The organism is Streptomyces sp. NPDC043680, from assembly GCF_056436685.1.
In genome coordinates this window covers 118972-176116 of sequence record NZ_JBWKCE010000010.1, presented here as the reverse complement: position 1 = coordinate 176116, position 57145 = coordinate 118972, and the positions used below count along the sequence as shown (strand labels likewise).

The following is a 57145-nucleotide window of genomic DNA, read 5'->3' as shown; positions in this document are numbered from 1 at the left end:
GTGGCACCCGCGGTGAGCTTCTGGCCCACCTCGACGTGGTCGCCCTCGTGCACGATGACCTTGGCGCGCTTCGAGATCGGGAACGCCGTCTCGTCGCTGCCGTCGTCCGGCGTGATGACGATCTTCTTCGTCTTCTCGGTCTCCTCGATCCGCACGCGGCCGGCGGCCTCGGAGATCGGGGCGACACCCTTCGGGGTACGGGCCTCGAAGAGCTCGACGACACGCGGCAGACCCTGCGTGATGTCGTCACCGGCCACACCACCGGTGTGGAAGGTACGCATCGTCAGCTGGGTACCGGGCTCACCGATGGACTGGGCGGCGATGATGCCGACCGCCTCACCGATGTCGACCAGCTTGCCGGTGGCGAGGGAGCGTCCGTAGCAGAAGGCACAGGTGCCGACCGCGGACTCACAGGTCAGGACCGAGCGGGTCTTGACCTCCTCGACGCCGTTGGCGACCAGGGCGTCGATCAGGACGTCACCGAGGTCGACGTTGGCCGGCGCGATGACCTTGCCGTCGATGACGACGTCCTCGGCCAGCATGCGGGCGTAGACCGAGGTCTCGACGTCGTCGGCCTTGCGCAGCACGCCGTCCTCGCCGCGGACGGCGATCTTCAGCTTCAGGCCGCGCTCGGTACCGCAGTCCTCCTCGCGGATGATCACGTCCTGCGAGACGTCCACCAGACGACGGGTCAGGTAACCCGAGTCGGCGGTACGCAGGGCGGTGTCCGCCAGACCCTTACGGGCACCGTGCGTGGAGATGAAGTACTCCAGAACGGTGAGGCCCTCACGGAAGGACGCCTTGATCGGACGCGGGATGGTCTCGTTCTTCGCGTTCGACACCAGACCACGCATACCGGCGATCTGCCTCATCTGCATCATGTTTCCTCGGGCACCCGAGTCAACCATCATGAAGATGGGGTTGGTCTTGGGGAAGTTCGCGTTCATCGCCTCGGCAACCTCGTTGGTCGCCTTGGTCCAGATCGCGATGAGCTCCTGCGTGCGCTCGTCCTTGGTGATCAGACCGCGCTCGTACTGCTTCTGGACCTTCTCGTCCATCGCCTCGTAGCCCGCGACGATGGCCTTCTTGGCCTCGGGCACGACGACGTCGGAGATGGCCACGGTGACGCCCGAACGGGTCGCCCAGTGGAAGCCGGCCGCCTTCAGGTTGTCGAGCGTCGCCGCCACGATGACCTTGGGGTAGCGCTCGGCCAGGTCGTTGACGATCTCGGAGAGCTGCTTCTTGCCCACCGAGTAGTCGACGAACGGGTAGTCCTCGGGCAGCAGCTCGTTGAAGAGCGCACGGCCCAGCGAGGTCTTCAGACGGAAGCTGTCGCCCGGCTGGAACTCCTGCTCGCCCTCCTCGGCCACCGGCGGCACCCAGCCGCGCGGCGGGATGGTGCCCACCGGGAAGCGGATGTCGACCTGCGACTGCAGCGCGAGCTCACCGGCGTCGAACGCCATGATCGCCTCGGCCGTGGAGCCGAACGCGCGGCCCTCGCCCTTGGTGTCACGGAGGTCACCGTCGGTGGTCAGGAAGAACAGACCGAGGACCATGTCCTGGGTCGGCATCGTGACCGGACGGCCGTCGGCCGGCTTGAGGATGTTGTTCGAGGACAGCATCAGGATGCGGGCCTCGGCCTGCGCCTCCGCGGAGAGCGGCAGGTGCACGGCCATCTGGTCACCGTCGAAGTCCGCGTTGAACGCGGTGCAGACGAGCGGGTGGATCTGGATGGCCTTGCCTTCGACCAGCTGGGGCTCGAAGGCCTGGATGCCGAGACGGTGCAGCGTGGGCGCACGGTTCAGCAGCACCGGGTGCTCGGCGATGACCTCTTCGAGCACGTCGTACACGACCGTGCGGCCGCGCTCGACCATGCGCTTCGCCGACTTGATGTTCTGCGCGTGGTTCAGGTCGACCAGGCGCTTCATCACGAACGGCTTGAAGAGCTCCAGCGCCATGGCCTTGGGCAGGCCGCACTGGTGCAGCTTCAGCTGCGGACCGACGACGATCACGGAACGCGCGGAGTAGTCCACGCGCTTGCCGAGGAGGTTCTGACGGAATCGACCCTGCTTGCCCTTCAGCATGTCGCTGAGGGACTTCAGCGGACGGTTGCCGGGGCCCGTGACCGGGCGACCACGGCGGCCGTTGTCGAAGAGGGCGTCGACCGCCTCCTGGAGCATGCGCTTCTCGTTGTTCACGATGATCTCGGGCGCACCGAGGTCGAGAAGGCGCTTCAGGCGGTTGTTGCGGTTGATCACGCGGCGGTACAGGTCGTTCAGGTCGGAGGTCGCGAAGCGGCCACCGTCCAGCTGCACCATCGGACGCAGGTCCGGCGGGATCACCGGGACGCAGTCCAGCACCATGCCCTTGGGGCTGTTGCTGGTCTGCAGGAACGCGGAGACGACCTTGAGGCGCTTGAGCGCACGGGTCTTCTTCTGGCCCTTGCCGGTACGGATGATCTCGCGGAGGCGCTCGGCCTCCTCCTCCAGGTCGAAGGACTCCAGGCGCTTCTGCAGCGCCGCGGCACCCATCGAGCCGTCGAAGTACGTGCCGAAGCGGTCACGCAGCTCGCGGTAGAGCAGCTCGTCACCCTCAAGGTCCTGGACCTTCAGGTTCTTGAAGCGGTTCCACACCTCGTCGAGGCGGTCGATCTCGCGCTGGGCGCGGTCACGGAGCTGCTTCATCTCGCGCTCGGCGCCTTCGCGCACCTTGCGGCGCACGTCGGCCTTCGCGCCCTCGGCCTCAAGCTCGGCCAGGTCGGTCTCAAGCTTCTTGGCACGGCCTTCGAGGTCCGCGTCACGGCGGTTCTCGATCTGCTGGCGCTCGACGGAGACGTGGGCCTCCAGCGACGGCAGGTCGCGCTGGCGGCGCTCGTCGTCGACGAACGTGATCATGTACGCGGCGAAGTAGATGACCTTCTCAAGGTCCTTCGGCGCGAGGTCCAGCAGGTAGCCCAGGCGCGACGGGACGCCCTTGAAGTACCAGATGTGGGTGACGGGAGCGGCAAGCTCGATGTGGCCCATCCGCTCACGACGCACCTTGGCGCGCGTGACCTCGACGCCACAGCGCTCACAGATGATGCCCTTGAAGCGGACACGCTTGTACTTGCCGCAGTAGCACTCCCAGTCCCGGGTCGGACCGAAGATCTTCTCGCAGAAGAGTCCGTCCTTCTCGGGCTTGAGGGTGCGGTAGTTGATGGTCTCCGGCTTCTTGACCTCGCCGTGCGACCAGGTTCGGATGTCGTCCGCGGTGGCAAGGCCGATCCGCAGCTCGTCGAAGAAGTTGACGTCGAGCACTGTGCGTCAATCCCTCTTTCGGGGTCGAGTCTCAATCATGGTCTGAACGGTCCCGGGGATGACGGGGGGCTCTTGAGCGAGCCCCCCGCCAGGCCCGTCAGACCTCTTCGACGCTGCTCGGCTCACGCCGGGACAGGTCGATACCGAGCTCCTCCGCCGCGCGGAAGACGTCCTCGTCGGTGTCGCGCATCTCGATGGACATGCCGTCCGAGGACAGCACCTCCACGTTGAGGCAGAGCGACTGCATTTCCTTGATGAGCACCTTGAAGGACTCGGGAATGCCCGGCTCGGGGATGTTCTCGCCCTTGACGATGGCCTCGTAGACCTTCACGCGGCCGGTGACGTCGTCGGACTTGATGGTCAGCAGCTCCTGGAGGGCGTAGGCGGCGCCGTACGCCTCAAGCGCCCACACCTCCATCTCACCGAAGCGCTGGCCACCGAACTGCGCCTTACCACCCAGCGGCTGCTGCGTGATCATCGAGTACGGACCGGTCGACCGCGCGTGGAGCTTGTCGTCGACCAGGTGGTGGAGCTTGAGGATGTACATGTACCCGACCGAGATCGGGTCCGGGAACGGCTCGCCGGAGCGGCCGTCGAACAGGCGCGCCTTGCCGGACGGGAGGACCAGGCGGTCACCGTCGCGGTTCGGGATGGTGTGCTCGAACAGGCCGGCGAGCTCGTCCTCGCGGGCACCGTCGAACACCGGGGTCGCGACGTTCGTACCGGGCGCGACCTTGTCGGCGCCGATCACCTTGAGGCGTTCGGCCCAGTCCTCCGCGAGGCCGGAGACGTCCCAGCCGCGGCTGGCGAGCCAGCCGAGGTGGATCTCCAGGACCTGTCCCGGGTTCATTCGGGACGGGACACCCAACGGGTTCAGGATGATGTCGACCGGGGTGCCGTCCTCCAGGAAGGGCATGTCCTCGATCGGAAGGATCTTGGAGATGACACCCTTGTTGCCGTGGCGGCCGGCGAGCTTGTCACCGTCGGTGATCTTGCGCTTCTGGGCGACGTAGACGCGGACCAGCTGGTTCACGCCCGGGGGAAGCTCGTCCCCCTCCTCGCGGTCGAAGACGCGGACACCGATGACCTTGCCGATCTCACCGTGAGGGACCTTGAGCGAGGTGTCACGCACCTCGCGGGCCTTCTCACCGAAGATCGCGCGGAGCAGGCGCTCCTCCGGGGTCAGCTCGGTCTCACCCTTGGGCGTGACCTTGCCGACCAGGATGTCGCCGGCGACGACGTCCGCACCGATGCGGATGATGCCGCGCTCGTCGAGGTCGGCGAGGACCTCCTCGGAGACGTTCGGGATGTCCCGGGTGATCTCCTCGGGGCCCAGCTTGGTGTCACGGGCGTCGACCTCGTGCTCCTCGATGTGGATCGAGGAGAGGACGTCGTCCTGCACGAGGCGCTGCGACAGGATGATCGCGTCCTCGTAGTTGTGGCCTTCCCACGGCATGAACGCGACGAGCAGGTTCTTGCCGAGGGCCATCTCGCCCTCTTCGGTCGCCGGGCCGTCGGCCAGGACCTGGCCCTCGACGATCCGGTCGCCCTCGTTGACGATGACCTTCTGGTTGACCGAGGTGCCCTGGTTCGAGCGGGAGAACTTGGCGACGCGGTACGTGGTGTACGTGCCGTCGTCGTTGCCGACGGTGATGTAGTCGGCCGAGACCTCCTGGACGACACCGTCCTTCTCCGCCTTGATCGAGTCACCGGCGTCGACCGCACAGCGGTACTCCATGCCGGTGCCGACGAGCGGGGCCTCCGCCTTGATGAGCGGAACGGCCTGGCGCATCATGTTCGCGCCCATGAGGGCACGGTTGGCGTCGTCGTGCTCAAGGAAGGGGATCATCGCGGTCGCGACGGACACCATCTGGCGCGGGGAGACGTCCATGTAGTCGACGTCGTCGCCGGCGATGTAGTCGATCTCGCCGCCACGACGGCGGACGAGGACGCGGTTCTCGGTGAAGCGCATCTCGTCGTTCAGCGCGGCGTTCGCCTGGGCGATGACGAAGCGGTCTTCCTCGTCGGCCGTCAGGTAGTCGACCTCGTCGGTGACGACACCGTCCACGACCTTGCGGTACGGGGTCTCGACGAAACCGAACGCGTTGACGCGGCCGTAGGAGGCGAGCGAGCCGATCAGACCGATGTTCGGGCCTTCGGGGGTCTCGATCGGGCACATGCGGCCGTAGTGCGACGGGTGGACGTCACGGACCTCGAAGCCGGCCCGCTCACGGGACAGACCGCCGGGGCCCAGCGCCGACAGGCGGCGCTTGTGGGTCAGACCCGACAGCGGGTTGTTCTGGTCCATGAACTGCGACAGCTGGCTGGTGCCGAAGAACTCCTTGATGGAGGCGACGACCGGCCGGATGTTGATCAGGGTCTGCGGCGTGATCGCCTCGACGTCCTGGGTGGTCATGCGCTCGCGCACGACGCGCTCCATACGGGCCAGACCCGTACGGACCTGGTTCTGGATGAGCTCGCCGACGTTGCGCAGACGACGGTTGCCGAAGTGGTCGATGTCGTCGGTCTCGACGACGATCGAACGGCCCGACTCACCGGTGGTCTCGGTCTCGCCCGCGTGGAGCTTCACGAGGTACTTGATCGTCGCGATGATGTCGTCGGTGGTCAGCACACCGGCGTCGAGCGGCTCGTCGGCGCCGAGCTTCTTGTTCACCTTGTAGCGGCCGACCTTGGCGAGGTCGTAGCGCTTCGGGTTGAAGTAGAGGTTCTCCAGCAGCGTCTGAGCGGCCTCGCGGGTCGGCGGCTCGCCCGGGCGCAGCTTGCGGTAGATGTCGAGCAGCGCGTCGTCCTGGCCCTGGGTGTGGTCCTTCTCCAGGGTGGCGCGCATGGACTCGTACTCGCCGAACTCCTCAAGGATCTGCTCGGTGGTCCAGCCGAGGGCCTTCAGGAGGACGGTCACGGACTGCTTGCGCTTGCGGTCGATGCGGACACCGACCATGTCGCGCTTGTCGACCTCCATCTCCAGCCAGGCACCCCGGGACGGGATGATCTTGGCGGAGAAGATGTCCTTGTCGGACGTCTTGTCGATGGAGGAGTCGAAGTAGACGCCGGGGGAACGGACGAGCTGCGACACCACGACACGCTCGGTGCCGTTGATGACGAAGGTGCCCTTGTTGGTCATGAGCGGGAAGTCGCCCATGAAGACCGTCTGAGACTTGATCTCTCCGGTCTCGTTGTTCGTGAACTCGGCGGTAACGAAGAGCGGCGCCGCGTACGTGAAGTCGCGCTCCTTGCACTCGTCGACAGAGTTCTTCGCCGGCTCGAACCGGTGGTCGCGGAAGGTCAGCGACATCGACCCGGAGAAGTCCTCGATCGGCGAGATCTCCTCGAAGATCTCTTCCAGACCGGACTTGGTGGGGACGTCCTGTCCACTCTCAAGCGCCGACTCGACGCGAGACTTCCAGGCGGCATTGCCGAGCAGCCAGTCAAAGCTCTCGGTCTGCAGCGCCAGGAGGTTCGGAACCTCGAGGGGCTCCTTGATCTTTGCAAAGGAGATGCGCAGCGGGGCGGTGCTGGCACCGTTGTTCGTATTGGTCGAGGCGTTGCGCGAGGCGGCCAAGAGGGGGTCCTTCCGAGGGCTCGGACTCACTACGCGCGTACCGGTCCCAGCCGACACAGAAGACGGACTGCGCCTGATTGACCAAAAGGCCAGGTCAGGACGATCAATCAAGTGTGCTCAAGCGTGGGCATGCCCCTGGCGACGGGCAGGGGACAGCTAACAGGCAGCGCAAAGGGTCAGTGTAGCCACTTGGCTCACTGATGTCCAGACCAGGTTTCCGGAAACCGGCAACAGGCCTTCCCCACGTCTCTTCACACCAGCACTACTCAACCCAACACTGCGTCCCACGCTGCGGCACTCGCGCACGGAGCGCGTATCAGTACTGCCCTCTTCGTAGTCGATCCATGCCTCGGATCGCCGATCCGTGTGGTTCACGGATCCCGGACCGGGCGGACCGATCTCACAACGGGTCTGAGAATTGCGCGCCTCGTGCCGTTCGTCAAGGCCCCCTGCTCCGTGCGGATCATCTGCGGACCCTGGCGCGGGGCAACGAAGATCACCCTACTCCCCAACGAGAGCAGGGCAAGTCAGGCACCGCGGGTACGCCAAAGGGCGACCACCCTTACGGGTGATCGCCCTTCGCAGGGACCCACAGGGGGCCCCAGAGGTGTTACTTGACCTCGACAGCCGCGCCGGCAGCCTTGAGGGCCTCGGCGGCCTTGTCAGCGGCCTCCTTGTTGACCTTCTCCAGAACCGGCTTCGGGGTGCCGTCGACGAGGTCCTTGGCCTCCTTCAGACCCAGGGAGGTCAGCTCACGCACGACCTTGATGACCTGGATCTTCTTGTCGCCGGCGCCGGTGAGGATGACGTCGAACTCGTCCTTCTCCTCGACGGCCTCGACCGGGGCGCCCGGGGCACCCGGAGCGGCAACGGCGACCGCGGCGGCGGCGGTGACGTCGAACTTCTCCTCGAAGGCCTTCACGAACTCGGAGAGCTCGATGAGGGTCATCTCCTCGAACTGGGCGAGGAGGTCGTCCTGAGAGAGCTTCGCCATGATGGGCGATCCTTCCACTAATTCGGCAGGTGCCGGTTGTATATAGAGGCGGGCGTAACGGCCCGCTACGACCCACGCACTAGGCGGCGTGGATCAATGCGCGAGCCGAATTACTCGGCACCGCCCTGCTCGGCGAGCTTGACGCGAAGCGCTTCCGCGGTGCGGACGAACTTCGACGGCAGCGCCTGGAAGAGCGAGGCAGCCTGGGACTGCTTGCCCTTGAACGCGCCGGCCAGCTTGCTGAGCAGAACCTCGCGGGACTCAAGGTCCGCAAGCTTCTTGATGTCGTCGGCGGAGAGAGCCTTACCGTCAAGGACACCGGCCTTGATGATGAGGTTCGGGTTCTCCTTGGCGAAGTCACGCAGGGCCTTCGCCGACTCCACCGGGTCACCGGTGATGAAGGCGACCGCGGTCGGACCAGCGAAGTGCTCGTCCAGTGCGGTGATCCCGGCCTGGTTGGCCGCAATCTTGGTCAGCGTGTTCTTCACCACGGCGTACTGGGCGTTCTCACCGAGGGAGCGACGCAGCGTCTTGAGCTGCTTGACGGTGAGACCCCGGTACTCGGTCAGCACGGCGGCGTTGGAGCTCTGGAACGCGTCCGTGAGCTCGGCCACCGATGCAGCCTTGTTGGGCGTCGGCATATGCGTCGGCCTCCTTCCGGGTGATGAGGACCGCTCAGAAGGGGCTGACATACAAAACGCCCCGGCGCAGGCGCCAGGGCGTAGCTCGACCGGATGAAATCCGGGAACTCTTCCACAGTCACCTGCGCGGGTCGTCCGCATGGAGCGGATCCTTCGGCCACCGCACCCTTGCGAGCACGGCAACGACCAGCGGTCTTTGGCTTCCGGGGAAGACTACGCGACCGTGCACCGGTCAGGCAAATCGGTCAGCCGGCGGCACCCTCCGAGGGCCCGGGAACGGCTCAGTGACCGAGGCCCTTCAGCGTGTCCTCGGCCTCCTTGAGCTTGCGCTCGGTCTCCTTCTGCACGACGTCGAAGTCGGTGACCTGGTCCGCGGCCGGGGCCGCCACGGCGGGCGCCTTGCCGAAGTCGGAGAACTTCGCCGTGGCCTTCGCGGCGCCCTTCTCGTCTGTGAGGACGGAGTCCACCCGGACCGGGTAGCCCTCCTTGTCGATCCACAGATCGAAGGCGTAGGTCTTGACCTGCGCCTTCTTCAGGTCCTCGTGCAGGGCTTGGCGCTGCTTGTCCTCCATGAGCTTGCTCTTGGTGTCGCTCTGGAGCAGCTCGTCCAGGGTGAAGGTGCCCTGGTAGTGGCTTCGATGCCGTTGGGCCGCTCGGCGCCGACGTGCTTGAGGTTCTCCTGGTCCAGCAGCATGGCCAGGTACTCGACCGGGTTCTCGTTCAAGCGGACCCCCGGCTTGTCCGGGGAACCCAGCTCGATCTTCATCCACGGCTTGCCGCCGTTCTTTTCCTTCTCCATCGGCGAGTACACGGTGTCGCCGATCATGACGGTGTGCTTGCCGTCGCTCGTGGTGTCCGAGCTGAACGGGTACCAGCCCTTGACGCCGGTTTCCTCGCGGGTCTTGCCGTCGGCCTCCACGGTGGACACGGAGGCCTTGGCGAACTTGGCCGGCACCGTCTTCCTGTACGAGGCCCTGACCGCCTCCGCGGGCTTCTGGGCGGTCTTCCCCGTGTTCGGCGCCCCGCCGTCCTTGTCACCCTTGCCCGCGCCCCCGTCGGAGCCGCAGGCGGTCAGAGCGGCCAACAGCAGTGCGCCACCCGCGGGGCCGCGCCCGTCCGCACCCGGACCACCTTGTTCATCGCGTACTTCCCCCATGAATAGATCTTGATCCGACCCTACGTGCCGGTCCGGGCGGGGAAATAGCGGAACGGGCCCCTCACCGCCCTGTGAAGGGGGCGAGGGGCCCGTTCAGCCACTCGGGTGAGCCGTCAGGCTCAGACCGCGGCCGGGTCTTCCTCGACGAGGAGGTTCCGGGTGCGGTTGGAGTCCAGCTGGATGCCGGGGCCCATGGTGGTGCTCAGGGCGGCCTTCTTGACGTAGCGGCCCTTCGCGGCGGACGGCTTCAGACGGAGGATCTCCTCCAGCGCCGCGCCGTAGTTCTCGACCAGCTGCTCATCGGTGAAGGAGACCTTGCCGATGATGAAGTGCAGGTTCGAGTGCTTGTCGACACGGAACTCGATCTTGCCGCCCTTGATGTCCGTGACAGCCTTCGCCACGTCCATGGTGACGGTGCCCGTCTTCGGGTTGGGCATCAGGCCACGGGGACCGAGCACGCGGCCGAGGCGGCCGACCTTGCCCATGAGGTCCGGGGTGGCGACAACCGCGTCGAACTCGTTGAGGCGGTTGCCCTTGGCGATCTCGTTGATCAGCTCGTCGTCGCCGACAATGTCGGCGCCGGCGGCTTCCGCGGCCGCAGCACGGTCACCGGTCGCGAAGACCAGGACCCGGGCGGTCTTGCCGGTGCCGTGCGGGAGGTTCACGGTGCCACGGACCATCTGGTCGGCCTTGCGCGGGTCGACACCCAGGCGGAAGGCGACCTCGACGGTGGCGTCGAACTTGGTCGTGGAGGTCTCCTTGGCGAGACGGACGGCTTCGAGCGGGGCGTACAGCTTCTCCCGGTCGACCTTGGCGTCCGCAGCGCGGAGAGTCTTGCTGCGCTTCACTTCTGCTCCTGTGTTTCGGATTCAGGCATGGAGTCGTGGTGCGGGCCAGCGCTTGGCCCTACCACTGGTGGTGCTGGGGGGTGGCTGGATCAGCCCTCGACCGTGACGCCCATCGAACGCGCGGTGCCGGCGATGATCTTGATCGCGGCGTCGACGTCGTTGGCGTTCAGGTCGGGCATCTTCAGCTCGGCGATCTCGCGGACCTGGGCGCCGGTGAGCTTGGCGACCTTGGTCTTGTGGGGCTCGCCGGAGCCCTTCTCGATGCCTGCGGCCTTCAGGATCAGGCGCGCGGCCGGCGGCGTCTTGGTGATGAAGGTGAAGGAGCGGTCCTCGTAGACCGTGATCTCCACCGGCACGACCATGCCACGCTGCGACTCGGTCGCGGCGTTGTAGGCCTTGCAGAACTCCATGATGTTGACGCCGTGCTGACCGAGCGCGGGGCCGACCGGCGGAGCCGGGTTGGCCGCACCGGCCTTGATCTGGAGCTTGATAAGCCCCGTGACCTTCTTCTTCTTGGGAGGCATTGCTCTCTCCGGGTCCTAGTGAGAGTTTTTCGCCGCCGATCCGGTCATCCGGATGGAGGCATACCGCACCACGATAACGGGTATCGGAGCGGGGCTGAAAACCGAGCAGGTCAGACCGCCCTTCGAGGGGGCGGTCTGACCTGTCCGGAAGCTGTGTCTCAGAAGATCAGTTCTGCGATCAGTTCTTCTGGATCTGGTCGAAGCTCAGCTCGACCGGGGTCTCGCGACCGAAGATCTCGACGAGGCCCTTGACCTTCTTCGAGTCGGGGTTGATCTCGTTGATGGTCGCCTGCAGCGTCGCGAACGGGCCGTCGGTGACGGTGACCGAGTCGCCGACCTCGAAGTCCAGGACCTCGATGGTGCGCTTGACGGCGGGCGCCGGCAGACCGGCCTCCTCCGCGGCGGCCTTGGCGGCCTTCTCCTGCGCCTCCGGGGCGAGCATCTTGACGATCTCGTCCAGGGTCAGCGGGTACGGGTCGTAGGCGTTGCCGACGAAGCCGGTGACACCGGGGGTGTTGCGGACGACGCCCCAGGACTCGTTCGTCAGATCCATGCGGACGAGAACGTAGCCGGGCAGCTTGTTCTGCCGGACGTTCTTGCGCTCGCCGTTCTTGATCTGGACGATCTCTTCCTCGGGCACCTCGGCCTGGTAGATGAACTCCTCGACGTTCAGCGAGACGGCGCGCTGCTCCAGGTTGGCCTTCACGCGCTTCTCGTAGCCCGCGTAGGTGTGGATCACGTACCACTCGCCGGGAAGGAGGCGCAGCTCGTCGCGCAGGGCCTGGATCGGGTCGACGGGCTCGGCCTCGGCGGCCTCCTCCTCGACCTCGGCCTCGGCCTCGGCGGCCTGGTCCTCCTCGCCGGGCTCCTCGGACTCCTCGGACTCCTGGGATTCGGCGGCGGCTGCCTCGGCGGCGTCGACGTCGTCGTTCTCATCGGCCGGGGCGTCGTCCTCGTCGGCCTCGGCGTCGACCTCGCCCTCCACGTGCAGGGCGGCCTCTTCGGCAGCGACACCGGCCTTGGCGTCGGCGCGCTCGGCCTCGTCGGGGTCCACAGCGTCTGCCGCCTCGACGATGTCGAGCTCGTCCTCGACGGACTCGACGGAGTCGTGGCTCGCGTTCAGGTTCGGGTCAGACACGGTGGCTGCTTCTTCCTGGATACAAAAGGTGGTGGAACATGCGAAAACGGGCGGCACCCATCAAGGCGCCGCCCTCCGCGGGGATCAGCCGAAGACGAACTTGATGGCTTCCTGGAACCCATAGTCAATCACGGTCACCAGACCGATCATGATGACGACGAAGACAATCACCACGGTGGTGTACGTCGTGAGCTGGTTGCGAGTGGGCCAGACGACCTTGCGGAGTTCCGCGACGATCTGGCGGTAGAACAGCGCGAGCCGGCCCAGAGGACCCTTCTTCCCGCGCTTGCCGCCCTTTCGGGCCTTCTTCTCGCGGGTGTCGTCCTCGGCGTCAGGCATGTCGATGGAGCCCAGGGCGTCCGTCACGTCTCTCACCTGAATCCGGGTCGTGGCCGTAGCCGCGCCCGGTTGCGCCGCACGGCGTTGCATCGAAGTACGTACCTGCGCACACATCCGAGAAGGAGTGTGGAGCAGGGCCGGAGGGACTCGAACCCCCAACCGCTGGTTTTGGAGACCAGTGCTCTACCAATTGAGCTACGACCCTTTGCGTCCCCCAACCTACCGCATCCAGACGAGTGCACGGAGTGCTCACGCTCTGGGGTGCCCGGCGGGGTCCAACGACAGGTGAGTGTACGTGGTCCGGGCCCTGACGTCGAACAGAGCACGGACCGGACTGGTCCGTCCGGTGACTGAAACGGTGTGCGGCGCCTCTGAGGCGTCTGGGACGATTGGCCGCATGACCTCTGCAACGCCTTCCTCCGAGCGCCGGGTGTCCGCCCGTATCGGCGCCATTTCCGAGTCCGCCACCCTCGCCGTGGACGCCAAGGCCAAGGCCCTCAAGGCCGCCGGGCGTCCGGTCATCGGCTTCGGCGCGGGCGAGCCCGACTTCCCGACCCCGGACTACATCGTCGAGGCCGCGGTCGAGGCCTGCCGCGACCCGAAGTTCCACCGCTACACGCCGGCGGGCGGCCTGCCCGAGCTCAAGAAGGCCATCGCCGAGAAGACCCTGCGCGACTCCGGCTACGAGGTCGACGCGTCGCAGGTCCTGGTCACCAACGGCGGCAAGCAGGCGATCTACAACGCCTTCGCCGCCGTCCTGGACCCGGGTGACGAGGTCATCGTCCCGGCCCCGTACTGGACCACCTACCCGGAGTCGATCCGCCTGGCCGGCGGTGTCCCGGTCGAGGTCGTCGCCGACGAGACCACCGGCTACCGCGTCTCGGTCGAGCAGCTGGAGGCCGCCCGCACCGAGCGCACCAAGGTCGTCCTCTTCGTCTCGCCGTCCAACCCGACCGGCGCCGTCTACAGCGAGGCCGACGCCCGCGCGATCGGCGAGTGGGCCGCCGAGCACGGCCTGTGGGTCCTGACGGACGAGATCTACGAGCACCTCGTCTACGGCGACGCGAAGTTCACCTCGCTGCCCGTGCTGGTGCCGGCGCTGCGCGACAAGTGCATCATCGTCAACGGCGTCGCCAAGACGTACGCGATGACGGGCTGGCGCGTGGGCTGGGTCATCGCCCCGCAGGACGTCATCAAGGCCGCGACCAACCTGCAGTCGCACGCCACCTCCAACGTCTCCAACGTGGCCCAGATCGCCGCGCTGGCCGCCGTCTCGGGCAACCTCGACGCGGTCGCGGAGATGCGGAAGGCCTTCGACCGCCGCCGCCAGACGATGGTCAAGATGCTGAACGAGATCGACGGCGTCGTCTGCCCGACGCCCGAGGGCGCGTTCTACGCGTACCCGTCGGTCAAGGGCCTGCTCGGCAAGGAGATCCGCGGCAAGCGCCCGGCGACCTCCGTCGAACTCGCCGCCCTGATCCTGGACGAGGCCGAGGTCGCGGTCGTCCCCGGTGAGGCCTTCGGCACGCCGGGCTACCTGCGCCTCTCGTACGCCCTCGGCGACACGGACCTGGTGGAGGGCGTGTCCCGCATCCAGAAGCTCCTGGCGGAAGCCAAGGCCTAGGCCCCGGGCGGGCCGGCCCCGCAGCCCCGTCCTGAGCGGCGGTTCCCCTCCGGGAGCCGCCGCTCAGGCGTTGCGGCACCCCGCCCCGGCCCCGCTTTCGCGTTCGAGCAAGGCCCCGATCGGGAAAACCCCCTCCCGCCGGGCGCAGCGGTACGGCAGGATCACCCAATGGAGCACGTACGCGATCTCACGCTTCTGCCGAAGGCCCACCTCCACCTGCACTTCACGGGGTCCATGCGCCCCTCGACCCTGCTGGAGCTCGCCGACAAGTACGGTGTGCGCCTGCCGGACGCCCTGACCGCCGGGGAGCCGCCCAAGCTGCGCGCCACCGACGAGCGCGGCTGGTTCCGCTTCCAGCGGCTCTACGATGCCGCCCGGTCCTGCCTGCGCGAGCCGGAGGACATCCAGCGGCTGGTCCGCGAGGCCGCCGAGGAGGACGTCCGCGACGGCAGCGGCTGGCTGGAGATCCAGGTGGACCCCACCTCCTACGCCCCGCTCCTCGGCGGCATGATCCCGGCCGTCGAGATCATCCTGGACGCCGTCGACGCGGCCTCCCGGGACACCGGCCTGGGCATGCGCGTGCTGATCGCCGCCAACCGCATGAAGCACCCCCTGGACGCCCGCACCCTGGCCCGCCTCGCCGTCCGCTACGCCGACCGCGGGATCGTCGGCTTCGGCCTCTCCAACGACGAGCGCCGCGGCATGGCCCGCGACTTCGACCGCGCCTTCGCCATCGCCCGGGAGGGCGGCCTCCTCGCGGCCCCGCACGGCGGCGAGCTCACCGGCCCCGCCTCGGTCCGCGACTGCCTCGACGATCTGCACGCCTCCCGTATCGGCCACGGCGTCCGGGCAGCCGAGGACCCCCGGCTGCTCCGGCGGCTCGCCGACCGGCAGATCACCTGCGAGGTCTGCCCGGCGTCCAATGTCGCCCTCGGCGTGTACGAGCGGCCCGAGGACGTCCCGCTGCGGACCCTGTTCGAGGCCGGGGTGCCGATGGCGCTGGGCGCCGACGACCCGCTGCTGTTCGGGTCCCGGCTCGCGGCGCAGTACGAGATCGCCCGCCGCCACCACGCCTTCACCGACGCCGAGCTCGCCGAGCTGGCCCGCCAGTCGGTGCGCGGCAGCGCCGCGCCGGGCGACGTACAGGACAAGCTGCTGGCCGGGATCGACCACTGGCTGGCTTCCTAGCGGTCAGCGGGTGAGCCGCAGGTCGCCCTCCCAGCAGTCGGCGCGTACCCGGTCCCCGTCCGGGAAGCCGATCTCCAGCCGGGTGCGGCCGGTGTCGGGCGCCGCGAACTCGGCGACCGTCGCCACCGTCTCGCCGAGGTGCCGCAGGAAGGGGTGGTCGCCGAGGTCCTCGCCGACCTCGATCCGGCCCCACTGCCCCATGTCGTAGGGCTCGTGGGGCGCGGCGGACTCCACGATGAGGCACCGGTCGGACCCGGTGCTGATCCTGGTGGACTCGCCCTCGCTGTCGATGAGCCAGACGTCGAGCGGTGCCTCGGAGCGTTCGCCCTCGTAGACGTGCCAGGACGCGACGATCCGGCTGATCGTGCGTCCCACCAGGCGGGTGGGGTCCGTACCGGCCCCGTGCAGTGGACAGAGCATGGCGGCCGGGGCTCCTCAGATGCTGACGCCGACCGTCACCGGTTCGTTGACCAGGGTGACGCCGAAGGCCGCGTGGACGCCCGCTCGGACCTCGCGGGCCAGGGCGAGGAGGTCCTCGGTGGTGGCCGTGCCGCGGTTGGTCAGCGCGAGGGTGTGCTTGGTCGAGATGCGGGCGGGGCCGGTGCCGTAGCCCTTGGTGAAGCCGGCCTTGTCGATGAGCCAGGCCGCGCTGGTCTTCGTACGGCCCTCGCCGGCGGGGTAGGCGGGCGGGGCGGTGTCGGGGCCGAGGCGGTCCCGGACGCGGGCGAGGAAGGCGGCGTACGCCTCCTCGTCGAGGACCGGGTTGTGGAAGAAGGAGCCCGCGGACCAGGTGTCGTGGTCGGCGGGGTCGAGGACCATGCCCTTGCCGGCGCGCAGCCGCAGGACGGTCTCGCGGGCGGTGGCGGCGGGGACGCGGTCGCCGGCCTCGACGCCGAGGGCGCGGGCGGTCTCCGGGTACTTGATCGGCGCGGAGAGGCCTCCCGCGTCCTCCAGGGCGAAGCGGACGCGGAGGACGACGTACCGCTCGGGCTGGTGCTTGAAGAGGCTGTTGCGGTACGAGAACGCGCACTCGGCGGCGGTCAGCGTGACCGTCTCGCGCCGGGTGCGGTCGTAGGCGACGACCTCGGTGATGGTGTCGCAGACCTCCTGGCCGTACGCCCCGACGTTCTGGATCGGGGTCGCACCGGCGGAGCCGGGGATTCCGGCGAGGCATTCGATGCCCGCGAGGCCCGCCTCGACGGTGCGGGCGACGGCGTCGCTCCAGTTCTCGCCCGCGGCCAGCTCCAGGGTGGTGCCGGTGAGGGTGAAGCCGGTGGTCGCGATGCGCAGGGCGGTGCCGTCGAAGCCGCGGTCGCCGATGACCAGGTTGCTGCCGCCGCCGATGACGAGGAGCGGGGTGCCGCTCTCGTCCGCGGCGCGCACGGCGTCGACCACCTCGGCGTCGGTGGTCGCGGTGACCAGACGGGTGGCGGGGCCACCGAGGCGGAAGGTGGTCAGAGGGGCGAGGGGGGCGTGGTGGAGTTCCTGCACGTGCACAAGAGTACGGTCCGTGACCCTCGCATCCCGGCGGGGCCACGGACCGTACGTCAGGCCCGGCTCTGCTGCTCGGCCAGTCGGCGCTCGGCTTCGGCCCAGCCGAGGGGCAGCTCGGCGGCCGGGACGGTCCAGAAGGTGAAGGCCGATTCCTTCATGAAGCCGGCGGCGGCGCGGGAGCTGGAGCGGTGCGGCTCGCTGCGGGCGAAGCGGTACAGGGCGTCGCGGTCCTCCCAGGCGGAGAGGGTGAGGAAGGTGCGGCGCAGCACCCGGGCGCGCAGGGCGACGCCGTGGGCGCCGGGGGCGGAGCGGATCTGGCGGATGATGCCGGGCGCCTTGAGGAAGAACCGGAGGGCGCCGGTGAGGGTCTCGGTCTCGAACCGGGAGGCCATGACGTAGACCTCGGCCTCGGGGGCGGGCGGCGTGGGAGTGGACCAGGGGATGTCGGGCACGGCAGGCGCTCCTTCATGTGTCCGGGATCTCAGGAGGGTAAGTGGCTCATCTGTATTTCGGGTAGTACCTGTTGAGCGGAGCTCAAGCGGTCCGGACCTTGTCGGGGGTCGGGGCGGGGGCCGGGGTCGCGGTCGGAGCCGGGGTCGCGGCGCGGGCCGCGGGAGCCTGGGCCTTGGCCGTACGCGGCAGCAGCAGGGCCAGGCAGGCGGCGAGCGCGACCGCACCGGCGCCGATCCACAGGGCGGGGACGGTCCCGTCGGCGAAGCTCTGCGGCGAGGCGTAGCCGCCCTGGGCGGAGAAGACCGAGGCGAGGACCGCGACACCCAGCGCGCCGCCGACCTCGCGCAGGGCGTTGTTGGTGCCGGAGGCCTTGCCCTGGTCGGCGGGGGCGACGGTGGACATCAGGACGTGGGAGGCGGGGGCGAAGTACAGGCCCATGCCGATCCCGCTGATGATCAGCGCCGGGAGCTGGGCGGCGTACGAGACGTCCGTGCTGAGGATCATCGCGAACCAGGCGAGGCCGAGGGCCTGCAGCGCGAGCCCCGCGGCGACGACCGGACGACCGCCGATCCGGTCGGCGAGGATCCCGGCGACCGGGGCGACGAGCATGGGCATGCCGGTCCAGGGGAGCATGCGCAGGCCGGCTTCGGTGGGGGTGTAGCCGGCGACACCCTGGAGGAACTGGCTGAGCAGGAAGATCGAGCCGAACATGCCGAGGAACATCAGCAGCCCGGCCGCGTTGATCCCGAGGAAGCCGCGGCTGCGGAAGAGCCGCATGGGGAGCATGGGGTTCGCGCTGGTGAAGCCGTGGCGGACGAAGGCGCCCACGAGGGCCGTTCCGGCGATCAGGCCGGTGAGGACGGGGCCGCTGGTCCAGCCGTGGGCGTTGGCGTTGACCAGGCCGTAGACGATGCCGAAGAGCCCACCGCTGATGAGGAGGGTGCCGGGGAAGTCGAGGCGGGCGGTCGGGGCCTTGGACTCGGCGAGGCGCAACCGGGCGAGCGGGATCAGGGCGAGGCCGATGGGCACGTTCAGCCAGAAGATCCACTGCCAGGAGATGTGCTCGGTGAGGCTGCCGCCGACGAGGGGGCCGCTGGCGACGGCGAGCCCGCCGACCGCGCCGTTGATGCCGAGCGCCAGGCCTCGGCGGGCGGCCGGCACGGCGGCGGTGAGCAGGGTGAGGGAGAGCGGCATCATGACCGCCGCGCCGACGCCCTGGACGGCGCGAGCCGCGATGAGGGCGCCGATACCGGGCGAGAGGGCGGCTGCGGCGGAGGCGCCGGTGAAGATCGCGAGTCCGGCGATGAAGAGCCGACGCCGGCCGAAGCGGTCGCCGAGGGCCGCGCCGAACATGAGGAGGACGGCGAAGGTGAGCGTGTACGCGTTCACCGTCCACTCCAGATCGGCGAGCGCGCCGCCGAGATCCTTGCGGATGGCAGGGAGGGCGGTGGTGACGACGAGGTTGTCGAGAGCGGCCATGAAGCCGGCGGCGGAAGTGAGGACGAGGGCCCAGAGGGCGGGTCCGCGGAGGTGCTGGTTGTCCTGGCTTTGCTCGTTGTGGTTCACGATGCCCCTCACCGTTTCTTTCTGTTAGTTATCACTGACTAACTTTCCTGCGCATACGAAGGCGGCTCTGAAAACGGGCGCTCCCAAGCGGAGCCGCGCACCACGCCCACTCCCCCGGCCCCCCGCTCACCCCTCCGGGTGACGCCGGGCCCGGGCCCGGGCCTCGGGATACAGCCCCTCCCATACACGGTGCTCGGGCGGGAAGCCCATGGCCGCGAGGGTGTTGATCAGCATTCCGATGGCCATGAAGGTGGTGGTGTCGTGAACCTCGCCCCCGAGCGGGATGCGGACGGTGTCCCAGAGCTCCATCCACCCCTTCCGGACGACCTCCCCGAGCTCGTGGTCCCCGGCCGCCTCGGCGGCGCCGACGGTGACGTACATCTGGAGCTGCATCTGCAGCTTGTCGGGGTCCTCGGCGATGAGCCGGACATAGGCGTTGGCCATGGCCTGGGCGGCCTCCTCCCCGTGCAGGCCTTCGGCGGCGGCGACGAAGACCTCCCGGGTGTCGCGGAGGCAGCGCTCGGCGGCGGCGAGGAAGATGGCGGGCTTGTTGGGGAAGAGCCGGAAAAGGTACGGCTGCGAGACGCCGACGCGCTTGGCGATCACCTCGGTGGAGGTCCCGTAGTAACCGCCGCGGGCGAACTCGTGCATCGCCGCGCGGATGACGCTCTCGCGTCGCTCGTCTGCGCTCATCCTTGCCATGGAAGCTAAGTTAGTACTTAATCACTAACTCTGCAAGACCCGTACCAAGGGACCCGCCCGCGCATCCCGGGCCGGGCGGCCCAAGCGGGCCTCGCGCGAAGCGACCACGCACCGGTGGCTCCGCCGAAACGAGCCCTGGACCGGCCACCGGGCCAGGGCACCCCCACCAACCCCGCAGGGATGGCTCCGGCCGGACCCAAGCCCATTCACCGGCTCCGCAGGGCGGCGGGCACGGCTGTCGCTCAGCCTGGGCAGCGGCTCGGGCCACCGACTCGGCCGCAACCGAGCCTGGCGGCCCCAGAACGGCCCGATCGGCCGTTAGCTGCGCGGAGCGGCTCCCGAGCAGCGGCGTTGCCGAGCCGGGACGAGTGGCAGGGACGGCCCACCAGGCAACTGCGGCGCGTAGCCCCCGCCGGGGGTGCGGGGCGAGCCGACTCACGCCGGGTCGAACAGGTGCCCATGCCAAGCCGAGCCACCGCGGCGCGTGACGTCAGGCCACCCGGAGCCGGAGGCGGAAGCCGGCCACACCGCCGGGCCGGGACCCGATACGGGCTCAACGGTCAGCCGCGTCGGCACGGCCCCCGAGGGCTGGTCGAGCCGCAGTCCCCCACTACGGGCCGGGTCGAAGCCGGAATCCCAAGGCAGCGCTGAGCCAGGTCGAAGGCGCTGCGGCGGGCCGGTCTCGACCTGGTCGCGGACGCCGGGCTCTGAACCGAACAGGACCCGGAGGCAGACCACGTGCCGGCCGGAGCCGAACCGAGGACATGGCCGGAGCCAAAGCCAGACACAGGGGCAGCAACGGGGGTGGTCGGTCCCGCCTGGCCGGACCCTCCGGACGGTGGCGCCGACTCAGCCCGAGCGACAAGCCGTACCAGGCAGGAGCCTCACCGAGCTCCTGTCTGAACGGGTCGGAGCGGCAAAGCCGAAGACGGGGGGGCCGCCAGGCCAGCCGGGCGGCGAGCCGAGGGCCGGACCTCACCAAGCTCCGGTCGGAGCAGGCCGGGCGGCAGCCGAAGGACGGGGCCCGCCGGCGCCGGGCCAGCCGGGACAGTAGCCCGCCAAGGCCCAGCCGGAGCGGCAAGCCAAGCACCAAGTCCCCACTGAGTTGCGGTCGGAACGGCAAAGCGAGGGCCGGGGCCGCTGGCATCGCCGAGCCAACCGGGCGCCCAGCCGAGCCCCGACCCACCAACGCCCGCTGCATCGGGCCTCGCAGGGCCAGCCGGGGCCCGGCCGTCCCCGCCGAGTCCGGTCGTAGCGGCAGCCGAAGGCCCGTGGCCGCCGGGGCCGTGGCCCGCCGGGCCCAACCGGAGCGGCAAGCCGAGCGTCGGGCCCCACTGCGTTGCGGTCGGAGCGGCGAAACCACAGTCTGGGCGCCCCCGATGCCTGGGGCCACCGAGCCCAACCGAGCGCCGCCCCCGCCGGCCTCCGCCGCGGTCGGGCCCGCCAAGCCACCCCGGCGCCAAGCCGAGCGCGAACCCGCCGAGGCCGGTCGGAGCGGCAGCCGAAGGCCCGGGCCGCCAGCGCCGGGGCCCCGCCAGCGCCCGGCTGGGGCTGGGGCCCGCCGGGCCGGGCCAAAGCCGGCGGCAAGTCGAGCGCCACGGCACGCTTCGGGCGGGCGCGGTCCGCAGGGGCTCCGGGCAGGGGGCGGCCCCGACGTAGGTGGCCTCAGGCCAGGGTGACCACCGCGCGGGACATGCCCAGGACCTTCTGGCCCGCGCTGAGGGCCGTCAGGTCGACGCGGACGCGGTTGTCGTCCAACTTGGCCGCGACCTTCCCCGTGACCTCGATCACCGCACCGGCGTCGTCGTTCGGGACCACCACCGGCTTGGTGAACCGCACGCCGTACTCCACCACCGCGCCCGGGTCGCCGACCCAGTCCGTCACCACGCGGATCGCCTCGGCCATCGTGAACATGCCGTGCGCGATCACGTCCGGCAGCCCGACCTCCTTCGCGAACTTCTCGTTCCAGTGGATCGGGTTGAAGTCCCCCGAGGCGCCCGCGTACCGCACGAGGGTGGCGCGCGTCACCGGGAAGGACGCCGCCGGCAGCTCGGTGCCGACCTCGACGTCGGCGTACTTGATCTGCGCAGTCATCTCAGGCCTCCTCGGGGGCGCGGGAGACGAGCTTCGTCCACGCCGTCACCACGTGCTCGCCGGACTCGTCGTGGACCTCGCCGCGGATGTCGATGATGTCGTTGCCCGCGAGCGACTTCACGGCCTCGATGGTGGAGGTCACCGTCAGCCGGTCACCGGCCCGCACCGGGCGGGTGTACGCGAACTTCTGGTCGCCGTGCACGACGCGGCTGTAGTCCAGGCCCAGCTGCGGGTCCTCGACGACCTGGCCCGCGGCCGCAAAAGTGATCGCGAACACAAAAGTCGGCGGGGCGATCACATCGGGATGCCCGAGCGCCTTGGCGGCATCGGGGTCGGTGTACGCGGGATTTGCGTCACCCACCGCCACCGCGAATTCGCGGATCTTTTCCCGACCGACCTCGTACGGATCGGTGGGCGGGTAGCTCCGCCCGACGAAGGACTGGTCGAGCGCCATGGCTCACTACCTCCTGTTGAACGACAGGAGGCCGTCCCCCAATGCAGGGGACGACCTCATGACGGTGCCTGTGTTCGAGACGGCGCTGGGGTCAGCGGGTCTCGCGGTGCGCGGTGTGCGAGTTGCAGCGCGGGCAGTGCTTCTTCATCTCAAGACGGTCCGGGTTGTTACGCCGGTTCTTCTTGGTGATGTAGTTCCGCTCCTTGCACTCCACGCAGGCCAGCGTGATCTTCGGGCGGACGTCGGTGGCAGCCACGTGAGTGCTCCTTGGACGGACTATGGGACGGATGAACGCATAAAAGAGTAGCCGATCGGGAGACCGACCCCGCAATCGGCTACTGTGGGTAGCGGCGACCGGACTTGAACCGGTGACACAGCGATTATGAGCCGCTTGCTCTACCGACTGAGCTACGCCGCTTTGATGTGATCAGCTCCCCACCCGAGGGTGGGGAACCTCTCTCACCAGAGCCCCAATGCGGAATCGAACCGCAGACCTTCTCCTTACCATGGAGACGCTCTACCGACTGAGCTATTGGGGCGAGCGATGAAGACATTACACGGTTGCCCGCCGATCGCCCAAATCCTTTGCGGTGCCTGGCCTCGGAGCGCCCCGTGAAGCCTTTCCGGATCAACGCGGGGAGCCCGTCGGGGCGTTTCGGGGTCACTTTCGGGGCGATATGTGGCCGGGCTCACAGGAAGGGCCGCCCTCCGTCAGCTCGGCGAGCCGGCCGGGGCGCGGTCAGGCGCGGTCAGTCGGAGCGCAGCCCGCCGGAGCGCAGCCGCGTACGCCGTGGCGCGGGGGCACCACACCGGTACGACTATTGCGCTCCTCCGCGAAGCGGGGAGCCCCGCACCCTAGGCTCGGAGCACGCTGCGTGATCTTGGGCCGCAGGCCGCGGCCGCCCGGCCCAGGAACCGCCCGAGCCCCCGCAGGAGCGCGATGTCCGACAGCCAGCCGCAGCAGCCGCCCCCGTCCCCGCGCCGCGGCAACGGTCGCGGCGCGGAGGGCGGCCACGGACCCCTGCACCCCACCGGCAACGCGTATCCGGCCGCCTCCAACGAGGCCACCACCCTCCTGCTCGCCGGAGCCCGCCTCACCGACGGCCGTACGGTCGACGTCCGGCTCAGCGGCGGCCGTATCCAGGCCGTCGGCACCGCGGGCAGCCTGCGCACGCCGGCGCTGTCCCGGGTGGACCTGAGCGGCTACCTCCTGCTCCCCGCCCCCGCCGAGCCGCACGCCCACGGGGACACGGCCCTGACGGCCGACGGGGAGGGGCCGGTCTCGTACACCGCCGACGAGGTGCAGCGCCGGGCCACCGAGGCGGTTCTGCTCCAGCTCGGCCACGGGGCGACGGCCGTGCGCTCCCACGTCCGGATCGGCGACGTCCACGGCCTCGGCCCCGTCGAGGCCGTACTGCAGGCACGCCGTTCGCTGCGCGGGCTCGCGGACCTGACGGCCGTGGCCGTACCGCGGCTGCTGACCGGGGTGGCCGGCGCGGACGGGCTCGCCATGCTGCGTGACGCCGTCAAGATGGGCGCCTCCGTGATCGGCGGCTGCCCGGACCTGGACCCCGATCCCGCCGGTTTCCTCGAAGCCGTCCTGGAGCTCGCCGCGGAGCACGGCTGCCCCGTGGACCTGCACACGGACGGTGACGATCCCGGCCGGCTGTCCCGGCTCGCCGCGATGGCCGGCGGGCTGCGGCCCGGCGTGAGCATCGGCCCTTGCGGCGGCTTGTCGCGGCTCCCGCTGGACGCGGCGACCCGCGCCGCCGACCAGCTCGCCGCGGCCGGGGTACGGGTGACCTGCCTGCCCCAGGGAGACTGCGCGGCCCTGGAACGCCGCGGCCTGCGCACCGCCCCCGTACGCCTGCTGCGCGCGGCCGGGGTCCGGGTCGCGGCGGGCAGCGGCGCGCTGCGCGACGCCGGGAACCCGGTCGGGCGGGGGGACCCGCTGGAGGCCGCGTACCTGCTGGCCTCGCAGGGCGGTCTGCGGCCCGCGGAGGCGTACGGAGCGATCAGCACCGCCGCGCGGGAGGCCATGGGTCTGCCGGAGGTGCGGGTGGAGGCGGGCTTCCCGGCGGAGCTGCTCGCCGTGCGCGGGGACCGGATCTCGGGCGTGCTGTCCCTCGCCTACAGCCGGATCGTGATCCACCGCGGCCGGGTGGTAGCCCGTACGAGTGCCGTCCGGGAGTACTGCGACTCGGCGGTCGCGGTGGCCCTGGACCTGCCCCGGCAGGGCCGAATGGAGCCCGGCCCCTGATCCTGCGCCGGGCGTTCCCGGGCGGGCGCGCCCGGCTCGTCGTACGGTCGGGGCATGCGCATCGTCATCGCGGGTGGACACGGTCAGATCGCGCTGCGGCTGGAGCAGCTGCTCGCCGCGCGCGGATACGAGGTCGCGGGCATCATCCGCGATCCGGCGCAGGGCGACGACCTGCGCGCAGCGGGCGCCGAACCGGTGCTCTGCGACCTGGAGTCGGCCTCCGTGGAGCATGTGGCGGGCATTCTGCAGGGCGCGGAGGCGGCGGTGTTCGCGGCCGGGGCGGGGCCGGGCAGCGGGGTGGAACGCAAGGGCACCGTGGACCGGGATGCGGCGGTGCTGTTCGCCGATGCGGCCGAACGGGCCCGTGTGCGGCGCTTCCTGATGGTCTCTTCGATGGGGGCGGACGCGCATCACGAGGGCGACGAGGTCTTCGACGTCTACCTGCGCGCCAAGGGTGCGGCCGACGACCACGTACGGACGCGGCTGGGGCTGGAGTGGACGATCCTGCGGCCCGGCTCGCTGACCGACGAGCCGGGCACGGGCCAGGTCCGCCTGGAGGCGCGCACGGGCCGCGGGGCGGTGCCGCGCGACGACGTGGCGACGGTGCTGGCGGAGCTGATCGAGACCCCGGCGACGGCCGGCCTGACCCTGGAGCTGGTCTCGGGATCGACCCCGGTCCCGGTGGCCGTGAAGGCGGTGGCGGGCAACTGACCTGACCGGCCGTCACGGCTCTGGCCGTAGCCCTGGCCCTGGCCCTGGCTCAGAACTCGGCCGTGACCTGGTCGTCGGAGCGTCCGACGGAACCCTGCTGGTACTGCTTCTCGTAGGCCGTGCGGATCCGCTCGATGCGCACGCCGCGTTCGTCGGCCTCGCTCTCGGGGTAGAGCAGCACCACCTCGTACGACGTCTCGCGGACGGTCCTTCCGTCCTGGCCGCGCCACTGGCCGCGGCCGTCCTGGAGGGTCAGTCCCTCGGGGAAGGCGGGGGTGATCTCCCGGTCCAGGAACCGCATGAACTCCTGCTCTCCGACGGGCGGCCGGCCGCCCGGCCGTCCGGTGCCGAAGTACAGCCGCGTCTCCTGGTAGGGCGCCCCGACGTGACCGTGCAGTGCGGCTCCCACCAGGGCCGGGATCCCGGCCCCGAGCAGGGCGAGGAGCACCCCGCCGCCGGCCTTCCCACCCGATGCAGACATCCGTTTCACCCCCGGAGAACGAACAGGAGGCGAGGCCGATGCGGCCGATGACCGGCTCCGACGTGGAACGGGCGGCAGCCGACATGGTGTCGGCCCCGGCCCCGCACGCGGACCGCGTCCGGCAGGGCCGGGCCGGCTCCCTCGACTGGAGCTGCTGGACGACGGCGGCCCACGTCGCGCACGACCTGCTGGCCTACGCCACCCAGCCGGCCGCCCGGCCCGAGGACGCCTACCTCCCGCTCGACCTGCGGGTCCGGGATTCGGCCCCGCCCGGCGAGGTCCTGCGGATCGTCACGGCGGCGGCCCGCATGCTGAGCCCGGCCGTGAACACCTGGCCTGCGACCGCCCGCGCCTGGCACTGGGGCCCCTGCGATCCGGGCGGCTTCGCGGCGATGGGGGTGGCGGAGATCCTGCGGGCCGGCTCCCGCCCGGGCGCCGCGCCCGGCTGAAGGCGGCCGCGGCGCAGGGCGGCGGCCGCACGCGGACCCTCCTACCCCGCCCACAACGGCTCGCCACCATTCGCCACCCTCCGCCGTACTTTCGCGCTACCCGTCCAGCGCCCTGATCTGGGACAGAGCGCGCGAGCGGCAGAATTCGCCACCTGGCGCCACGCACCGCAAGGGTTTGCGCCATGCCCCTGACCTGGGAAAACGCCTGCTTCCTCCCGCTGACCAGGCAAGAGCCTCTGTAAGGTGGGAGCCACACCGCGGGCTGGAATGCACCGGGGTGCTGGACGATCTGCGCGAGCAGGCAGAGACTCACCTGGACTCCCGCGCAACGAAGTCGGCCCGATTCCGGCACCACCCGGAATCGGGCCTCGCGCGGGCATCGTGGGCCCGGCCGACTAGACAGCGGCCGGGCTCACACCACGACCGATCGTCCGGACCTTCGGCCACGCCCTCAAGGCGTGAGCCGCTCGATGCACTCCGCGATGGCGGCAACCGCAGCCAGGACCGCCAACGCGGTCTGCAGCCAGTCGCGCTGCTGCCCGCGTCGTCGTCGTGCCTTGCACTTCTTCGGCCGCACCATCGATCCCACTCCTTCTCTCGTCCTCCGGCCAGAGCCGGACCCCGCCCCGACGGGCAAGGCGCATGCAAGGAGAGAAAGCGTCGAACTGCACGCAACTTACCGTGCGCCACACAACGGATACGCGCCCCGGAACCATTCGCCAGCGTTCGCCATGGACCGCCACAAGGGTCAGCCACCCTCGCCCCCGGCCCGCGGCGGTCAATCGGTCGGCGGCCGTTCCCGGGCATACGAAGGAACCCCCGTCCACTGCGTTTCCGCAGATGAACGGGGGTTCCACTCGCGTGGCGGCGCCAGGATTCGAACCTGGGTAGGCTAAGCCGACGGATTTACAGTCCGCTCCCATTGGCCACTCGGGCACACCGCCATGGGATGTCGCCGGTGAGGCCGCTTTGGGGCGGTGCTCGGTGGCAACGACGTAAACGATACCTGATGCCAGAGGGTGCTTCGCCACCGGATTGATCAGCGCTGCGCACGGGCGCGGTGGCTAGGCTTTGCGGAGCGGGCCGGGGATGTCCGGCCGCGCCCTCCGGGGCAATGACAGCCGACTTCAAGGAGCCACAGCACATGGCCGACTCCAGTTTCGACATCGTCTCGAAGGTCGAGCGGCAGGAGGTCGACAACGCCCTCAACCAGGCCGCCAAGGAACTCTCGCAGCGCTACGACTTCAAGGGCACCGGCGCCACCATCGCCTGGTCCGGCGAGAAGATCCTGATGGAGGCGAACTCCGAGGAGCGCGTCAAGGCCGTCCTCGACGTGTTCGAGACCAAGCTGGTCAAGCGCGGGATCTCGCTCAAGGCGCTCGACGCCGGTGAGCCCCAGCTGTCCGGCAAGGAGTACAAGATCTTCGCCACGATCCAGGAGGGCATCTCCCAGGAGAACGCCAAGAAGGTCGCGAAGATCATCCGGGACGAGGGCCCCAAGGGCGTCAAGGCCCAGGTCCAGGGCGAGGAGCTGCGCGTCAGCTCCAAGAGCCGCGACGACCTGCAGGCCGTCCAGGCGCTCCTGAAGGGCAAGGACCTGGACTTCGCGATCCAGTTCGTGAACTACCGCTGACCCCGCTGACCCGCTGAACCGGGTCAGCGATCGGCCCGCACGCCGGCCCGGTGGTCCCCCAGGACCGCCGGGCCGCGGTCGTTGCAGGGGCGTGACGGCACACGGGCCCGGCGTGCGCGGCGCGCGCGCCTCGGGGGCCTCCGATGGGCACTTGGGCCGCTCTGTGTGCGCCCACCACGCTGGTGGCATCCATCACCGCGCGGCAGGAAGGTGCGCGCAGGCCTGGGGCCGGCTCGTTTCGCGAAGACCTCGGGGCGTCCGTCGTCGTCGCGCTCGTCGCGCTGCCGCTCTGCGTGGGGGTGGCCGTGTCGCCTCCGGGGTGCCGGCCGAGCTGGGGATCGTCACCGGGGTGGTGGGCGGGCTCGTCACCGGGTGGCTGCCCGACAGTTCGCTCCAGGTGAGCGGGCCGGCCGCGGGGCTCACCGTGCTCGTCTACGAGGCGGTGCAGGCGTACGGGCTGCCCGCGCTCGAGGTGCTGGTGCCGGCCGCGGGGTCCTGCAGCCGGGCATGGGGGTGCTGCGGTTCGGGCGGTGGTTCCGGGCGATCTCCCTCGCCGTCGTGCACGGGATGCTGGCCGGGATCGGGCTGGTGCTGATCGCCGGGCAGCTGTACGCGGTGGGCGGTGGGCGGTGTGCCCGCGCCCGGCCGGACCCTGGAGAAGATCGGCGGGGTGCCGGCCCTCGGCACCGAGGCCGATTGGGCCGCCGTGGCGCTCGGCGCGGCGACCATCGCCGTCCTCGCGCCCTGGCACCGCATGCCGGCCCGGCTGCGGCTCGTCCCCGGGCCCTGGTCGGGGTGGCGCCAACCTGTTCGAGGGGGTGCTCATCGGGCTGGGCCTCGCCGTGGTCAAGGCGGCCTGGGAGACCTCGCACGTGCACATCGAGGAGGTCTGGGAGGGCGGGGAGCTGTGCGTGCAGGTCCTGGGCAACGCCAGCTTCCTGCGGCTGCCCCGGCTGCTGGACGCGCTGGAGGCGCTGCCGCCGGAACAGCCCGTACGCCTGGACCGGATGGGGGAAGGACCGGGCCCCCGTGCCCGGCCGGGAAGGCGTCGCGTAGGGCCGCCGTCACGGGCCGCCCCGTGCGACCGGCCCGCCATCCGGCCCGGCTACGCTCCGCCCGTGGACAACGGGCTGAAGCGCACCCTCGGCGTCACCGACGCCGTGGTCGTCGGGCTGGGCGCGATGGTCGGGGCCGGTATCTTCGCCGCGCTCGCCCCGGCGGCGCACGCGGCGGGCACGGCGGGCGGCACCCTGCTGGCCGCCCTCGCCGGGGCGGCCCTCGTCGCCTACTGCAACGCACACTCCTCGGCGCGGCTGGCCGCCCGCTACCCCGCCTCCGGCGGCACCTACGTGTACGGGCGGGAGCGGCTCGGCCCGTTCTGGGGATATCTGGCGGGCTGGGGCTTCGTCATCGGCAAGACCGCCTCCTGCGCGGCCATGGCGCTCACGGTCGGGGCGTACGTATGGCCGGGGCAGCAGCATGCCGTGGCCGTCACGGCGGTGGTGGCGCTGACCGCTGCGAGCTACGGGGGCGTGCAGAAGTCCGCCCGGATCGCCCGGGTGATCGTGGCGGCGGTGCTGGCCGTGCTGGCCGGGGTCGTGGTGGTGTGCCTGTCCTCCGGAGCGGCCGATTCGGGGCGGCTCGGCGGCAGTTGGGGCGGCGGGGGCCTGTCCGGGGCCCTCGGGCTGTTGCAGGCGGCGGGGCTGCTGTTCTTCGCCTTCGCGGGCTACGCCCGGATCACCACCCTGGGCGAGGAGGTGCGTGATCCGGAGCGCACGATCCCGCGGGCGGTGCCGCTCGCCCTGGGGATCGCCCTGCTGGTGTACGCCGCAGTGGCGGTGGCGGCGCTGTCGGTGCTCGGCGCCGAGGCGCTCGCCGGGTCGGCGGCCCCGCTGGCCGACGCGGTCCGGGCGGCCGGGCGGCCCGGCCTGGCACCCGTGGTCCGGGCGGGGGCGGCCCTGGCGGCGCTGGGCTCGCTGCTGGCGCTGGTGCTCGGGGTGTCGCGGACCACCCTGGCGATGGCGCGGGACGGCCACCTCCCGCGCGCGCTGGCCGCCGTACACCCCCGCCACCAGGTTCCGCACCATGCGGAGATCGCCGTGGGTGCGGTGGTCGCGGCCCTCGCGGCGACCGCTGATCTGCGGGGTGCGATCGGTTTCTCCTCTTTCGGCGTACTCGCCTACTACGCGATCGCGAACGCTTCTGCGTGGACTCTCGATTCAGCTGTCAAGGGCCGGGCCGTGGCAGCGGTCGGGCTGTCCGGCTGTGTCGTACTGGCCTGCGCGCTCCCCGCCGCCTCGGCCGCCGCGGGGGCGGCGGTGCTGGCACTGGGCGCGCTGGCCTACGCCGTACGCGGGCGGCTCACCGGCGGGAACCGAAGCCGGCTATGAGCGCGGCACGGGTCGGCTCCGCGGCGTCCAACGGCGCCGTCAAGGGCATTCCGTATCCGTGCGCACCGCGGTGCGCACCTGCGGCGACTTGCATCGGCAACTGCTCGGTCCCGTTCATGACCCCATCGTGACCCACCCCACTGACAATCGCCCTGACCTGCACGATCGAGCCCGAGGAGGCAGTTCGGAGCGACCGTCAGCTCTCGCCGCCGGCCGTCCTGCTCTCGCCGCCGCCCGCTCCGTCGCGGGTTTCTGACGAGCCCTCGCGGGCCGAGTCGTACCCGACGAAGTACGTGGGCCTGCGCTGCACGGCGGTGTAGATCCGCCCGATGTACTCGCCGAGCAGCCCGACGCAGATCAGCTGCACCCCGCCGAGGAAGAGCATCGCGACGAACAGCGAGGTCCATCCGGGGACGGTGCTGCCCACCAGGAAGATGACGAGGGTGACGGCGATCATCAGGAAGCAGGTGACGAAGCTGATCACGCCGAGCCAGGTCGCGAGCCGCAGCGGGGCGGCCGAGAAATTGGTGATGCCGTCGACGGCGAGGCGGATCATCTTGCTCAGCGGGTACTTGGTCTCGCCCGCCACCCGCTCGCCCCGCCGGTAGGTGACCTGGCCGCTGGGGAAGCCGAGCCACGGCACGAGCAGCCGGTAGACCTGGTGCTGGTCGGGAAGGGCCTTGAGGGCTTCCACGGCCTCGCGGCTGAGCAGCCGGAAGTCCCCGGCCTGCGCGGGCACCTGTTTGCCGACCATGCGGCGCATCAGCCAGTAGTAGGCCCCGGCGGTGCGGCGCTTGAAGCCGGTGTCGGTGCTGCGGTCGGAGCGGACACCGTAGACGATGTCGAGGTGTTCGGCCCGGGCCAGCTCCAGCATCTCCGGAATCTTCTCCGGCGGGTCCTGGAGGTCGGCGTCGATGCTCGCCACGTACGCCCCGACGCAGCGGTGCAGTCCGGCCCGCAGGGCTGCCTGGTGGCCGGAGTTGCCGCGCAGCCGCACGATGCGCAGTTGCGGCCAGGTGCTGTGGAGCTCCTGGAGGAGCCGGGCGGTGCCGTCGGTGCTGCCGTCGTCGACGGCGACGACCTCGTACGCGTCGGTGGTGGCGTCGAGTACGGGCCGCAGGCGGCTCACGAGGGCGGGCAGGGCCTCTTCCTCGTTGTACATCGGCACGATCACCGACAGGGTCGTGTCCGGGTTCGCGGCCGGCACTGGCACTGGTTCTTCCTGCCCGTCGGTTGGCGGCTACCGGGACGCGAACGGAGCGTCGGTCGGGACGATCTCGCGGCCCAGCGGCAGCAGGGAGAGCGGCACCATCTTGAAGTTGGCGATGCCGAAGGGGATGCCGATGATCGTCACGCACAGGGCGATGCCGGTGACGATGTGGCTCAGGGCCAGCCACCAGCCCGCCAGGACCAGCCACAGGACATTGCCGATGCAGGAGGCCGTGCCCGCGTCCCGGCGCTCGACGGCGGTGTAGCCGAACGGCCAGAGGGCGTACACCGCGATGCGGAATGCGGCGATGCCGAAGGGGATGCCGAGGATGGTGATGCACAGGAGCACACCCGCCAGGCAGTAGCCCAGGAACAGCCAGACGCCGCTGAGGACGAGCCAAATGATGTTCAGGATGGTTTTCACTGACTGCGGCCTGCCATCTGTTCGAGCCGGGCGATGCGCTCGGCCATCGGAGGATGCGTGGAGAACATCTTAGAAAGGCCCTGGCCCGGGCGGAACGGGTTGGCGATCATCATGTGGCTCGCGGTTTCCAGCCGGGGCTCGGGGGGCAGCGGCAACTGCTTGGTGCCCGCGTCCAGCTTGCGCAGGGCGCCCGCCAGGGCGAGCGGGTCCCCGGTGAGCTGGGCGCCGGACGCGTCGGCCTCGTACTCGCGCGAGCGGCTGATGGCGAGCTGGATCACGGAGGCGGCCAGCGGCCCCAGGATCATGATCAGCAGCATGCCGAGGAGGCCGGGGCCCTCGTCGTCGTCGGACCGGCCGACCGGGATCAGCCAGGCGAAGTTCACCAGGAACATGATGACGGAGGCGAGCGCTCCGGCGACCGACGAGATGAGGATGTCGCGGTTGTAGACGTGGCTCAGCTCGTGGCCGATGACCCCGCGCAGCTCGCGCTCGTCGAGGAGGCGCAGGATGCCCTCGGTGCAGCAGACGGCGGCGTTGCGCGGATTGCGGCCGGTGGCGAAGGCGTTGGGTGCGTCGGTCGGCGAGATGTAGAGCCGGGGCATGGGCTGGCGTGCGGACGTCGAGAGCTCGCGCACCATGCGGTAGAGCGCGGGCGCCTCGAACTCGCTGACGGGGCGGGCGCGCATCGCGCGTAGAGCCAGCTTGTCGCTGTTCCAGTACGCGTACGCATTGGTCCCGAGGGCGACGAGGACGGCCACGATCAGGCCGGTCCGCCCGAAGCGGCTTCCGATCAGGATGATGAGTGCGGACAGCCCGCCGAGGAGTACGGCGGTCTTCAGCCCGTTGTGCCGGCGGTGCACGGTACGCCCTCCAAATGGTGCGGCAGGAAGACCCCCGTCGAGGATCCGAGGACACCTGCGGGTCTACGGTCCAGTGGAGCCTCCCTTCCGGGTCAACGCGAGGGGAGGGCGTCCGGTTCCCGGAGCGTGCCGGGGCCGCCGTCCGCCCCGGCCGGGGCCGGACGGGCGGCAACGGACGTTGCTCCGTACGGGGCAGGGCGTACAAAGGAGGGCGTACGGCCGCGGGCCTACGGGCGGACGGCGTACGGGCCGGACGGCGTACGGGCCGGTGAACGAGCCGGAGTACGGGGCCGGCGTACGGGCTACAGCGGGAACAGGCTGCCCGCGGCGAAGCGCAGGACCAGCTGCGGGGCGCCGGACAGCACCACCGCGACGACGGCGGTGACCACGATCGCGGCGCCGACCGGCCAGGGCGTCTTCGCCGGGGCCGCGTCCGGGGCCGGGTGCTCCGGCGCGCGGAACAGCAGCGCGGTCCACCGCAGGTAGTAGTACAGGGCGATGACGACGTTGACCGCCATGACCACGGCCAGCCAGCCCAGGCCCGCGTCGACCGCGGAGCGGAAGACGGTGACCTTGGCGAACAGGCCGATCAGACCCGGGGGCAGCCCGGCCAGGCAGAGCAGGAAGAAGGCCAGCGCGAGCGCGGCGGCGGGGCGCTGCGCGTACAGCCCGCGGTAGTCGCTGATGCGGTGCAGCGGCTTCGTCCGGGCGACCAGGGCGGCCACGGCGAAGGCTCCGAGGTTCACGGCGGCGTACATGAGGGCGTACGCGACGGTGGAGCCGATCTGGTCCCGGTCGGAGTAGGCGGCGGCCGCGATCGGGACCAGCAGGTAGCCGGCCTGGCCGACCGAGGACCAGGCGAGCAGGCGTACGGCGCCGTGCGGCCGGTCGGCGGACTGGCGCAGGGCGGCGGCGTTGCCGAGGGTCATGGTGAGCGCGGCGAGGACGGCGAGGGCCGGACCCCAGATCTGCCCGTACGCGGGGAAGGCGACCACCGTGACCAGGATGAGGCCGGTGAAGCCGACGGCCTTGCCGATCACGGAGAGGTAGCCCGCGATCGGCAGCGGCGCGCCGACGTACGTGTCGGGCACCCAGAAGTGGAAGGGGACGGCCGCGGTCTTGAAGGCGAAGCCGACGAGGGTGAGCGCGACGCCCGCCATGGCGAGGGTGTCGAGCTGCCCGGGGACGTTTTCGAGGAGGACGGCGACCTGGCTGAGGTGCAGGGAGCCGGTGGCGGCGTAGACGAAGCTGACGCCGAGCAGGGAGACGGCGGTGGCCGTGACCGAGGACAGGAAGAACTTGAGGGCTGCCTCGGAGGAGAGCCGGTCGCCGCGGCGCATGCCGACGAGCGCGAAGGCGGGCAGCGAGGCGACTTCCAGGGCGACGATCAGGGTGGCGAGGTCGCGGGAGGCGGGCAGCAGGGCGGCGCCGGCGGCCGAGGAGAGCAGCAGGAACCAGTACTCGCCGGCCGGCATGCGCCCGTCGCGGATGCCGGTGACGGACAGCAGGGCGGTGACCAGCGCGCCGGCCAGGACCAGGAACTGGATGACGAGCGTGAAGTGGTCGGCGGTGTAACTGCACGCGCCGGGGTCGCCGATGAGGCAGAAGGTGGCGCGGTCGCCTGCCCTCAGCGGCAGCAGGAAGGCGGTGGCGGCGGCGAGGCCGGCCACGGAGACCCAGCCGAGCAGCGGCTTGCGCCCTTCGGGCACGAAGAGGTCGGCGACCAGGACGACGAGGGCGACGGCGGCGGTGAGGACCACGGGGGTGATCGCGAGCCAGTCGACGCTCTGGACGTACGTGGCGGTGGGTGCGGTTGCGGCGAGGGCCGTGTGCAGGGCCGTCATGCGTTGCCTCCGGCGAGGAGCTTGTGGACGGCCGGGTCGGTGAGGCCGAGGAGGACCGCGGGCCACAGGCCGGCGAGGACGGTGAGGGCGGCGAGCGGGGTCCAGGCGGCGAACTCGTAGTGCTGGACGTCCGCGAGGACGGGCGCGGGCCCGGCCTCGGACGGGCGGGGCGCCGCGGGGTCGCCCATGCAGACGCGCCGTACGACGATCAGCAGGTAGGCGGCGGTGAGGAGGGTGCCGAACGCACCGAAGACCATGTACGTGAGGAAGGCCGGGCGGGACAGGCCCGCCGCCGGGTCGAACGCGCCGAACAGGGAGAGCATCTCGCCCCAGAAGCCGGCGAGGCCGGGCAGGCCGAGGGAGGCGACGGCGGCGAAGGCGAGGAGCGCGCCGAGGCGCGGGGCGCGGCCGTAGAGGGCGGCGCCGGTGGCTCCGGCGAGGGTGTCCAGGTCGGCGGTGCCGTAGCGGTCCTTGAGGGCGCCGACCAGGAAGAAGAGGAGGCCGGTGATCAGGCCGTGGGCGATGTTGGCGAAGAGCGCGCCGTTCACGCCGGTGGGGGTCATCGAGGCGATGCCGAGGAGGACGAAGCCCATGTGGCCGACGGAGGAGTACGCGATGAGCCGCTTGAGGTCGCCCTTGTTGCCCTTGCGGGCCAGCCACAGGCAGGCCAGGGAGCCGTAGACGATGCCGATGGCGGCGAGGGCGCCCAGGTAGGGGGCGAAGGTGTGCATGCCGCCGGGGGTGACGGGGAGCAGGATGCGGACGAACCCGTACGTGCCCATCTTGAGCAGGACGCCGGCCAGCAGGACGGAGCCGACGGTGGGCGCGGCGGTGTGGGCGTCCGGCAGCCAGCTGTGCAGCGGCCACATCGGCGTCTTCACGGCGAGGCCGATGCCGATGGCGAGAGCGGCCAGGACCTGGGTGGTGTGGGTCAGTCCGCGCCCGTTGTCAGAGGCGAGTGCCACCATGTCGAACGTGCCGCTGTTCAGTCCGATCAGCAGCAGTCCGAGGAGCATGACCACGGAGCCGAGGAGGGTGTAGAGGATGAACTTCCAGGCGGCGGCCTGCCGCTGAGCCCCGCCCCAGCGGGCGATGAGGAAGTACATCGGGATGAGGACCATCTCGAAGGCGAGGAAGAACAGCAGCAGGTCGAGGACGGCGAAGGTGGCGAGGGTGCCGGACTCCAGGACGAGGAGCAGCGCGACGAAGGCCTTGGGGGAGGGGCCTGCGGGGAGCTTGAAGTAGCTGTAGAGCGCGCAGAGGAAGAACAGCAGCGCCGTCATCAGGAGGAGGGGGAGCGAGATGCCGTCGATGCCGAGGTGGATCCGGACGTTCAGCGCCTGGATCCAGCTGATGTCGGTGGTCGCCTGGAAGCGGGCGGGGGCGTCGTGGTCGAAGCCGAGGGCGAGGGCGATCGCCGCGGCGAGGATCACGCCGGTCACGGTCACGCCGTGGCGCAGCACGGCCTGGTCGGGGCTCCTGCCCTTGAGACCGGGCGGGGGCGGCAGCAGGGCCGCGGCGGCGCCGAGGAGCGGTGCGGCCACGACGAACGCCAGAAGGAACTGCATCACGGACGGGCTGATATCGATCACGGCTGACTCTCGGCTCACGATCCGGCGTTGATGTTGGCGAGGACGGCGGTGGCGATCGCCAGGACCACGGCGCCGGCGAGCAGGGCGCTCAGGTAGCTCTGCACGTTGCCGGTCTGGGCGCGGCGTACGAGGCTGCCGAGCAGCCGGGGGCCGGTGCCCGCGCCGCGGACGTACGTGTCCACCACCTCGCGGTCGAGGAAGCGGACGAGGCCGGCGGCCGCCCGGACGGGGCGGACGAAGAGGCGGTCGTAGACGGCGTCGAGGTGGAAGCCGTCGGCGGCGTGCCGGTGCAGCGGGCCCAGGAGCGCCCGACCGGGGTCGGGGGCGGGGCCGGCCGGGACGGCGGGGTGCTCGTGGGTGACCTCGGCGACCTCGGGGGTCTCGGCGGCGGACTCCGCGGCGGCGGTCGCGGCGGAGTCGGCGGCGGCGACGGCGACGGCGGCGGGCTGTTCGGCACCCCCTGCTCCGGCGCCGGTGACGGGCATGGCGGGGGCTGCGGGCAGCTTGGCCGTGGCGCGCTGCCACAGGGCGTAGGTGAGGACCGCGCCGAGGACGGCGGCTCCGGTACCCAGGACCGAGGTGGTCACCGTCGGGCTGAGCTCGCGGCCGTCGAACCAGTCGGCGAGCGGGCCCGCGGCGAGGCCGAAGCCGACGGAGGGGATCGCGAGCAGCCACAGCACGCCGGTCATGGCGAGGGGCTCCTTGCCGTGGTCGGGGGCGGCGGCGCCCCGGCCGCGGAAGGCCATCAGCCACAGGCGCGCGGCGTAGGCGGCGGTGAGCAGGGCGGTCAGCACACCGGCGGTGAGCACCACCCAGCCGGCGGCGGCCGGTGCGAGCCGTTCGTGCCCGGTGGCGGTGTGCTCGGCGGCGACGAGGACGGCTTCCTTGGAGAAGAAGCCGGCGAAGGGCGGGATGGCGGCGAGCGCGAGCAGCGCGATCGTCATGGTCCAGAAGGCGTCGGGGACGCGCTTGGCCAGGCCGTCCATACGGGACATGGCGGCCAGGGAGTTCGTACCGGCGGCGTGGATGATCACGCCGGCGCCGAGGAACAGGAGGGCTTTGAAGGCGCCGTGGGACAGGAGGTGGAAGACGGCGGCGCCGCGGTCGCCGACGGCCAGGGCGCCGGTCATGTAGCCGAGCTGGCCCACCGTGGAGTAGGCGAGGACCCGCTTGATGTCGTCCTGGGCGAGGGCGGCGAGGCCGGAGCCGACCATCGTGACGGCCGCCATGACGGCCATGACCAGCAGCGCGGCCCGGGAGGCCGTGAAGACGGGCAGGAGCCGGGCGATGAAGTAGACACCGGCGGCGACCATCGTCGCGGCGTGGATCAGGGCGGAGACGGGGGTGGGGCCCGCCATCGCGTCCGGGAGCCAGGTGTGCAGCGGGAACTGCGCGGACTTGCCGGCCACTCCGGCGAGCAGCAGGAGGGCGATCAGCGTCGGGTGGTCGAGCCCGCCCGCGGCGACGGTGCCCAGGATCTTGGTGATCCGGAAGGAGCCGGCGTCGGCGGCGAGCGCGAACAGGCCGATGAGGAAGGGGACGTCACCGAGCTTGGTGACGAGGAAGGCCTTCAGGGAGGCGGAGCGGGCCGCCTCGGTCTCCCAGTAGTGCCCGACCAGGAAGTACGAGCAGATGCCCATGATCTCCCAGCCGACCAGCAGCACCATCAGGTCGCCGGAGTAGACGACGAGCAGCATGGCGGAGGTGAACAGGGAGACCAGAGCGGCGTACGAGGGGTAGCGCGGGTCCTCGCGGAGGTACGCCGTCGAGTAGAGCTGGACGCAGGTCGCGACGACGCCGACGAGGACGGCCACCAGCGCGGCGAAGCCGTCGAGGTGGAGGGAGAGCTCGATCGGCACGGACCCGGTCGGGGTCAGCTCGGTGGCGGTGTCGATCGCCTTGCCGCCGCCCTGGCGGACGGCGACGAGCACGGCCAGTACGGCGGCGGCCAGGGTGGGCAGCAGCGCGAGGGGCCGGACGAAGCCGGGGGCGGTCCGGCCGAGCAGCAGGCCCGCCACCGCGCCCAGGAAGGGGAGGAGGGGCACGAGGACGGCGAGGGTCGTGGTGCTCACGCGGCGACCTCCGGCCGTGCTGCGGTCTCGTCGGCCGGGCCGGGGAGGCCTGGCTGGTCGGGTTCGCGGCCCTCGGCGGTGTCGCGCAGCTTGTCGACGTCCGAGGTACCGCGGTTGCGGTAGACCATCAGCACGATCGCGAGGCCGATGCCGATCTCGGCGGCGGCGATGGCGATGGTGAAGAGGGTGAGGGCCTGGCCGGCGTGCAGGGTGTCGCGCAGCCAGACGTCGAAGGCCACCAGATTGAGGTTGACGGCGTTGAGCATCAGCTCGACGGACATCAGGACCAGGATGGCGTTGCGGCGGGCCAGTACTCCGTACAGGCCCGTGCAGAAGAGGAGCGCGGCGAGCACGGCGGGATAGGCGAGGTGCATCAGCGCTGGTGCCCCTTCTTGTAGTCGGGGCCGGCAGGGCCGCCGTTGCCGCCGTCGGCAGCGGGGTTGCGGCGGGAGAGCACGATGGCGCCGATCAGGGCCGCGAGCAGGAGGACGGAGAGCGCCTCGAAGGGCAGCACCCAGTGCTGGAAGAGGATCTCCCCGGAGACCCTGGTGGAGCCCTGGGCCGGCCCGTCGAGGTCGATCCAGGTGGTGCGGAAGGCGTCGACGACGACCCAGACGAGCGCGGCGGCCGCGACGAGGGCGACACCGAGCGCGACCCAGCGGTTGTTCGAGTCGGCGTCCGGGGAGCGGCCGATGGGGGCCTTGGTCAGCATCAGCCCGAAGAGGAGGAGCACGACCACGGAGCCGAGGTAGATCAGGACCTGGACCCAGGCGATGAACTCGGCGGTCAGCAGGAGGTACTCGACGGCGATGCCGCCGAGCGCGACGACCAGCCAGAGGGCGGCGTGCACGAGCTGGCGGGTGGTGACCGTGACGGCGGCCGCGCCGAGCGTGGCCAGGCCGACGAGGACGAAGGCGATCTCGACGCCGGTCGGCGAGAGGAAGCCGCTGCCGGCGCCCTGGGCGGCGGCTGCGAGGTGGGCGGTGAGCATCAGGCGGCGCCTCCCGCCGGGTCCTCGGTGCCGGTGCTGCCGGAACCGCCGGCCGGGTCGTTCGGGCCGGTGGCGCCGATCGGGCCGGTGGTGCCGGTCGGGCCGGGGCGGCCCGTCGGGCCCGTGGCCCGGGCATTCGGCTCGGGTTCGGCGGAGGTCGCGGCGGCCGCCGCGGCGGCGGCTTCGGCCTTCTCCGCTGCCTTGCGGGCGGCGGCGATCTCCTTGGGCTCCTCCGCGGCCGGATCCAGCGCGGGCGGGGCCGGTACGGTCCACATCCACTCGCGCAGCTTGTCCCGCTCGTGGGTGAGCTCCAGGATGTCCGTCTCCGCGTACTCGAACTCCGGCGACCAGAACAGGGCGTCGAAGGGGCACACCTCGATGCAGATCCCGCAGTACATGCAGAGGGAGAAGTCGATGGCGAAGCGGTCGAGGACGTTGCGGCTGCGCTCGCGGCCACCGGGGGTGGCGGCCGGGACCGTCTCCTTGTGGGAGTCGATGTAGATGCACCAGTCGGGGCACTCGCGGGCGCACAGCATGCAGACCGTGCAGTTCTCCTCGAACAGGCCGATGACCCCACGGCTGCGGGGCGGCAGCTCGGGCTGCACGTCCGGGTACTGGGCGGTGTGCGAGCGCTTCGTCATCGTGCGCAGGGTGACGGCCAGGCCCTTGGCCAGGCCGGATCCGGGGATGGGCATTACAGGATCGCCACCTTCACGATGCCGGTGAGCGCGATCTGCGCGAGCGCGAGCGGGATGAGTGTGGTCCAGGCGAGCTTCTGGAGCTGGTCCTCGCGCAGCCGGGGGTAGCTGACGCGGAGCCAGATCACGAGGAAGGCGAGGATCGCGGTCTTCAGGAGGGTCCAGCCCCAGCCGCCGCCGAAGGGCCCCTGCCAGCCGCCGAGGAAGAGGACGGTGGTGAGGGCGCAGAGGACGACGATGCCGGCGTACTCGGCGAGCAGGAACAGCGCGAAGCGCAGGCCGGTGTACTCGGTGTACGCGCCGAAGATGATCTCGGAATCGGCGACGGGCATGTCGAAGGGGGGTCGCTGGAGTTCGGCGAGACCGGCGGTGAAGAAGACGAGGCCGCCGACGATCTGCCAGGGCAGCCACCACCACTCGAAGGCGTCGACGATGCCGGGCAGGGAGACGGTCCCCGCTGCCATGGCGACGGAGGCGGCGGCCAGCAGCATGGGCAGTTCGTACGCGAGCAGCTGGGCGGCGGTGCGCAGCCCCCCGAGCAGGGAGAACTTGTTCGCCGAGGCCCAGCCGGCCATCAGGCTGCCGAGGACCCCGACGCCCATGACGGCGAGGACGAAGAACAGCCCGGCGTCGATCACCTGGCCGACGGCGCCCTTGCCGGGGCCGATGGGGATGGCGATGAGGACGAGGAGGTACGGGAGCAGGGCGACGGCGGGCGCGAGCTGGAAGATCCGGCGGTCCGCGTTGGCGGGGACCACGTCCTCCTTCTGCGCGAACTTGACCCCGTCGGCGACGAGCTGGGCCCAGCCGTGGAACCCGCCGGCGTACATGGGGCCGAGGCGGCCCTGCATGTGGGCCATCACCTTGTGCTCGGTCTGCCCGACGACGAGCGGGAGCACGAGGAAGACGGCGAAGACGACGATCAGTCGCAGCGCGACGTCGAGGACGTCATTCACGCGTCGCCTCCGTTGTCGGGTTCGGATTCGGTGGTGGTCTCGGCGGGCTTCGCCGCTGGCTTCGGCTCCGGCGCAGCCGCGGGCTCGGCCGTCGGCTTCGGCTCCGGCGCAGCCGCGGGCTCGGCCGCCGGCTTCGGCTCCGGCGCAGCCGCGGGCTCAGCCGCCGGCTTCGCCTCGGTCCCGGGCGGGGGGCCGACCTTGGGGGTGGACTTCGGCTCGCCCAGGGGCCCGGGGTCGGCCGCGGAGCCGGGGCCCTCCCCGGGCTCCGGTTCCGGTTCCCGGTCCGCGAAGGCGGGCCGGGGGTTGTGCCAGGGGGCGTCCGCGCTGCGCGGGGCGGGGCGCCGGCCCGGCGCCACCGTGCGCCCGGGCGCCGGCTCCTGGCTCGCGGAGCCCTCAGCCGCCGAGCGGCTACGGCGGGCCGCACGCGGAGCCTCCGCTTCCGGAGACACCGGGGCACCGGCCGCGGCACCCGCCGCGGCACTCGCAGCCTCGGCGCCTCCGGCCGGCGGCGTGACCGCCTGGCTCGCCGAGCCCTCAGTCACCGAGCGGCTCCGGCGCGCCGGACGCGGAGCCTCCGCTTCCGGAGACACCGCGGCACCCGCCGCGGCACCCGCAGCCTCCGCCGCCTGGCTGGCCGAGCCCTCCGCCACCGAGCGGGCACGGCGCGCCGGGGCGCCCTCGCGCGGGGTGCGGGCCGGGGCGCCCGCGGCGCGCGGGGTGCGGGCCGGGCGGGCGGGGGCCGGGGGCAGCTGACCCTTGAGGGGGCCCCAGTCGTTGGGGTCCGGGACGCCCGGAGGCAGCATCTGGCGGCGCTTCGGCGCGTCCGGGTCATGGGCCTCGCCGGGCTCCTTGGCCCCCGGCCAGGCCTTCGCGACCCGCGCGGCCAGCACGAAGTCCTTGCGCAGCGGATGCCCCTCGAAGTTCTCCGGGAGCAGGAGGGGAACCAGGTGCGGGTGGTCGGTGAAGACCACCCCGAACATCTCGTACGTCTCCCGCTCGTGCCATTCCGCGCCCGCGTAGACCGCGACGGCGGACGGCAGGGAAGGCGCGCCGTGCGGGACGGTCGTGCGCAGCAGGAGGCGGCGTACCCGGTGCTGTTCCAGCGCCGCCACGTGCGCGCAGATCCGGAAGCCGGTACCCGGCTCGTCCACCGCGCTCAGCCAGTCGAAGTAGGTGCAGCCCAGCTTGTCCCGGGCGATCTCCAGGGCCGGGATCCAGCTGCCGACGGGGACGTCGACCGTCAGGACGTCGTACGCGTACGAGGCCACCGCCTCCGCGCCGAAGACCGTGGCGGCGGCGTCCGGGAGGGTGTCGTACAGGTTCATGCGCCGGCTCCCGGTGCGGGCGGGGCCGTGACCAGGCCGCTGGTGAGCTGCGTGACGGAGGGTCCCGAGGCGTAGCGGTCCGCGAGCGACTCCCGGGCGATCTTCTCCTGGAGCTTGAGGATGCCCTGGAGCAGCGCCTCGGGGCGCGGCGGGCAGCCGGGGACGTAGACGTCCACCGGGATGATCTGGTCGACGCCCTTGGTCACGGAGTACGAGTCCCAGTACGGGCCGCCGCAGTTGGAGCAGGCGCCGAAGGAGATGACGTACTTCGGCTCCGGCATCTGCTCGTACAGCCGCTTGACGGCGGGCGCCATCTTGTCGGTCACCGTGCCCGAGACGATCATCAGGTCGGCCTGGCGGGGGCCGGGCGCGAAGGGGATGACGCCGAGCCGGATGAAGTCGTGGCGGGCCATGGACGCGGCGATGAACTCGATCGCGCAGCAGGCCAGACCGAAGTTGAAGACCCACAGGCTGTACCGGCGTCCCCAGTTGAGGATGACCTTCATCGGCTCCGGGGCAAGCCGGGAGAGCACTCCCAGGCGCTTGGGCTCGGGAAGCAGCTGCAGCTCGGGCTCGGGTGTCACGTCCATTCGAGGACGCCCTTCTTGTACGCGTAGAGCAGGCCGACGGCCAGGAAGCCCAGGAAGACGAACATCTCCACCAGGGTCGTGGCTCCGTAGCCGGCGACGGCGAACACGGTCGCCCACGGGAAGAGGAAGATCGAGTCGACGGCGAAGATGACGTAGAGGAACGCGTAGACGTAGTAGCGGACCTGGGTGTGCGCCCAGCCCTCGCCCACCGGGTCGACGCCGCATTCGTACGTCAGCAGCTTCTCGCGGGTCGGGACCACGGGCCGCAGCAGACGGCCCGCGCCGAAGGCGACGGCCACGAAGAGCACACCGAGGACGGCCAGCAGGCCGACGACCGAATAGCTCTCGAAATAGTCCGCTGCGAGCACGGTTACGGTCGATACCGTGGGGTCGGGCACGTCCGTTCCTCGCTCCTTGGCCGCTGTCGGTGATCTGGTACGGACGGGAGTCTAGGGCCTGGTCCCCGCGGGGTGGGGTTATCCCCCGTTCACTGCGGCCCGGCTCCCCCATGGCATGCGCCCGGCGGAATTGGCAGGCTGAGGCGCATGACCGTGAGCCTTCAAGTCTCCCACCAAGCCGCCGAAGACGGCGGGCTGCCTCCCGTCCGCCCTGCCCTGGGTGCCGTGGCCTGGAAGGAGATTGCCCATCTGCTGGTCAATCTTCCGCTGGCGCTTGCCGGGTTCCTCTACACCGTGTGCATGGTGTCGACCGCGGGTGGTCTGTCCGTGACCGCGATCGGTCTTCCGCTGCTCGCAGCCGGTTTGGCGGTGTCTCGCTGGTTGGGACGGTTCGAGCGGGCCCGGGCGCGGTGGCTCCTGGGCGTACGGGTGGAAGAGCCGAGCCCGCTGCCCGGGTGGCGGCGGTCCGGGGGGTTCTTCCCCTGGCTGTGGATCGCCGTGAAGGACCCGGTGGCCTGGCGGACGGTGCTGTTCGAGCTGGTGCGGCTGCCCTGGGGGGTGTTGACGTTCTCGGTGACGCTGACCGGGCTGTTCGTGCTGTGGCCGGTACTGCCGTACGTGTCGCGGGCCCTGTCGGACGTGGACCGGGCGATGGTACGGGGGCTGCTGTCGCCCTCTGACGGGCTGGAGCGGCGGATCGCGGAGCTGGAGTCCGACCGGGGGGTGGTGGTGGACACGGCCGCGGCCGACCTGCGGCGCATCGAGCGGGACCTGCACGACGGGGCGCAGGCCCGGCTGGTGGCGCTGGCGATGGGGCTGGGCCTCGCGAAGGAGAAGCTGCTGGAGGACCCGGACGCGGCGGCGGCGATGGTCGACGAGGCCCACGGCGAGGTGAAGCTGGCCCTGCAGGAGCTGCGGGACCTGGCGCGGGGGATCCACCCGGCGGTGCTGACGGACCGGGGGCTGGACGCGGCGCTGTCGGCGGTGGCTTCGCGGTGCGCGGTGCCGGTGAAGGTGGCGGTGGACCTGCCGGAGCGGCCGGCGGCCGCGGTCGAGGGGATCGCCTACTTCACCGTGTCGGAGCTGCTGCAGAACATCAGCAAGCATGCCGGGGCCCGCGGCGCGGGCGTGGAGCTGTGGCGGGCGGACACCCGGCTGCTGATCCGCGTGTCCGACGACGGCCGGGGCGGTGCCGGTATCCGGCGGGGCGGCGGAACGGGCCTGGCGGGGCTGGCGGAGCGGATCGGGGCGGTGGACGGGGTGTTCGCGGTGGACTCCCCGGAGGGCGGGGGCACGGTGGTCACGGCGGAACTGCCGTGGCGCGCCCGCTGACCGGATGACCGGCGGATCCCCGGGGTGGGGTTAACCCCCGGGGGCGGACGCCGACCCGCCCGATGGTGCGCGGGCGCACGCGGGCGGGAGGGTGGGGACATACATCAGGCGCGGGGAAAGGCGGGGCGGGGATCATGGGTGTCGTTGCGGTGTTGCGGGCTCCGGTGGCGGGGCGGACCTGGCAGGAGCTGGGGTACCTGTTGCTCGGGCTGCCGCTGAGCATCTGCTACTTCACCGCCGCCGTGACCGGCGTCAGCCTCGGTGCCGGACTGCTCGTCACCTTCCTCGGGGTCCCCGTGCTCGCCGGGGTGCTCGCCCTGTGCCGCGGCTTCGGACGGATCGAGCGGGTCCGGGTGCGCGGGCTGCTCGGCGTGGACATGGCCGATCCCGCTCCCGTCCGGGCCGGCAAGCCGGGGCCGCTCGCCACCGTGGGGGCGCTGCTCAGGAACGGCAGCGCCTGGCGGCACGTCCTGTACTCCCTGGTCCACTTCCCGTGGGCGGTCTTCGGCTTCTGCGTGGCCGTGACCCTGTGGACGACCGGGTGGGCCCTCCTGCTGTACCCCGTCTGGTACTGGGTGTTCCCGGAGCACGCCGGCGAGCGCGAGGTCCTGGTGTTCCAGAACGGCGACCACGCGATCTCCCTGGATTCACCCACCGGGACGGCCCTGGCCTGCCTGGCCGGGCTCCTCGTCACCCTGGCCACGCCCTGGGTGATCCACGCCCTGGCCACCGTCGACCGGCTGCTGGTCACCGCGCTGCTCGGCCCCTCCCGCCTCGACCACCGGGTCAGCGAGCTGGAGTCCGACCGGGGGGTCGTGGCCGACACGGCGGCGGCCGACCTGCGGCGCATCGAGCGGGACCTGCACGACGGGGCGCAGGCGCGGCTGGTGGCGCTGGCGATGGACCTGGGGCTCGCGAAGGAGAAGCTCGCGCAGGATCCGCAGGCCGCGGCCCGGATGGTGGACGAGGCCCACGGCGAGGTGAAGATCGCGCTCCAGGAGCTGCGTGACCTGGCCCGCGGGATCCACCCGGCGGTGCTGACCGACCGGGGGCTGGACGCCGCGCTGTCCTCCGTGGCCGCCCGGTGCACCGTCCCGGTGAAGGTGGCGGTGGATCTGGCCGAGCGGCCGGCGGCCGCGGTCGAGGGGATCGCCTACTTCACCGTGTCGGAGCTGCTGCAGAACACCAGCAAGCACGCGGGGGCCCGGGTCGCGAGCGTGGACGTGTGGCGGTCCGGGGACCGCCTGCTGATCCAGGTCGCCGACGACGGCCGCGGCGGCGCACGGACCGACGGGGCCGGGAGCGGACTGGCGGGGCTCGCCGAACGGCTCGACGCCGTCGACGGGGTGCTGGTCGTGGACTCCCCCGTCGGTGGCGGCACCACCGTCACCGCCGAGCTGCCCTGGCGTGGGCGCTCGGCCTGACCGGCCCGGCGGCCGGCCGCCGGCATCCCGGCGGCCCTCCCGGCTCGGCCGCCGCCCGGCTCCCCGGGGCACCGACCCGCAGCCGTTCGTTGATCCAATTACGCCTACACCGGCCCTTGAGGCTGGGATGCTTGGCTGGGACAGCGACAACGGGGATGTGCGGTGCGGATGCGGGAGCGGCGAGTCGTGGAAGACAGGGTGCGGGTGGTCATCGCCGAGGATTCGGTGCTGCTGCGTGAGGGGCTGACCCGGCTGCTGACCGACCGGGGGCATGACGTCGTGGCCGGCGTGTCCGACGCGGAGGCCCTGCTCAAGACGGTCGCCGAGCTGGCCGCGGAGGACGCGCTGCCGGATGTGGTGGTGGCCGACGTACGGATGCCCCCGACCCACACCGACGAGGGCGTACGGGCGGCGGTACGGCTCAGGCGCGAGCACCCCGGGATCGGGGTCCTGGTGCTGTCCCAGTACGTGGAGGAGCAGTACGCCACGGAACTGCTGGCCGGGTCCAGTACCGGCGTGGGGTACCTCCTCAAGGACCGGGTCGCCGACGTGCGGGAGTTCGTGGACGCCGTCGTCCGCGTGGCCCGGGGCGGCACCGCCCTGGACCCGGAGGTGGTGGCCCAGCTGCTCGGCCGCAGCCGCAAGCAGGACGTGCTGGCCGGTCTGACCCCGCGGGAGCGCGAGGTGCTGGGGCTGATGGCGGAGGGCCGGACCAATTCCGCCGTGGCCAAGCAGCTGGTGGTGAGCGACGGGGCGGTGGAGAAGCACGTCAGCAACATCTTCATGAAGCTCGGCCTGTCCCCCAGCGACGGGGACCACCGACGCGTCCTGGCCGTCCTGACCTATCTGCGCTCGTGACGGGCCGGGCGGGCCCGCGGGGGCCGTGATCGCGGATTTCCGCGCCGGTCCGACCTTGATCGGAATCTTGATCGACTGACACCCTGTCAGGTACGGCGGTTACCGCGCCTGGCCGAAGGGGCTCGCACTATTTCCTGCACGGCGCGAGATCCCGGAACGTCTCGGAATCTCTCGGAATCTCTCGGAATCTCTCGGCATTCTTCCGACAGACCGCCGCAAGACGACGGTCCAGAATATGAGCGTCCCCGAGGAAGGTCATCCCGACCGACGTAGGGTTGGCCTTGGGAGCGGGAACGCCACGCCTCGAAGGAGGTCCAGTTCAGTGACCAGCCAGGTCAGTAGCCCAGCCGAACAGGCCGACGGCGCCGAAGGGGCTGTAGTCGGCGAGCAGCGGACACCCCCGGGCCCGGGCGGCAAGGAAGTGCGCCGCCTCGACCGGGTGATCATCCGGTTCGCGGGTGACTCGGGTGACGGCATGCAGCTCACCGGTGACCGGTTCACCTCGGAGACGGCGTCCTTCGGCAACGATCTCTCGACACTGCCGAATTTCCCGGCCGAGATCCGCGCGCCTGCCGGGACCCTGCCGGGCGTCTCCTCCTTCCAGCTGCATTTCGCCGACCACGACATCCTGACGCCGGGCGATGCCCCGAACGTACTGGTGGCGATGAATCCGGCGGCGCTGAAGGCGAACATCGGGGACGTGCCGCGGGGCGCGGAGATCATCATCAACACCGATGAATTCACCAAGCGCCCGATGGCGAAGGTCGGCTACGAAACCTCCCCGCTGGAAGACGGCTCCCTGGGGGCCTACAACATCCATCCGGTCCCGCTGACCACCCTCACGGTCGAGGCCCTGAAGGATTTCGGGCTGTCCCGCAAGGAGGCGGAGCGCAGCAAGAACATGTTCGCGCTGGGCCTGCTCAGCTGGATGTACCACCGGCCGACCGAGGGCACGGAGACCTTCCTGCGGCAGAAGTTCGCCAAGAAGCCGGAGATCGCCGAGGCGAACGTGGCGGCGTTCCGGGCGGGCTGGAACTTCGGCGAGACCACCGAGGACTTCGCGGTCTCGTACGAGGTGGCCCCGGCCACCCGCGCCTTCCCGACCGGCACGTACCGCAACATCTCCGGGAACCTCGCCCTGTCCTACGGGCTGATCGCGGCGAGCCGCCAGGCCGATCTGCCGCTCTACCTGGGCTCGTACCCGATCACCCCGGCCTCGGACATCCTGCACGAGCTGAGCAAGCACAAGAACTTCGGCGTGCGGACCTTCCAGGCCGAGGACGAGATCGCCGGCATCGGCGCGGCGCTCGGCGCGGCCTTCGGCGGCGCGCTCGGCGTGACCACGACCTCCGGCCCCGGTGTGGCGCTGAAGTCCGAGACCATCGGCCTCGCGGTCTCCCTGGAGCTGCCGCTGCTGATCGTCGACATCCAGCGCGGCGGCCCGTCCACCGGCCTGCCGACCAAGACGGAGCAGGCGGATCTGCTCCAAGCCATGTACGGCCGCAACGGCGAGGCCCCCGTCCCCGTGGTGGCCCCGCGCACTCCGGCGGACTGCTTCGACGCGGCGCTGGATGCGGCCCGGATCGCGCTGACGTACCGGACGCCGGTCTTCCTGCTCTCGGACGGGTACCTGGCCAACGGCTCCGAGCCGTGGCGGATCCCGGACGTGGCGGACCTGCCGGACCTGCGGGTGCGGTTCGCCTCGGGCCCCAACCACGAGCTCGCGGACGGCACCGAGGTCTTCTGGCCGTTCAAGCGCGACCCGCACACCCTGGCCCGCCCCTGGGCGGTCCCGGGCACGCCGGGTCTGGAGCACCGGATCGGCGGCATCGAGAAGCAGGACGGCACGGGCAACATCTCGTACGACCCGGCCAACCACGACCTCATGGTCCGCACCCGCCAGGCCAAGATCGACGGCATCGAGGTGCCGGACGTGGAGGTCGACGACCCCGACCAGGCCGGCACCCTCGTCCTGGGCTGGGGCTCCACCTACGGACCCATCACCGCCGCAGTACGCCGGCTGCGCACCGCCGGGGTCCCCGTCGCGCAGGCACACCTGCGCCACCTCAACCCCTTCCCGCGGAATCTGGGCGAGGTCCTGAAGCGTTACCAGAAGGTAGTGGTGCCGGAGATGAACCTCGGGCAGCTCGCGATCCTCATCAGGGCGAAGTACCTGGTCGACGCCCAGTCGTACAACCAGGTGAACGGAATGCCGTTCAAGGCGGAGCAGCTCGCGAAGGTTCTTGAGGAGGCCATCAATGACTGAGGTGACGGACGCTCCCACCCTGCTCTCCCTGGTGCCCAAGGCACAGGCCAAGCAGTCCATGAAGGACTTCAAGTCGGACCAGGAGGTCCGATGGTGCCCGGGCTGCGGGGACTATGCGGTGCTCGCGGCCGTGCAGGGCTTCATGCCCGAGCTGGGGCTGGCGAAGGAGAACATCGTCTTCGTCTCCGGCATCGGCTGCTCCTCGCGCTTCCCGTACTACATGAACACCTACGGGCTGCACTCGATCCACGGCCGCGCCCCCGCGATCGCCACGGGCCTGGCCACCTCGCGCCGGGACCTGTCGGTGTGGGTGGTCACCGGTGACGGCGACGCGCTCTCCATCGGCGGTAACCACCTGATCCACGCCCTGCGGCGGAACGTCAACCTGAAGATCCTGCTGTTCAACAACCGGATCTACGGCCTGACCAAGGGCCAGTACTCGCCCACCTCCGAGGTCGGCAAGATCACCAAGTCCACGCCGATGGGCTCTCTCGACGCGCCCTTCAACCCGGTGTCGCTGGCGCTCGGCGCCGAGGCCACCTTCGTGGCCCGTACCGTCGACTCCGACCGCAAGCACCTCACGGAGGTGCTGCGCGCGGCCGCCGACCACCAGGGAACGGCGCTGGTGGAGATCTACCAGAACTGCAACATCTTCAACGACGGCGCCTTCGAGGTCCTCAAGGACCAGGAGCAGGCCCAGGAGGCCGTGATCCGGCTGGAGCACGGCAAGCCGATCCGCTTCGGCGCCGAGGGCCACAAGGGCGTCGTCCGCAACCCGGCCACCGGTGACCTTGAGGTCGTCGCGGTCACCCCGGAGAACGAGGCGCGGATCCTGGTGCACGACGCGACGCTCGCCAGCCCGACCACCGCGTTCGCCCTGTCCCGGCTGGCCGACCCCGACACGCTGCGGCAGACCCCGATCGGGGTGTTCCGCAATGTCGAGCGGCCCGTGTACGACACGCTCATGGCGGAGCAGCTCGATGCGGCGGTCGACGCCAAGGGCAAGGGCGACCTCAGCACGCTGCTGACCGGCAACGACACCTGGACGGTCGTCGGCTAGGGCGTCGCGAGGCGCCCGGCCGCAGAGCCATCCGGCCGCAGTGCCGCCGGCCCGTGAGCCGCCGAGCCCGGAGTTCCTCAGGAGCTCCGGGCTTCGTCGTACGCGGCGCGCGCCGCCTGCACGTCCGGGGTGCGCCGCTCGGTCCAGCGCGCGAGGGCCCACACCTGCTCGGCGGCCTCGCGCCCGAGGGGGGTGAGCGAGTAGTCCACCCGCGGGGGGATCACGGGCTTCGCGTCGCGCAGCAGGAAGCCGTCGCGCTCCAGCGTCCGGAGGGTCTGGGTCAGCATCTTCTCGCTGACGCCGCCGATCTCGCGGCGCAGTTCGCCGAAGCGGTGGGAGCGCTCGACCAGGGCGGCCAGGACCAGGACGCCCCAGCGGCTGGTGACGTGTTCCAGCACGCCCCGCGAGGGGCACATCGGTGCCTTCACGGAGACTTCCCTGCTCTCGTCGCTTACTTCCATGGCAGTAGCTTACTTTGAAGTGGGTACTTACGAAAGGTTAGCGCTTTCATTTAGCTTGGTGGCACAGCCGGATCCGACCGCCCCCCGCGACCGACGGACCCGGCAACAGACCCCACCGCAAGGAGCGCACCCCATGAGCATCGTCGTCACCGGAGCCACCGGAGCCCTCGGCCGCCTCGTCGTCGAGGAACTGCTGGAGCAGGTTCCGGCCGAGCGCGTCGCCGTCGTCGTCCGCAGCAAGGAGAAGGCCGCCGACCTGCCCGCGCGTGGCGTCGAGGTGCGCATCGCGGACTACGACTCCCCCGAGACCCTGGCCGGCGCCTTCCGCGCCGGCGACCGCGTGCTGCTGATCTCCGGCAACGAGGTCGGGCGCCGTGTGCCGCAGCACACCGCCGTCATCGAGGCCGCGAAGGCCGCCGGCGTCGCCCAGCTCGCCTACACCGGGATCCTCGGCGGCCCCGAGGCCGACTTCGACCTGGCCGCCGAGCACCAGGTCACCGAGCAGGCCATCCTCGACTCCGGCCTGCCGTACACCTTCCTGCGCAACGGCTGGTACCACGAGAACTACACGGGCCAGCTGGGCACGGTGCTGGAGCACGGCGCCGTCGTGGGCAGCGCGGGCGAGGGCCGGATCGCCTCTGCGGCGCGCGCCGACTACGCGGCCGCCGCGGCCGCGGTCCTGACCGGCGAGGGCCATCTGAACCGGGTCTACGAGCTGTCCGGTGACACCGCCTGGAGCCTCGCGGAGTACGCGGCCGAGGTCGCGGCGCAGTCCGGCAATGAGGTGGGGTACTCCGAGGTCCCGGCGGACACGCACCTGTCGATCCTGACCGGCGCCGGGGTCCCCGAAGGCTTCGCGGCGATCCTCGTCGACGTGGACGCGGCGATCTCCCGCGGCCGACTGGCCCACACCGGCGGAGACCTGTCCCGGCTCATCGGGCGCCCGACCACCCCGGTGGCCCACGCGATCGCCTCGGCACTGGCCTGAGCCCGCCGGGCGCCCGTCCCGCAAGGCCGCGAAGATGTCATGAGTATCTCGCGTAGACGGGCATGACATCCGCCCCGTACGGCGCTACCTTCGTGAAGTTGGCCGAAACACGTACGGGAGGCCCCGTGAAGGCAGAGAACGAGCAGCGCACGGGTCTGCTCTACGGATTCGGCGCATACGGGATGTGGGGGCTCGTCCCCCTCTTCTGGCCGCTCCTCAAGCCTTCGGGGGCCGTCGAGATCCTCGCCCACCGCATGGTGTGGTCGCTGGCCTTCGTCGGCGTGGTGCTGCTCGCACTGCGCCGCTGGGGCTGGATACGCGAGCTGTTGCGCCAACCCCGCAAACTGGCCCTGACCGCCCTGGCGGCCTCGGTGATCTCCGTGAACTGGGGGCTCTACATCTGGGCCGTCAACCACGGGGCCGTGGTCGAGGCCAGCCTCGGGTACTTCATCAACCCGCTGGTCACCATCGCGATCGGCGTGCTGGTCCTCGGCGAGCGGCTGCGCCGCGCGCAGTGGGCGGCGGTCGGCATCGGCGCGGCCGCCGTGCTGGTGCTCGCCGTCGGGTACGGGAGGCCGCCGTGGATCTCACTGGTGCTGGCCTTCTCCTTCGCCACGTACGGGCTGATCAAGAAGAAGCTCGACATGGGCGGCGTGGAGTCGCTGGCCGCCGAGACCGCGCTGCTGTTCCTGCCCGCGCTCGGATACCTGCTGTGGCTGGGCGCGCAGGGCCGGTCCACCTTCGCCGCCGAGGGCCCCGGGCACTCCGCCCTGCTCGCCGCGACCGGGCTGGTCACCGCGATCCCGCTGGTGTTCTTCGGCGCGGCGGCGATCCGGGTTCCGCTCTCCACCCTCGGGCTGCTCCAGTACATGGCCCCGGTGTTCCAGTTCGGGCTGGGCGTCCTGTACTTCCACGAGGCCATGCCGCCCGAGCGCTGGGCCGGGTTCTCCCTGGTCTGGGTGGCGCTCGCCCTGCTCACCTGGGACGCGCTGCGCACGGCGCGGCAGTCCCGGATCCGGCTCGACGCGCTGCGCGCCGCCGGGCCGTCGCCGACCGCACCGGCCCACGAGCCGGCGTAACACCGCTCCCCATACCCCCACGATCCCCGCTGCGGAACCTCCGCATCGGGGATCGTCCGTTTTCCGAACCACCCTGACCGGATCCCGGTCTTGACGCGCCGTCATATCTCACTCAACATCGGGCTCGCACTGACGCACGATCGCTCACCTGCGCCACCCCCGCACGTTCCGTTCCATCCCCAACGGAATCCCGGAGAGCCCCCACATGAGCCTGTCCGTCTCCCGGCGTCTTGCCGCCGGTACCGCCCTCGCGGTCGCCGGCCTGTTCGTCTCCACCGCCCCCGCCGCACTGGCCGCTCCCACGGCGGTCGCCGCGGCCCCGACTCCGCCCGACATCCCACTGGCCAACGTCAAGGCGCACCTCGCCCAGTTCCAGACCATCGCCAACGGCAACGGCGGGAACCGCGCCCACGGCAGGGCCGGCTACAAGGCCTCGATCGACTACGTGAAGGCGAAGCTGGACGCGGCCGGCTTCACCACCACGCTGCAGACCTTCACCTCCAGCGGCGCCACCGGCTACAACCTGATCGCCGACTGGCCGGGCGGCGACCCGAACTCCGTGCTGATGGCCGGTTCGCACCTGGACTCGGTGACCGCGGGTCCCGGCATCAACGACAACGGATCCGGTTCGGCCGCCGTACTGGAGACCGCGCTGGCCGTGTCGCGCGCTCAGCTCCAGCCCACCAAGCACCTGCGGTTCGGCTGGTGGGGAGCGGAGGAGCTGGGACTCGTCGGCTCCAAGTACTACGTCAACAACCTGCCGAGCGCCGAGAAGGCGAAGATCTCCGGCTACCTGAACTTCGACATGATCGGCTCTCCCAATCCGGGGTACTTCGTCTACGACGACGACCCGACGATCGAGCAGACCTTCAAGACCTATTTCGCGGGACTGAACATCCCGACGGAGATAGAGACCGAGGGCGACGGGCGCTCCGACCACGCCCCCTTCAAGAGCGCGGGCATCCCGGTCGGCGGCCTGTTCTCCGGCGCCGACTACACCAAGACCGCGGCGCAGGCCCAGAAGTGGGGCGGCACCTCCGGTCAGGCCTTCGACCGCTGCTACCACTCCTCCTGTGACACCACGGCGAACATCAACGACACCGCCCTGGACCGCAATTCCGACGCCATCGCCTACGCGATATGGAACCTCGGGGCGGCCACGCCGGTACCGCCCGGCCCGTCCTTCGAGAACACGGCGGACGTGAACATCCCGGATTCCCCCGGCGCCGCGGTGACCTCGCCGATCACGGTCTCCGGCGTCACGGGGAACGCCCCGGCCACCACCAAGGTCGACGTGAACATCGTCCACACCTACCGCGGTGACCTGGTGGTCGACCTGATCGCCCCGGACGGCACGGCGTACCGGCTGAAGAACTCCTCCGGTTCGGACTCCGCGGACAACGTGGTGGCGTCCTACACGGTCAACGCCTCCAGCGAGGTCGCCAACGGCGTCTGGAAGCTCCAGGTCAAGGACGTCGCGGCGCAGGACGTCGGCTACATCAACAGCTGGAAGATCACCTTCTAGGAGGCGGGCGCCCGGGAGGGGCCGTCCCGCAGGGCGGGCCGCCTAGGAGGACGCCCCCTGCGAGGACGGCCCGGCGGACTGCGGCTCCCGGATCAGGGCGCGCAGTTCCTCGGCCACCGCGCAGACGTCCGCGCGGCCCAGCTTCGCCGCCTCCACCAGGTCGCCGAGCTCCTCCGGGGAGGGCAGTTGCGTGGCTCCCGCCACCCGCAGGTACGAGCGGGTGGCGGCGGCCGCGTAGAACTCGTTCATCGGCGATTCCAGCGCGGGGCACACGGCGAGCGTGTGCAGGAACGCAGCAGCCCGCCACGCGGTGTCCGGGGCGGGCTGTTCGGGCACCAGGACGAGGTCGTTCTGGTGCCGGGCGACCGCGGCGGCCACCCCGGACGGATCCCATACGGCGGGATCGGACGGGAGATGGTGGGCCAGAGCCGTCCAGGCCCACTCCATGGTGATCTTCAATTGCCGAACCGCTCCTGGAAGTAGCCCCAGTGGTCGGCGAACTCATCTATCCCGGAGAGGAAGTTCTTCCGGTCCTCGTCGAGTTCGCGTTCCGTCACCTCTGTGATCAGCGCGGTGACCGTCGTCCCCAGCGCCGCCGCGCGCGCCTTCAGGCGTTCGTGGAACTCTTCGTCCAGGCGGATGGTGACGTGTCTCGACATGTCCTTCACCGTACAGCGGGGCCGCTGTACGCAGGGCCGGAACAGCCGAAGGGTGGGCAGGGACACAGTCCCCGCCCACCCTTCGGGCACACCCCTCACACGGGGTTACTTGTTGGCATCGGCCGCCTGCACCAGGGCGTCCTTGGTGACCGCGCCGACATAGACCTTGCCGTCGTCCGTGATGAGGGCGTTGACCACGCGGGTCTTGAAGAGCCGGCCCTCGCCGAACTTCCCGCTGACCTTGTCCCCGAGGCTGCTCAGGAACTGCTTGGCCTCCTTGGGGGCGTTCTTGTCGTTCTCCAGCTCCTTGAGGCTCTTGCCGGCGCCCGTGTCGATGCGGGCGATCGTCGCCCAGCCCTCGCCGAGCACCTTCGCCTCGCCCTTGCCGCCCGCTCCGCCGGTCAGGCCCTCAAGGCCGGGGAATGACTCCAGGCCCTTCCACTCCTTGCCGCCCTTGCCGTCCTTGCCCGGGGCGTGGTCGGCGCCCTCGGTCACCTTGGCGCCCTTGGGCGGGGTGAAGGTGAAGGTGTCGGCGGACGGCTTGGCGAAGTCCACCTTGGTGAAGCCGGCGTCGACGATCGGCTTGCCGCCCTCGGTCGCCAGCAGCTGGACGCGCAGCGGGACGCCGTTCTTCGCATCCACCGCGATCTTGACCGAGGCGATCGTGGAGCCGCTCTGCTTCGGCTTCAGCACCAGCTGGTAGGCGTCCCGGCCGGCCACCTGCGCGGTGTCGCCCACGCTGACGTCCGTGGTCGGGCCCGCGGCCTTCAGGATGTCCTGGGCCAGCTGCTGGGGCGATCCGGCCGGCCCCTCGGCCGGCTTCCCGGCGTCCTGGTTCTTCTCGTGCCAGACCTCGTTGGCCTTGCTGTCGTATCCCCAGACGTCCGCGCCGTTGTGGACGACGCTGTACTCGTCCTTGCCGTCCACGAACGTGAGCTTCTGGCGGTCCGGCCCGTCGGCGGCGACCCGTACCGTGTGCGTCCCGCTCGCCAACTGGGCGATCCGGTCCTCCGGGTTGGCCGAGCCGCCGGCCCCGCCCGCGCCGCCCGCCCCGCCGAGCAGGCCGCTCGCCAGGGAGGGCAGGCCGAGGTCGGTGCTGATGCGCGCACTTCCGGACAGCTGCTGCACCTCCGAGGCCGCGATCTTCTCGATCAGCTGCTGGGCCGTCACCCCCGGCAGGTCCGGGCTGCCGGAGTTCGCGAAGGCCGGGACCATCGCCACGGTCGCGGCGGCCACACCCGCCACCGCGACCGGAACGGCATACCGTGCGGCCTTGCGGGTCTTTGCGTTCGTTGCCATGTCTGCCCTACCCCTTTGTCACCCGATCTGGTGGCGTTGTGTCTCTATCTGACCAAAGGGGAGGGGGTCGGGGCGTCACTCCGCGGACTCAACTCCGCGTACGCCCCAGGGATGACACGCACCGGGCCCTGTGTCCCCTACCCGTAGGGGACACAGGGCCCGGGCCTCTGCCTTCGGTCGTACGCGGCTCACCGGAACCGGGGACCACGCCGCCTAGCCGGCGCGGTGCACCACCGCGTCGCACAGCTCCTCCAGGGCCGACTTCGCGAAGCACTCGGGCAGCGGGGCGAGCGTGGCCCGTGCGTCCTGCGCGTAGCGGATGGTGTCCCGGCGGGCCTGTTCCAGCGCCGGGTGCACCCGCAGCCGGGAGAGCACCTCGGCGTGCCGCGCGTCGTCGGTGAGGTCGCCGTCCAGGAGGCGTACCAGGTCGAGGTCCTCGGCGGCCCCGCCCTGGGCCGCCATCTCGCGCAACCGCAGCACGGGCAGCGTGGGGATGCCCTCGCGCAGGTCCGTGCCCGGGGTCTTGCCGGACTCGTGGGAGTCGGAGGCGATGTCGAGGACGTCGTCGGCGAGCTGGAAGGCGGTGCCGAGGCGCTCCCCGTACTGGGTGAGGATGTCGACGACCGACTCGTCGGCTCCGGACATCAGCGCGCCGAACCGGCCGGAGACCGCGATCAGCGAGCCGGTCTTGCCGGCGATGACGTCGAGGTAGTGCTCGACGGGGTCGCGGCCGTCGCGCGGACCGGCCGTCTCCAGGATCTGGCCCGTCACGAGCCGCTCGAAGGCCTCGGCCTGGATGCGTACGGCCTCCGGCCCGAGGTCGGCCAGGATGTGCGAGGCGCGGGCGAAGAGGAAGTCACCCGTCAGGACGGCCACCGAGTTGCCCCAGCGGGCGTTGGCGCTGGCCACTCCGCGGCGTACGTCCGCCTCGTCCATGACGTCGTCGTGGTAGAGCGTCGCCAGATGGGTGAGCTCCACGACCACGGCGGAGGGCACCACTCCCGGCGCGTACGGATCGCCGAAACGGGCGGCGAGCATCACCAGCAGCGGCCGGAACCGCTTGCCGCCGGCCCGCACCAGGTGTTGTGCGGCCTCGGTGATGAAGGGGACTTCGCTCTTGGTGGCCTCCAGCAGACCCGCCTCGACGGCGGCCAGTCCGGCCTGGACATCGGTCTCAAGAGCCTGGTCCCGCACGCTCAGTCCGAACGGCCCGACGACGG

The 57145-nt window shown here is 71.0% G+C and carries 51 protein-coding genes, 4 tRNA genes and 2 pseudogenes (2 of these 57 running past the window's edge); 16 read left to right on the top strand and 41 right to left on the bottom strand.

The window, feature by feature from the left end; genetic code table 11:
* From AC0666_RS21585 to AC0666_RS21540, 10 genes and pseudogenes are all read right to left on the bottom strand, one after another.
* Nucleotides 1-3296 carry the 5' portion of a DNA-directed RNA polymerase subunit beta' gene (locus AC0666_RS21585; RefSeq protein ID WP_361720163.1) on the bottom strand. It extends 604 nt beyond the left edge of the window, so only the first 3296 of its 3900 coding nucleotides appear in the window; it begins with the start codon at nt 3294-3296; the stop codon falls past the left edge of the window.
* A 97-nt stretch (nt 3297-3393) separates the two neighbouring features.
* Nucleotides 3394-6876 carry a DNA-directed RNA polymerase subunit beta gene (gene rpoB, locus AC0666_RS21580; RefSeq protein WP_468584912.1) on the bottom strand — a complete coding sequence of 1161 codons (3483 nt, stop codon included), beginning with the start codon at nt 6874-6876 and terminating at the stop codon, nt 3394-3396.
* 610 nt (nt 6877-7486) lie between these two features.
* Complete coding sequence (gene rplL, locus AC0666_RS21575) at nt 7487-7870, bottom strand: 50S ribosomal protein L7/L12 (protein WP_468962819.1); 384 nt, start codon at nt 7868-7870, stop codon at nt 7487-7489.
* A 110-nt stretch (nt 7871-7980) separates the two neighbouring features.
* Nucleotides 7981-8511 (bottom strand): 50S ribosomal protein L10, encoded by a 531-nt coding sequence (gene rplJ, locus AC0666_RS21570; protein WP_361720155.1) that lies wholly within the window; start codon nt 8509-8511, stop codon nt 7981-7983.
* 281 nt (nt 8512-8792) lie between these two features.
* Nucleotides 8793-9667, bottom strand: a pseudogene (locus tag AC0666_RS21565) (SCO4651 family lipoprotein).
* A gap of 119 nt (nt 9668-9786) precedes the next feature.
* Nucleotides 9787-10515 (bottom strand): 50S ribosomal protein L1, encoded by a 729-nt coding sequence (gene rplA / locus AC0666_RS21560; RefSeq protein WP_361720150.1) that lies wholly within the window; start codon nt 10513-10515, stop codon nt 9787-9789.
* Nucleotides 10516-10604: 89 nt separating this feature from the next.
* The gene (gene rplK, locus AC0666_RS21555; RefSeq protein ID WP_356851313.1) at nt 10605-11039 is read right to left on the bottom strand and encodes a 50S ribosomal protein L11; all 435 of its coding nucleotides are present in this window, start codon (nt 11037-11039) and stop codon (nt 10605-10607) included.
* 178 nt (nt 11040-11217) lie between these two features.
* Nucleotides 11218-12177: a transcription termination/antitermination protein NusG gene (gene nusG / locus AC0666_RS21550; protein WP_468962816.1), complete on the bottom strand. Its 960-nt coding sequence runs from the start codon at nt 12175-12177 to the stop codon at nt 11218-11220.
* Between the two features lie 84 nt (nt 12178-12261).
* A complete protein-coding gene (secE, locus tag AC0666_RS21545; RefSeq protein WP_030298162.1) occupies nt 12262-12543 on the bottom strand; it encodes a preprotein translocase subunit SecE in 282 nt (93 codons plus the stop codon).
* 105 nt (nt 12544-12648) lie between these two features.
* Nucleotides 12649-12721 (bottom strand) — tRNA-Trp (locus AC0666_RS21540).
* 192 nt (nt 12722-12913) lie between these two features.
* Between AC0666_RS21540 and AC0666_RS21535 the strand changes: the two genes are divergently transcribed.
* Nucleotides 12914-14140 (top strand): pyridoxal phosphate-dependent aminotransferase, encoded by a 1227-nt coding sequence (locus tag AC0666_RS21535; RefSeq protein WP_468584918.1) that lies wholly within the window; start codon nt 12914-12916, stop codon nt 14138-14140.
* Nucleotides 14141-14308: 168 nt separating this feature from the next.
* Nucleotides 14309-15328 (top strand): adenosine deaminase, encoded by a 1020-nt coding sequence (locus AC0666_RS21530; RefSeq protein ID WP_468584919.1) that lies wholly within the window; start codon nt 14309-14311, stop codon nt 15326-15328.
* A gap of 3 nt (nt 15329-15331) precedes the next feature.
* On the opposite strand, the gene AC0666_RS21525 is transcribed toward AC0666_RS21530, so the two are convergent.
* The 10 genes from AC0666_RS21525 to AC0666_RS21480 form a co-directional block, all read right to left on the bottom strand.
* Nucleotides 15332-15748: a hypothetical protein gene (locus AC0666_RS21525; RefSeq protein WP_468584920.1), complete on the bottom strand. Its 417-nt coding sequence runs from the start codon at nt 15746-15748 to the stop codon at nt 15332-15334.
* Nucleotides 15749-15763: 15 nt separating this feature from the next.
* A complete protein-coding gene (locus tag AC0666_RS21520; protein ID WP_468585117.1) occupies nt 15764-16879 on the bottom strand; it encodes a UDP-N-acetylmuramate dehydrogenase in 1116 nt (371 codons plus the stop codon).
* On the bottom strand, nt 16876-17274 hold the full coding sequence (locus AC0666_RS21515) for a DUF3291 domain-containing protein (protein ID WP_468962811.1): 399 nt from the start codon (nt 17272-17274) through the stop codon (nt 16876-16878). Before AC0666_RS21515 ends, AC0666_RS21520 begins: the two co-directional genes overlap by 4 nt.
* Nucleotides 17275-17356: 82 nt before the next feature.
* Nucleotides 17357-18841 carry a DHA2 family efflux MFS transporter permease subunit gene (locus tag AC0666_RS21510; protein WP_468962809.1) on the bottom strand — a complete coding sequence of 495 codons (1485 nt, stop codon included), beginning with the start codon at nt 18839-18841 and terminating at the stop codon, nt 17357-17359.
* A 126-nt stretch (nt 18842-18967) separates the two neighbouring features.
* A complete protein-coding gene (locus AC0666_RS21505; RefSeq protein WP_468962807.1) occupies nt 18968-19543 on the bottom strand; it encodes a TetR/AcrR family transcriptional regulator in 576 nt (191 codons plus the stop codon).
* 1665 nt (nt 19544-21208) lie between these two features.
* Nucleotides 21209-21637 (bottom strand): MaoC family dehydratase, encoded by a 429-nt coding sequence (locus AC0666_RS21500; protein ID WP_361718866.1) that lies wholly within the window; start codon nt 21635-21637, stop codon nt 21209-21211.
* A 1-nt stretch (nt 21638) separates the two neighbouring features.
* Nucleotides 21639-22091: a MaoC family dehydratase N-terminal domain-containing protein gene (locus AC0666_RS21495; RefSeq protein ID WP_361718863.1), complete on the bottom strand. Its 453-nt coding sequence runs from the start codon at nt 22089-22091 to the stop codon at nt 21639-21641.
* Nucleotides 22092-22182: 91 nt separating this feature from the next.
* Nucleotides 22183-22347 carry a 50S ribosomal protein L33 gene (gene rpmG / locus AC0666_RS21490; protein ID WP_003956487.1) on the bottom strand — a complete coding sequence of 55 codons (165 nt, stop codon included), beginning with the start codon at nt 22345-22347 and terminating at the stop codon, nt 22183-22185.
* Between the two features lie 89 nt (nt 22348-22436).
* Nucleotides 22437-22509 (bottom strand) — tRNA-Met (locus tag AC0666_RS21485).
* A 48-nt stretch (nt 22510-22557) separates the two neighbouring features.
* Nucleotides 22558-22630 (bottom strand) — tRNA-Thr (locus AC0666_RS21480).
* 401 nt (nt 22631-23031) lie between these two features.
* Here AC0666_RS21480 and AC0666_RS21475 point away from each other — a divergent pair.
* A complete protein-coding gene (locus AC0666_RS21475; RefSeq protein WP_478708140.1) occupies nt 23032-24351 on the top strand; it encodes an amidohydrolase family protein in 1320 nt (439 codons plus the stop codon).
* A gap of 54 nt (nt 24352-24405) precedes the next feature.
* Complete coding sequence (locus tag AC0666_RS21470) at nt 24406-25062, top strand: SDR family oxidoreductase (protein ID WP_468962802.1); 657 nt, start codon at nt 24406-24408, stop codon at nt 25060-25062.
* 49 nt (nt 25063-25111) lie between these two features.
* Here the strand turns inward: AC0666_RS21470 and AC0666_RS21465 are convergent, their stop codons facing one another.
* Nucleotides 25112-25543 (bottom strand): DUF3574 domain-containing protein, encoded by a 432-nt coding sequence (locus tag AC0666_RS21465; RefSeq protein WP_478708139.1) that lies wholly within the window; start codon nt 25541-25543, stop codon nt 25112-25114.
* A gap of 38 nt (nt 25544-25581) precedes the next feature.
* On the opposite strand from AC0666_RS21465, the gene AC0666_RS21460 reads away from it, so the two are divergent.
* On the top strand, nt 25582-25992 hold the full coding sequence (locus AC0666_RS21460; protein WP_468962798.1) for a hypothetical protein: 411 nt from the start codon (nt 25582-25584) through the stop codon (nt 25990-25992).
* 451 nt (nt 25993-26443) lie between these two features.
* Here the strand turns inward: AC0666_RS21460 and AC0666_RS21455 are convergent, their stop codons facing one another.
* Both AC0666_RS21455 and AC0666_RS21450 read right to left on the bottom strand, forming a co-directional pair.
* Nucleotides 26444-26572: a hypothetical protein gene (locus AC0666_RS21455; RefSeq protein ID WP_361718848.1), complete on the bottom strand. Its 129-nt coding sequence runs from the start codon at nt 26570-26572 to the stop codon at nt 26444-26446.
* A 282-nt stretch (nt 26573-26854) separates the two neighbouring features.
* A tRNA-Tyr gene (locus AC0666_RS21450) sits at nt 26855-26936 on the bottom strand.
* 200 nt (nt 26937-27136) lie between these two features.
* Here AC0666_RS21450 and AC0666_RS21445 point away from each other — a divergent pair.
* The 3 genes and pseudogenes from AC0666_RS21445 to AC0666_RS21435 all read left to right on the top strand — a co-directional run bounded on the left by AC0666_RS21445 (nt 27137) and on the right by AC0666_RS21435 (nt 30015).
* On the top strand, nt 27137-27625 hold the full coding sequence (locus tag AC0666_RS21445; RefSeq protein WP_361718845.1) for a YajQ family cyclic di-GMP-binding protein: 489 nt from the start codon (nt 27137-27139) through the stop codon (nt 27623-27625).
* A gap of 143 nt (nt 27626-27768) precedes the next feature.
* Nucleotides 27769-28409 (top strand): annotated as a pseudogene (locus tag AC0666_RS21440) (SulP family inorganic anion transporter); the annotation flags it as partial.
* Between the two features lie 334 nt (nt 28410-28743).
* Entirely contained in the window at nt 28744-30015 is a 1272-nt protein-coding gene (locus tag AC0666_RS21435; protein ID WP_468963496.1) for an APC family permease, read from the top strand.
* Between the two features lie 196 nt (nt 30016-30211).
* On the opposite strand, the gene AC0666_RS21430 is transcribed toward AC0666_RS21435, so the two are convergent.
* From AC0666_RS21430 to AC0666_RS21370, 13 genes are all read right to left on the bottom strand, one after another.
* Nucleotides 30212-31222, bottom strand: a complete 1011-nt coding sequence (locus tag AC0666_RS21430) for a glycosyltransferase family 2 protein (protein WP_468963495.1) — start codon at nt 31220-31222, stop codon at nt 30212-30214.
* A gap of 33 nt (nt 31223-31255) precedes the next feature.
* Nucleotides 31256-31648, bottom strand: a complete 393-nt coding sequence (locus AC0666_RS21425) for a YccF domain-containing protein (RefSeq protein WP_468584937.1) — start codon at nt 31646-31648, stop codon at nt 31256-31258.
* Complete coding sequence (htpX, locus tag AC0666_RS21420; protein ID WP_361718833.1) at nt 31645-32508, bottom strand: zinc metalloprotease HtpX; 864 nt, start codon at nt 32506-32508, stop codon at nt 31645-31647. Before htpX ends, AC0666_RS21425 begins: the two co-directional genes overlap by 4 nt.
* 302 nt (nt 32509-32810) lie before the next feature.
* Entirely contained in the window at nt 32811-34352 is a 1542-nt protein-coding gene (locus AC0666_RS21415; protein WP_468962795.1) for an NADH-quinone oxidoreductase subunit N, read from the bottom strand.
* Nucleotides 34349-35920 (bottom strand): complex I subunit 4 family protein, encoded by a 1572-nt coding sequence (locus AC0666_RS21410; RefSeq protein ID WP_468963494.1) that lies wholly within the window; start codon nt 35918-35920, stop codon nt 34349-34351. Before AC0666_RS21410 ends, AC0666_RS21415 begins: the two co-directional genes overlap by 4 nt.
* 38 nt (nt 35921-35958) lie before the next feature.
* Nucleotides 35959-38016 (bottom strand): NADH-quinone oxidoreductase subunit 5 family protein, encoded by a 2058-nt coding sequence (locus tag AC0666_RS21405; protein WP_478708138.1) that lies wholly within the window; start codon nt 38014-38016, stop codon nt 35959-35961.
* Nucleotides 38013-38390 (bottom strand): NADH-quinone oxidoreductase subunit NuoK, encoded by a 378-nt coding sequence (gene nuoK / locus AC0666_RS21400; protein WP_361718821.1) that lies wholly within the window; start codon nt 38388-38390, stop codon nt 38013-38015. Before nuoK ends, AC0666_RS21405 begins: the two co-directional genes overlap by 4 nt.
* Nucleotides 38390-39007, bottom strand: a complete 618-nt coding sequence (locus AC0666_RS21395) for an NADH-quinone oxidoreductase subunit J family protein (RefSeq protein ID WP_478708137.1) — start codon at nt 39005-39007, stop codon at nt 38390-38392. The genes nuoK and AC0666_RS21395 overlap by 1 nt, the downstream gene beginning before the upstream one ends.
* Nucleotides 39007-39702, bottom strand: coding sequence for a NuoI/complex I 23 kDa subunit family protein (locus tag AC0666_RS21390; protein ID WP_468962787.1), 696 nt, complete (start codon nt 39700-39702; stop codon nt 39007-39009). Before AC0666_RS21390 ends, AC0666_RS21395 begins: the two co-directional genes overlap by 1 nt.
* Nucleotides 39702-40661 carry a complex I subunit 1/NuoH family protein gene (locus AC0666_RS21385; RefSeq protein ID WP_468584946.1) on the bottom strand — a complete coding sequence of 320 codons (960 nt, stop codon included), beginning with the start codon at nt 40659-40661 and terminating at the stop codon, nt 39702-39704. Before AC0666_RS21385 ends, AC0666_RS21390 begins: the two co-directional genes overlap by 1 nt.
* Nucleotides 40658-41986, bottom strand: coding sequence for an NADH-quinone oxidoreductase subunit C (locus tag AC0666_RS21380; RefSeq protein ID WP_478708136.1), 1329 nt, complete (start codon nt 41984-41986; stop codon nt 40658-40660). The genes AC0666_RS21385 and AC0666_RS21380 overlap by 4 nt, the downstream gene beginning before the upstream one ends.
* A complete protein-coding gene (locus AC0666_RS21375; protein ID WP_361718807.1) occupies nt 41983-42576 on the bottom strand; it encodes an NADH-quinone oxidoreductase subunit B in 594 nt (197 codons plus the stop codon). The genes AC0666_RS21380 and AC0666_RS21375 overlap by 4 nt, the downstream gene beginning before the upstream one ends.
* Nucleotides 42567-42974 (bottom strand): NADH-quinone oxidoreductase subunit A, encoded by a 408-nt coding sequence (locus tag AC0666_RS21370; RefSeq protein ID WP_361718804.1) that lies wholly within the window; start codon nt 42972-42974, stop codon nt 42567-42569. The genes AC0666_RS21375 and AC0666_RS21370 overlap by 10 nt, the downstream gene beginning before the upstream one ends.
* A 147-nt stretch (nt 42975-43121) precedes the next feature.
* Here AC0666_RS21370 and AC0666_RS21365 point away from each other — a divergent pair, with 147 nt between their 5' ends.
* From AC0666_RS21365 to AC0666_RS21345, 5 genes are all read left to right on the top strand, one after another.
* Nucleotides 43122-44306 (top strand): sensor histidine kinase, encoded by a 1185-nt coding sequence (locus tag AC0666_RS21365; RefSeq protein WP_478708135.1) that lies wholly within the window; start codon nt 43122-43124, stop codon nt 44304-44306.
* A 134-nt stretch (nt 44307-44440) separates the two neighbouring features.
* Nucleotides 44441-45730 carry a sensor histidine kinase gene (locus AC0666_RS21360; RefSeq protein ID WP_478708134.1) on the top strand — a complete coding sequence of 430 codons (1290 nt, stop codon included), beginning with the start codon at nt 44441-44443 and terminating at the stop codon, nt 45728-45730.
* A gap of 198 nt (nt 45731-45928) precedes the next feature.
* Nucleotides 45929-46588 (top strand): response regulator transcription factor, encoded by a 660-nt coding sequence (locus tag AC0666_RS21355; RefSeq protein ID WP_361718887.1) that lies wholly within the window; start codon nt 45929-45931, stop codon nt 46586-46588.
* Between the two features lie 322 nt (nt 46589-46910).
* Entirely contained in the window at nt 46911-48854 is a 1944-nt protein-coding gene (locus tag AC0666_RS21350) for a 2-oxoacid:acceptor oxidoreductase subunit alpha (protein ID WP_468962783.1), read from the top strand.
* Entirely contained in the window at nt 48847-49914 is a 1068-nt protein-coding gene (locus AC0666_RS21345; protein ID WP_468584955.1) for a 2-oxoacid:ferredoxin oxidoreductase subunit beta, read from the top strand. Before AC0666_RS21350 ends, AC0666_RS21345 begins: the two co-directional genes overlap by 8 nt.
* A gap of 77 nt (nt 49915-49991) precedes the next feature.
* Here AC0666_RS21345 and AC0666_RS21340 read toward each other — a convergent pair whose 3' ends face one another.
* On the bottom strand, nt 49992-50375 hold the full coding sequence (locus tag AC0666_RS21340; RefSeq protein WP_468962781.1) for a winged helix-turn-helix transcriptional regulator: 384 nt from the start codon (nt 50373-50375) through the stop codon (nt 49992-49994).
* Between the two features lie 133 nt (nt 50376-50508).
* On the opposite strand from AC0666_RS21340, the gene AC0666_RS21335 reads away from it, so the two are divergent.
* From AC0666_RS21335 to AC0666_RS21325, 3 genes are all read left to right on the top strand, one after another.
* Nucleotides 50509-51363, top strand: coding sequence for an SDR family oxidoreductase (locus tag AC0666_RS21335; RefSeq protein WP_478708133.1), 855 nt, complete (start codon nt 50509-50511; stop codon nt 51361-51363).
* Between the two features lie 125 nt (nt 51364-51488).
* Nucleotides 51489-52442, top strand: a complete 954-nt coding sequence (gene rarD / locus AC0666_RS21330; RefSeq protein WP_468962777.1) for an EamA family transporter RarD — start codon at nt 51489-51491, stop codon at nt 52440-52442.
* 205 nt (nt 52443-52647) lie between these two features.
* The gene (locus AC0666_RS21325; RefSeq protein ID WP_468962775.1) at nt 52648-53967 is read left to right on the top strand and encodes a M28 family metallopeptidase; all 1320 of its coding nucleotides are present in this window, start codon (nt 52648-52650) and stop codon (nt 53965-53967) included.
* Nucleotides 53968-54009: 42 nt separating this feature from the next.
* Here AC0666_RS21325 and AC0666_RS21320 read toward each other — a convergent pair whose 3' ends face one another.
* The 4 genes from AC0666_RS21320 to AC0666_RS21305 form a co-directional block, all read right to left on the bottom strand.
* Entirely contained in the window at nt 54010-54426 is a 417-nt protein-coding gene (locus AC0666_RS21320; protein ID WP_361718779.1) for a hypothetical protein, read from the bottom strand.
* Complete coding sequence (locus tag AC0666_RS21315; protein WP_329380861.1) at nt 54423-54626, bottom strand: ribbon-helix-helix domain-containing protein; 204 nt, start codon at nt 54624-54626, stop codon at nt 54423-54425. The genes AC0666_RS21320 and AC0666_RS21315 overlap by 4 nt, the downstream gene beginning before the upstream one ends.
* A gap of 105 nt (nt 54627-54731) precedes the next feature.
* Entirely contained in the window at nt 54732-55925 is a 1194-nt protein-coding gene (locus tag AC0666_RS21310; protein ID WP_478708132.1) for a LolA family protein, read from the bottom strand.
* 213 nt (nt 55926-56138) lie between these two features.
* On the bottom strand, nt 56139-57145 hold the 3' portion of the coding sequence (locus AC0666_RS21305; protein WP_468584964.1) for a polyprenyl synthetase family protein. Its footprint extends 4 nt past the window's final position; 1007 of the gene's 1011 nt are visible here — the last part of the coding sequence; its start codon lies beyond the right edge, outside the window; the stop codon is at nt 56139-56141.

Bases quoted from the DNA above. Each gene is read 5' to 3' on its own strand.
- rplL (WP_468962819.1), bottom strand. From the start codon at position 7,870: ATGGCGAAGCTCTCTCAGGACGACCTCCTCGCCCAGTTCGAGGAGATG.
- AC0666_RS21525 (WP_468584920.1), bottom strand. From the start codon at position 15,748: ATGCTCTGTCCACTGCACGGGGCCGGTACGGACCCCACCCGCCTGGTG.
- AC0666_RS21340 (WP_468962781.1), bottom strand. From the start codon at position 50,375: ATGGAAGTAAGCGACGAGAGCAGGGAAGTCTCCGTGAAGGCACCGATG.
- AC0666_RS21465 (WP_478708139.1), bottom strand. From the start codon at position 25,543: ATGTCTGCATCGGGTGGGAAGGCCGGCGGCGGGGTGCTCCTCGCCCTG.
- AC0666_RS21535 (WP_468584918.1), top strand. From the start codon at position 12,914: ATGACCTCTGCAACGCCTTCCTCCGAGCGCCGGGTGTCCGCCCGTATC.
- AC0666_RS21455 (WP_361718848.1), bottom strand. From the start codon at position 26,572: ATGGTGCGGCCGAAGAAGTGCAAGGCACGACGACGACGCGGGCAGCAG.
- AC0666_RS21375 (WP_361718807.1), bottom strand. From the start codon at position 42,576: ATGGACGTGACACCCGAGCCCGAGCTGCAGCTGCTTCCCGAGCCCAAG.
- AC0666_RS21470 (WP_468962802.1), top strand. From the start codon at position 24,406: ATGCGCATCGTCATCGCGGGTGGACACGGTCAGATCGCGCTGCGGCTG.
- AC0666_RS21395 (WP_478708137.1), bottom strand. From the start codon at position 39,007: ATGCTCACCGCCCACCTCGCAGCCGCCGCCCAGGGCGCCGGCAGCGGC.
- AC0666_RS21530 (WP_468584919.1), top strand. From the start codon at position 14,309: ATGGAGCACGTACGCGATCTCACGCTTCTGCCGAAGGCCCACCTCCAC.
- AC0666_RS21360 (WP_478708134.1), top strand. From the start codon at position 44,441: ATGGGTGTCGTTGCGGTGTTGCGGGCTCCGGTGGCGGGGCGGACCTGG.
- AC0666_RS21410 (WP_468963494.1), bottom strand. From the start codon at position 35,920: ATGCAGTTCCTTCTGGCGTTCGTCGTGGCCGCACCGCTCCTCGGCGCC.
- AC0666_RS21365 (WP_478708135.1), top strand. From the start codon at position 43,122: ATGACCGTGAGCCTTCAAGTCTCCCACCAAGCCGCCGAAGACGGCGGG.
- AC0666_RS21325 (WP_468962775.1), top strand. From the start codon at position 52,648: ATGAGCCTGTCCGTCTCCCGGCGTCTTGCCGCCGGTACCGCCCTCGCG.
- AC0666_RS21415 (WP_468962795.1), bottom strand. From the start codon at position 34,352: ATGACGGCCCTGCACACGGCCCTCGCCGCAACCGCACCCACCGCCACG.
- AC0666_RS21345 (WP_468584955.1), top strand. From the start codon at position 48,847: ATGACTGAGGTGACGGACGCTCCCACCCTGCTCTCCCTGGTGCCCAAG.
- AC0666_RS21475 (WP_478708140.1), top strand. From the start codon at position 23,032: ATGTCCGACAGCCAGCCGCAGCAGCCGCCCCCGTCCCCGCGCCGCGGC.
- AC0666_RS21380 (WP_478708136.1), bottom strand. From the start codon at position 41,986: ATGAACCTGTACGACACCCTCCCGGACGCCGCCGCCACGGTCTTCGGC.
- AC0666_RS21505 (WP_468962807.1), bottom strand. From the start codon at position 19,543: ATGGCAAGGATGAGCGCAGACGAGCGACGCGAGAGCGTCATCCGCGCG.
- AC0666_RS21390 (WP_468962787.1), bottom strand. From the start codon at position 39,702: ATGCCCATCCCCGGATCCGGCCTGGCCAAGGGCCTGGCCGTCACCCTG.
- AC0666_RS21315 (WP_329380861.1), bottom strand. From the start codon at position 54,626: ATGTCGAGACACGTCACCATCCGCCTGGACGAAGAGTTCCACGAACGC.
- AC0666_RS21445 (WP_361718845.1), top strand. From the start codon at position 27,137: ATGGCCGACTCCAGTTTCGACATCGTCTCGAAGGTCGAGCGGCAGGAG.
- nuoK (WP_361718821.1), bottom strand. From the start codon at position 38,390: ATGCACCTCGCCTATCCCGCCGTGCTCGCCGCGCTCCTCTTCTGCACG.
- AC0666_RS21460 (WP_468962798.1), top strand. From the start codon at position 25,582: ATGCGGCCGATGACCGGCTCCGACGTGGAACGGGCGGCAGCCGACATG.
- AC0666_RS21310 (WP_478708132.1), bottom strand. From the start codon at position 55,925: ATGGCAACGAACGCAAAGACCCGCAAGGCCGCACGGTATGCCGTTCCG.
- AC0666_RS21500 (WP_361718866.1), bottom strand. From the start codon at position 21,637: ATGACTGCGCAGATCAAGTACGCCGACGTCGAGGTCGGCACCGAGCTG.
- AC0666_RS21335 (WP_478708133.1), top strand. From the start codon at position 50,509: ATGAGCATCGTCGTCACCGGAGCCACCGGAGCCCTCGGCCGCCTCGTC.
- AC0666_RS21495 (WP_361718863.1), bottom strand. From the start codon at position 22,091: ATGGCGCTCGACCAGTCCTTCGTCGGGCGGAGCTACCCGCCCACCGAT.
- rplK (WP_356851313.1), bottom strand. From the start codon at position 11,039: ATGCCTCCCAAGAAGAAGAAGGTCACGGGGCTTATCAAGCTCCAGATC.
- rplJ (WP_361720155.1), bottom strand. From the start codon at position 8,511: ATGCCGACGCCCAACAAGGCTGCATCGGTGGCCGAGCTCACGGACGCG.